This window comes from Trueperaceae bacterium (assembly GCA_036381035.1).
Classification (GTDB): domain Bacteria; phylum Deinococcota; class Deinococci; order Deinococcales; family Trueperaceae; genus DASRWD01.
Genome location: DASVDQ010000029.1, coordinates 1 through 54,756, shown reverse-complemented (window position 1 = coordinate 54,756; position 54,756 = coordinate 1). Strand labels below are relative to the sequence as shown.

At 73.3% G+C, this 54,756-nt stretch carries 47 protein-coding genes and 2 pseudogenes; 23 read left to right on the top strand and 26 right to left on the bottom strand.

Features of this window, described 5'->3' with window-relative positions; genetic code table 11:
- The 5 genes from VF202_05085 to VF202_05065 form a co-directional block, all read right to left on the bottom strand.
- On the bottom strand, positions 1-1,130 hold a 1,130-nt coding region (locus VF202_05085; GenBank protein HEX7039466.1), incomplete at its 3' end, for a glycine C-acetyltransferase.
- Between the two features lie 109 nt (positions 1,131-1,239).
- Complete coding sequence (locus VF202_05080) at positions 1,240-1,662, bottom strand: cupredoxin domain-containing protein (protein HEX7039465.1); 423 nt, start codon at positions 1,660-1,662, stop codon at positions 1,240-1,242.
- A gap of 190 nt (positions 1,663-1,852) precedes the next feature.
- Complete coding sequence (locus VF202_05075; GenBank protein ID HEX7039464.1) at positions 1,853-4,255, bottom strand: aldehyde dehydrogenase family protein; 2,403 nt, start codon at positions 4,253-4,255, stop codon at positions 1,853-1,855.
- 16 nt (positions 4,256-4,271) lie between these two features.
- A complete protein-coding gene (gene deoC, locus VF202_05070) occupies positions 4,272-5,270 on the bottom strand; it encodes a deoxyribose-phosphate aldolase (protein HEX7039463.1) in 999 nt (332 codons plus the stop codon).
- Between the two features lie 91 nt (positions 5,271-5,361).
- Positions 5,362-6,333, bottom strand: a complete 972-nt coding sequence (locus tag VF202_05065; protein HEX7039462.1) for a hypothetical protein — start codon at positions 6,331-6,333, stop codon at positions 5,362-5,364.
- Positions 6,334-6,474: 141 nt separating this feature from the next.
- Here VF202_05065 and VF202_05060 point away from each other — a divergent pair, with 141 nt between their 5' ends.
- The 6 genes from VF202_05060 to VF202_05035 all read left to right on the top strand — a co-directional run bounded on the left by VF202_05060 (position 6,475) and on the right by VF202_05035 (position 12,317).
- Complete coding sequence (locus VF202_05060) at positions 6,475-7,473, top strand: D-cysteine desulfhydrase (protein ID HEX7039461.1); 999 nt, start codon at positions 6,475-6,477, stop codon at positions 7,471-7,473.
- 149 nt (positions 7,474-7,622) lie between these two features.
- A complete protein-coding gene (locus tag VF202_05055; GenBank protein HEX7039460.1) occupies positions 7,623-8,507 on the top strand; it encodes a phosphate/phosphite/phosphonate ABC transporter substrate-binding protein in 885 nt (294 codons plus the stop codon).
- Positions 8,508-8,604: 97 nt separating this feature from the next.
- Positions 8,605-9,378: a phosphonate ABC transporter ATP-binding protein gene (gene phnC, locus VF202_05050; protein ID HEX7039459.1), complete on the top strand. Its 774-nt coding sequence runs from the start codon at positions 8,605-8,607 to the stop codon at positions 9,376-9,378.
- Positions 9,368-10,195 (top strand): phosphonate ABC transporter, permease protein PhnE, encoded by an 828-nt coding sequence (phnE, locus tag VF202_05045; protein ID HEX7039458.1) that lies wholly within the window; start codon positions 9,368-9,370, stop codon positions 10,193-10,195. The genes phnC and phnE (VF202_05045) overlap by 11 nt, the downstream gene beginning before the upstream one ends.
- Positions 10,192-11,007 carry a phosphonate ABC transporter, permease protein PhnE gene (gene phnE, locus VF202_05040; protein ID HEX7039457.1) on the top strand — a complete coding sequence of 272 codons (816 nt, stop codon included), beginning with the start codon at positions 10,192-10,194 and terminating at the stop codon, positions 11,005-11,007. Before phnE (VF202_05045) ends, phnE (VF202_05040) begins: the two co-directional genes overlap by 4 nt.
- A 56-nt stretch (positions 11,008-11,063) precedes the next feature.
- Positions 11,064-12,317, top strand: a complete 1,254-nt coding sequence (locus VF202_05035; GenBank protein HEX7039456.1) for a hypothetical protein — start codon at positions 11,064-11,066, stop codon at positions 12,315-12,317.
- Here the strand turns inward: VF202_05035 and VF202_05030 are convergent.
- Positions 12,268-13,419, bottom strand: a complete 1,152-nt coding sequence (locus VF202_05030) for an MFS transporter (GenBank protein ID HEX7039455.1) — start codon at positions 13,417-13,419, stop codon at positions 12,268-12,270. The genes VF202_05035 and VF202_05030 overlap by 50 nt on opposite strands.
- A 231-nt stretch (positions 13,420-13,650) precedes the next feature.
- Here VF202_05030 and alaS point away from each other — a divergent pair, with 231 nt between their 5' ends.
- The 5 genes from alaS to VF202_05005 all read left to right on the top strand — a co-directional run bounded on the left by alaS (position 13,651) and on the right by VF202_05005 (position 20,062).
- The gene (gene alaS / locus VF202_05025; GenBank protein HEX7039454.1) at positions 13,651-16,323 is read left to right on the top strand and encodes an alanine--tRNA ligase; all 2,673 of its coding nucleotides are present in this window, start codon (positions 13,651-13,653) and stop codon (positions 16,321-16,323) included.
- A complete protein-coding gene (gene ruvX, locus VF202_05020) occupies positions 16,323-16,769 on the top strand; it encodes a Holliday junction resolvase RuvX (protein HEX7039453.1) in 447 nt (148 codons plus the stop codon). The genes alaS and ruvX overlap by 1 nt, the downstream gene beginning before the upstream one ends.
- Before the next feature lie 155 nt (positions 16,770-16,924).
- Entirely contained in the window at positions 16,925-17,944 is a 1,020-nt protein-coding gene (mltG, locus tag VF202_05015) for an endolytic transglycosylase MltG (protein ID HEX7039452.1), read from the top strand.
- Between the two features lie 73 nt (positions 17,945-18,017).
- Positions 18,018-18,698, top strand: a complete 681-nt coding sequence (locus tag VF202_05010) for a TRAP transporter small permease subunit (protein ID HEX7039451.1) — start codon at positions 18,018-18,020, stop codon at positions 18,696-18,698.
- Positions 18,698-20,062, top strand: a complete 1,365-nt coding sequence (locus tag VF202_05005; GenBank protein ID HEX7039450.1) for a TRAP transporter large permease subunit — start codon at positions 18,698-18,700, stop codon at positions 20,060-20,062. Before VF202_05010 ends, VF202_05005 begins: the two co-directional genes overlap by 1 nt.
- A 70-nt stretch (positions 20,063-20,132) precedes the next feature.
- On the opposite strand, the gene VF202_05000 is transcribed toward VF202_05005, so the two are convergent.
- The 4 genes from VF202_05000 to VF202_04985 all read right to left on the bottom strand — a co-directional run bounded on the left by VF202_05000 (position 20,133) and on the right by VF202_04985 (position 23,939).
- Positions 20,133-20,636 (bottom strand): hypothetical protein, encoded by a 504-nt coding sequence (locus VF202_05000; GenBank protein ID HEX7039449.1) that lies wholly within the window; start codon positions 20,634-20,636, stop codon positions 20,133-20,135.
- Between the two features lie 187 nt (positions 20,637-20,823).
- Positions 20,824-21,909, bottom strand: a complete 1,086-nt coding sequence (gene dctP, locus VF202_04995; protein HEX7039448.1) for a TRAP transporter substrate-binding protein DctP — start codon at positions 21,907-21,909, stop codon at positions 20,824-20,826.
- Between the two features lie 93 nt (positions 21,910-22,002).
- Positions 22,003-22,200 (bottom strand): hypothetical protein, encoded by a 198-nt coding sequence (locus tag VF202_04990; GenBank protein HEX7039447.1) that lies wholly within the window; start codon positions 22,198-22,200, stop codon positions 22,003-22,005.
- 14 nt (positions 22,201-22,214) lie between these two features.
- Complete coding sequence (locus tag VF202_04985) at positions 22,215-23,939, bottom strand: alpha/beta hydrolase (GenBank protein ID HEX7039446.1); 1,725 nt, start codon at positions 23,937-23,939, stop codon at positions 22,215-22,217.
- A 138-nt stretch (positions 23,940-24,077) separates the two neighbouring features.
- Between VF202_04985 and VF202_04980 the strand changes: the two are divergent.
- Both VF202_04980 and dcd read left to right on the top strand, forming a co-directional pair.
- Positions 24,078-25,331 (top strand): annotated as a pseudogene (locus tag VF202_04980) (hypothetical protein).
- A pseudogene (dcd, locus tag VF202_04975) lies at positions 25,332-25,559 on the top strand (dCTP deaminase). It abuts the pseudogene before it with no gap.
- Positions 25,560-25,640: 81 nt separating this feature from the next.
- Here dcd and VF202_04970 read toward each other — a convergent pair.
- The 3 genes from VF202_04970 to VF202_04960 are packed head-to-tail and all read right to left on the bottom strand — an operon-like array spanning position 25,641 to position 28,078.
- Entirely contained in the window at positions 25,641-27,008 is a 1,368-nt protein-coding gene (locus VF202_04970) for a HAMP domain-containing sensor histidine kinase (GenBank protein HEX7039445.1), read from the bottom strand.
- Between the two features lie 25 nt (positions 27,009-27,033).
- Positions 27,034-27,699 carry a response regulator transcription factor gene (locus tag VF202_04965; GenBank protein HEX7039444.1) on the bottom strand — a complete coding sequence of 222 codons (666 nt, stop codon included), beginning with the start codon at positions 27,697-27,699 and terminating at the stop codon, positions 27,034-27,036.
- A gap of 1 nt (position 27,700) precedes the next feature.
- On the bottom strand, positions 27,701-28,078 hold the full coding sequence (locus VF202_04960; GenBank protein HEX7039443.1) for a hypothetical protein: 378 nt from the start codon (positions 28,076-28,078) through the stop codon (positions 27,701-27,703).
- 389 nt (positions 28,079-28,467) lie between these two features.
- On the opposite strand from VF202_04960, the gene VF202_04955 reads away from it, so the two are divergent.
- From VF202_04955 to ald, 3 genes are all read left to right on the top strand, one after another.
- Complete coding sequence (locus tag VF202_04955) at positions 28,468-30,120, top strand: tetratricopeptide repeat protein (protein HEX7039442.1); 1,653 nt, start codon at positions 28,468-28,470, stop codon at positions 30,118-30,120.
- A complete protein-coding gene (gene truB / locus VF202_04950; GenBank protein HEX7039441.1) occupies positions 30,121-31,110 on the top strand; it encodes a tRNA pseudouridine(55) synthase TruB in 990 nt (329 codons plus the stop codon).
- 226 nt (positions 31,111-31,336) lie between these two features.
- Complete coding sequence (gene ald / locus VF202_04945) at positions 31,337-32,458, top strand: alanine dehydrogenase (protein ID HEX7039440.1); 1,122 nt, start codon at positions 31,337-31,339, stop codon at positions 32,456-32,458.
- Positions 32,459-32,527: 69 nt separating this feature from the next.
- Here the strand turns inward: ald and ruvA are convergent, their stop codons facing one another.
- Together ruvA and VF202_04935 are read right to left on the bottom strand one after the other, a co-directional pair.
- The gene (ruvA, locus tag VF202_04940; protein ID HEX7039439.1) at positions 32,528-33,121 is read right to left on the bottom strand and encodes a Holliday junction branch migration protein RuvA; all 594 of its coding nucleotides are present in this window, start codon (positions 33,119-33,121) and stop codon (positions 32,528-32,530) included.
- Positions 33,118-33,930 carry an alpha-hydroxy-acid oxidizing protein gene (locus tag VF202_04935; GenBank protein HEX7039438.1) on the bottom strand — a complete coding sequence of 271 codons (813 nt, stop codon included), beginning with the start codon at positions 33,928-33,930 and terminating at the stop codon, positions 33,118-33,120. Before VF202_04935 ends, ruvA begins: the two co-directional genes overlap by 4 nt.
- A gap of 148 nt (positions 33,931-34,078) precedes the next feature.
- On the opposite strand from VF202_04935, the gene VF202_04930 reads away from it, so the two are divergent.
- Entirely contained in the window at positions 34,079-34,855 is a 777-nt protein-coding gene (locus tag VF202_04930; GenBank protein ID HEX7039437.1) for an ATP-binding cassette domain-containing protein, read from the top strand.
- Positions 34,852-36,078, top strand: coding sequence for an ABC transporter permease (locus VF202_04925; protein HEX7039436.1), 1,227 nt, complete (start codon positions 34,852-34,854; stop codon positions 36,076-36,078). The genes VF202_04930 and VF202_04925 overlap by 4 nt, the downstream gene beginning before the upstream one ends.
- Before the next feature lie 88 nt (positions 36,079-36,166).
- Here VF202_04925 and malQ read toward each other — a convergent pair whose 3' ends face one another.
- The 6 genes from malQ to VF202_04895 form a co-directional block, all read right to left on the bottom strand.
- Positions 36,167-37,750, bottom strand: coding sequence for a 4-alpha-glucanotransferase (gene malQ / locus VF202_04920; GenBank protein HEX7039435.1), 1,584 nt, complete (start codon positions 37,748-37,750; stop codon positions 36,167-36,169).
- 71 nt (positions 37,751-37,821) lie between these two features.
- Positions 37,822-38,760: an ABC transporter permease gene (locus VF202_04915; GenBank protein ID HEX7039434.1), complete on the bottom strand. Its 939-nt coding sequence runs from the start codon at positions 38,758-38,760 to the stop codon at positions 37,822-37,824.
- 4 nt (positions 38,761-38,764) lie between these two features.
- On the bottom strand, positions 38,765-40,993 hold the full coding sequence (locus VF202_04910) for an ABC transporter permease (GenBank protein HEX7039433.1): 2,229 nt from the start codon (positions 40,991-40,993) through the stop codon (positions 38,765-38,767).
- Entirely contained in the window at positions 40,990-41,793 is an 804-nt protein-coding gene (locus tag VF202_04905) for a serine/threonine-protein kinase (GenBank protein HEX7039432.1), read from the bottom strand. Before VF202_04905 ends, VF202_04910 begins: the two co-directional genes overlap by 4 nt.
- A complete protein-coding gene (locus VF202_04900) occupies positions 41,790-42,665 on the bottom strand; it encodes a DUF58 domain-containing protein (GenBank protein HEX7039431.1) in 876 nt (291 codons plus the stop codon). The genes VF202_04905 and VF202_04900 overlap by 4 nt, the downstream gene beginning before the upstream one ends.
- A 16-nt stretch (positions 42,666-42,681) precedes the next feature.
- The gene (locus tag VF202_04895; protein HEX7039430.1) at positions 42,682-43,644 is read right to left on the bottom strand and encodes a MoxR family ATPase; all 963 of its coding nucleotides are present in this window, start codon (positions 43,642-43,644) and stop codon (positions 42,682-42,684) included.
- A gap of 62 nt (positions 43,645-43,706) precedes the next feature.
- Between VF202_04895 and VF202_04890 the strand changes: the two genes are divergently transcribed.
- Positions 43,707-44,258 (top strand): GNAT family N-acetyltransferase, encoded by a 552-nt coding sequence (locus VF202_04890; protein HEX7039429.1) that lies wholly within the window; start codon positions 43,707-43,709, stop codon positions 44,256-44,258.
- A gap of 94 nt (positions 44,259-44,352) precedes the next feature.
- Here the strand turns inward: VF202_04890 and uvrC are convergent, their stop codons facing one another.
- Together uvrC and VF202_04880 are read right to left on the bottom strand one after the other, a co-directional pair.
- A complete protein-coding gene (gene uvrC / locus VF202_04885; GenBank protein ID HEX7039428.1) occupies positions 44,353-46,158 on the bottom strand; it encodes an excinuclease ABC subunit UvrC in 1,806 nt (601 codons plus the stop codon).
- Between the two features lie 49 nt (positions 46,159-46,207).
- Positions 46,208-46,657 carry a MarR family transcriptional regulator gene (locus VF202_04880; protein ID HEX7039427.1) on the bottom strand — a complete coding sequence of 150 codons (450 nt, stop codon included), beginning with the start codon at positions 46,655-46,657 and terminating at the stop codon, positions 46,208-46,210.
- 116 nt (positions 46,658-46,773) lie between these two features.
- On the opposite strand from VF202_04880, the gene VF202_04875 reads away from it, so the two are divergent.
- A complete protein-coding gene (locus tag VF202_04875; GenBank protein ID HEX7039426.1) occupies positions 46,774-48,138 on the top strand; it encodes an FAD-binding oxidoreductase in 1,365 nt (454 codons plus the stop codon).
- A 97-nt stretch (positions 48,139-48,235) separates the two neighbouring features.
- Here VF202_04875 and VF202_04870 read toward each other — a convergent pair whose 3' ends face one another.
- Genes VF202_04870 through VF202_04860 form a run of 3 tightly spaced genes read right to left on the bottom strand, consistent with a single transcriptional unit; the run spans position 48,236 to position 51,777 of the window.
- A complete protein-coding gene (locus tag VF202_04870; protein ID HEX7039425.1) occupies positions 48,236-49,654 on the bottom strand; it encodes a dihydrolipoamide acetyltransferase family protein in 1,419 nt (472 codons plus the stop codon).
- Between the two features lie 22 nt (positions 49,655-49,676).
- Complete coding sequence (locus tag VF202_04865; protein HEX7039424.1) at positions 49,677-50,651, bottom strand: alpha-ketoacid dehydrogenase subunit beta; 975 nt, start codon at positions 50,649-50,651, stop codon at positions 49,677-49,679.
- Between the two features lie 28 nt (positions 50,652-50,679).
- Positions 50,680-51,777 (bottom strand): thiamine pyrophosphate-dependent dehydrogenase E1 component subunit alpha, encoded by a 1,098-nt coding sequence (locus tag VF202_04860; GenBank protein HEX7039423.1) that lies wholly within the window; start codon positions 51,775-51,777, stop codon positions 50,680-50,682.
- A 198-nt stretch (positions 51,778-51,975) separates the two neighbouring features.
- Between VF202_04860 and VF202_04855 the strand changes: the two genes are divergently transcribed.
- The 3 genes from VF202_04855 to VF202_04845 all read left to right on the top strand — a co-directional run bounded on the left by VF202_04855 (position 51,976) and on the right by VF202_04845 (position 54,668).
- Positions 51,976-52,473 (top strand): hypothetical protein, encoded by a 498-nt coding sequence (locus VF202_04855; protein HEX7039422.1) that lies wholly within the window; start codon positions 51,976-51,978, stop codon positions 52,471-52,473.
- A 278-nt stretch (positions 52,474-52,751) separates the two neighbouring features.
- Entirely contained in the window at positions 52,752-53,897 is a 1,146-nt protein-coding gene (locus VF202_04850; GenBank protein HEX7039421.1) for a citrate/2-methylcitrate synthase, read from the top strand.
- A gap of 273 nt (positions 53,898-54,170) precedes the next feature.
- Entirely contained in the window at positions 54,171-54,668 is a 498-nt protein-coding gene (locus VF202_04845; protein HEX7039420.1) for a DUF4143 domain-containing protein, read from the top strand.
- Positions 54,669-54,756: the final 88 nt, after the last annotated feature.

The following is a 54,756-nucleotide window of genomic DNA, read 5'->3' as shown; positions in this document are numbered from 1 at the left end:
GCCGACATCTGCGTCCTGATGCGCGCCTGACCCCGCGGCACCACGGGGTAGGAGAACCCGACGACGTAGACGCCCTCCTCTAGCAGGCGGTCGGCCATGCGCGCGGCCAGGGCGGCGTCGCCGATCATCACCGGGATGATCGGGTGGTCGGCGCCGGCCAGCGTGAACCCGGCGGACGCCATCGCCGAGCGGAAGTAGTCGCTGTTCTCGCGCAGGCGCCGCCTCAGGTCGTCTGACCCCTCGAGCATGTCGAGGACCTCGAGGGAGGCGGCCGCCACGATGGGCGAGAGGGAGTTCGAGAACAGGTAGGGGCGGCTCCGCTGCCTGAGCCAGTCGACGATCTCCTGGCGACCGGCGGTGTAGCCGCCGGAGGCGCCTCCCAGTGCCTTGCCGAGCGTGCCGGTGATGATGTCCACCCGGCCCATCACGCCCCGCAGCTCGTGCGTGCCGCGCCCGCGCTCCCCCACGAAGCCGACGGCGTGGCTGTCGTCGACCATCACCAGCGCGCCGAACTCGTCGGCGAGGTCGCAGATCGCTCCCAGGTTCGCCACGACCCCGTCCATCGAGAAGACGCCGTCGGTGGCGATGAGCTTGAAGCGCGCGCCGCTGGCGGCCTCGAGCTGGCGGCGCAGGTCGTCCATGTCGTCGTTGGCGTAGCGGAAGCGCTGGGCCTTGCACAGCCTGATGCCGTCGATGATGCTGGCGTGGTTCAGGGCGTCGGAGATCACGGCGTCCTCGGGGCCCAGCAGGGCCTCGAACAGGCCGCCGTTGGCGTCGAAGCACGACGAGTAGAGGATCGCGTCGTCGGTGCCGAGGAACCGCGCGAGGCGCCGCTCGAGCTCGACGTGGACGTCCTGGGTCCCGCAGATGAAGCGCACCGAGGCCATGCCGAACCCGCGCTCCTCCGCGGCCCGCTGCGCCGCGTCCACCACGCGCGGGTGGTTCGCGAGGCCCAGGTAGTTGTTCGCGCAGAGGTTCAGCACCGCCACGCGCTCGCCAGACGGCAGCTCGACCTCGACGACGGCGTCCTGCGAGGAGACGATCCTGCGCTCCCGCTTCGTCAGCCCGGCCTCCTCGACCTCCCCGAGCTGCTCGACCAGGTGCTCCCTGAAACGCGCGTAGGCGCCCATGGGGCCAGGTTAGCAGCGCCAGCACGCGAGAAGGCCCGGGCGTGGTCGCGCCCGGGCCCTCCCCTGCGGCGCCGGCGAGGCGCCGGCCGCCGCCTCGGCTAGGCCGTCACTAGTTGACGACGAAGTCGCCGAACATGCCGAAGCCGGCCTCCGGCACCGCGTGGCCGGGGACCGTGCACAGGTAGGTGAAGGTGCCGGCCTCGGTGACCTCGAAGGTGATGCTGGTCGCGCCCTCCTCGCCGGCGCCCGTGGTCAGCTCGGCGTCGACGCCGAGGTCGGGGATCGCGAAGTCGTGCGCCATGCCGTCGGAGCTGATCACGGTCACCCGGACGACGTCGCCGACCGACGCGGTGAGCTGCGGGTTGCGCACGCCGTCGATGTCGCCGCCGACGCCCACGAACTCGAAGCCCTGCGTGCCGATCTGCCCCATGAGCGTGTACTCGACGGTCGGGGTCTGCTCGTCCTGCGCGAAGCCCGCGCCGAAGGCTAGGGCGACGATGGAGGCGAGGACGTACCTGAGGACCTTGGACATGAGACTGCCTTCCCGGCCCGGACGAGCGCGCCGCTGCGGGCGGCGCAAGCGGGCCTGCGCGGCGACCGGCCCGCCGAAGGGCCGTGCCGCCGCGACTCGGCCAGATGCTAACCAGGAACCCTGAGCAGCGCCGTCGGGGACGAGGCCCGTCGGGTTAACGGAACCGTAATGAGAGCGGGGTGGGAGCCGGCTACTCCCCGTAAGGGACCCAGATGTTCTTCACCCGCACGGCGCGGCGCAGGAACTCGCGCCCCTCGCCCTGCTCGGGGTCGAACCAGTCGCGCCGACGCCCGTGGTTCACCCACGTCGCCTTGAGGTTGCCCGCCGACTCGCGCTCCACCATGGCGCTGCCCTCGCGCGAGCCGAAGTACCACAGGGCCTCGACCCCGTCGTGACGCGCCAGGACCTGCGCCAGCTCGTCGCGGTCGCCGGGCAGTATCGAGAGCGCCCCGGCCGGCAGGTCGGAGGTGTCGAGCACCTGGTAGAGGTCGGTGGCGGCCAGCGGCCACCGCGACGACGGCACGGCCACGACGCGGCAGCCCATGGCCAGGCCCGGGAAGACGAGCGAGACGAAGGCCAGCAGCGGCGCCTCGTCGGGGCAGACGACGCCGAGCACGTCGTAGGGCTCGTTCATCGCCAGCGTGACGTTCCGGTAGGGCGTCGGGTGCACGTCGCCGTCGTACTTGTCGGCGTAGGCGGCGTAGATGAAGAGCCGCTCGACGGAGCGCTGCACCTCCCACGCCGCGACCTTGCGGCCCACGCCGCTCATCGCGCGGATGCGCTCCTCGAACTCGGGGGCGCGCAGCGCGAGGTTCTCGGCCACGTAGTAGACGACCTGAGCGCGGGCGTGGGCGGTCATCCGCGACCACCTGTCGCCCTTGAGCGCCGCCTCCACCGCGTCGCGCACGTCCTTGCGGTTCGCGAGCGGCGCCTCGCCCACGCGCTCGCCGCTCGGGCTCAGGACCGGGTAGCTGTAGTCGGCGTCGGGCCGCCTCTGCACCCCGCCCACGTACACCTTGGCCGTGCGGTCCACGCTCGGGGCGCCGTCCTCGCCCGCCGGACGGCCCTCGCCCAGCGCCGCGGCGCTGGCCGGAGCGGCGAGCTCGCCCTCGCCGTAGTACGGCAGCTCCCTCTCGAAAGCGGGCCTGAGGTACTCGTACATGCCCTCGCGGCCGCCTTCGCGGCCGAAGCCGGACTCGCGGTAGCCGCCGAAGCCGGCCGCGGCGTCGAAGAGGTTCGTCGAGTTCACCCACACGACGCCGGCCTTGAGCTGCGGGGCGATGTCGAGGGCCAGGTTCACGTTCTCCGTCCACACGCTGGCGGCCAGGCCGTAGCGCGTGTCGTTGGCGAGCTCCACGGCCTCCGCCGGCGTGCGGAAGGTGAGGCTGACGATGACGGGCCCGAAGATCTCCTCCTGCGCGATCGTCGCGGCGGGCGAGACGTTCGTGAACAGGGTCGGCGGGAAGTACCAGCCATCCTTCGGGGCCGCCCACGACGGCTGGAAGCAGGTGGCCCCCGAGGCCCTGCCCTCCTCGACGAGCCTGGTGATCTTCTCGAGCTGGACGGGCGCGATGATCGCGCCGACGTCGATCGACTTGTCCAGCGAGGGCCCCTCCCGCAGGCGCTCCATGCGCTCGCGCAGCTTCGCCTCCATGCGCGCCGCGACGCTCTCCTGCACGAGGAGCCGGCTGCCGGCACAGCAGACCTGGCCCTGGTTGAACCAGATGGCGTCCACCACGCCCTCGACCGCCGAGTCGAGGTCGGCGTCGTCGAAGACGATGAACGGCGACTTACCGCCCAGCTCCAGCGAGAGCTTCAGCTCGCGTCCGGCCGTCTCGCGGCGGATGATCCTCCCCACCTCGGTCGAGCCGGTGAACGCGACCTTGTCGAGGCCCTGGTGGGCGACCAGCGCCGCGCCGGTGCGCCCGTCGCCGGTGATCACGTTCAGCACGCCCTCCGGGAGGCCCACCTCCTGCGCCAGCTCGGCGAAGGCCAGCGCCGTCAAGGGCGTGAACTCGGCGGGCTTGAGGACCACGGTGTTGCCGGCGGCCAGGGCGGGCGCGACCTTCCAGGCCAGCATCAGCAGCGGGAAGTTCCAGGGGATCACCTGGCCGCACACGCCCACCGCCTCGTAGCCGGGGAACTCGCGCTCCAAGAGCTGCGCCCAGCCGGCGTGGTGGTAGAAGTGCCGCGCCACTAGCGGCACGTCGATGTCGCGGGTCTCGCGGATCGGCTTGCCGTTGTCGAGCGACTCGAGGACGGCCAGCAGGCGCGCGTGCTTCTGCACGTGCCTGGCCAGGGCGTAGAGGTAGCGGGCGCGCCCGTGGCCGCCCAGCTCCTGCCAGCGCGGCAGCGCCGCGCGCGCCGCCTTCACCGCCGCGTCCACGTCCTCAGCCGTGCCCTGGGTCACCTGGGCGAGCTCGGAGGCGTCGCCGGGGTGGTGGGTGGCGAAGGTCTCGCCGGGCTCCGTGAAGCGTCCGCCGATGAAGTGCCCGAACCTCCGCCCGTGGCGCTCCAGCCAGGCCTCGGCCAGGTCGGCCGCCTCCGGCGCGGGCCCGTAGTCGAGGGTCTCGAAGATCTCGCGAACCGTCATCCCTAAGCCCCCTGCCTCACCCGAGCGGGTGGCGGTGGAACGCCGAGTAGCGCCCGGTGACGTGGTGCTCGAGCTGGCGCTCGATGTCGGCCAGCAGCGAGCTGGCGCCGAACCTCAGCAGGTCGGGCTCGAGCCAGCGCCGCCCGAGCTCCTCGCGCATCAGGGTCATCCAGGCCAGCGCGTCCTTCGCCGTGCGCAGGCCGCCCGCCGGCTTGAAGCCGACGGCCTGTCCGGTGCGCTCGTGGTACTCGCGGATCGCCCTGACCATCGTCAGGCTCACGGGCAGGGTCGCGTTCACCGACTCCTTGCCCGTGGAGGTCTTGATGAAGTCGGCGCCCGCCATCATGGCGACGAGGCTGGCGCGGTAGACGTTGCGCAGGGTCCCCAGCTCGCCCGTGGCCAGGATCACCTTCATGTGCGCCTCGCCGCAGGCCTCGCGGAAGCTCCTCAGCTCGTCGTAGAGCCCCTGCCAGTCGTGCGTCAGCGCCAGCCGGCGCGAGATGACGACGTCGATCTCGGCGGCGCCGGCCGAGACCGAGCGCACGATCTCCTCGACGCGCGTCGCGAACGGCGACAGGCCCGCCGGGAAGCCTGTCGAGACCGCGGCCACGGGCACCCCCGTGCCCTTGAGGGCCTGCACCGCCACCGGCACCATCTCGTGGTAGACGCACACCGCCCCGACGGTCAGCCCCAGGTCGGCCACGCCGAGCTCCTCGAGCAGGTCGCGCCTGACCGGGTTGAGCGCCTTGGCGCACAGGCGCCGCACCCGCCCGGGGGTGTCGTCGCCCGACAGCGTCGTCAGGTCGATGAGCGTGATCGCCTTGAGCAGCCACGCCGCCTGCCACTGCTTCTTGATGCTGCGGCGCGTGGTCAGCGTCGAGGCCCGGCGCTCGACCGCGCTCCTGTTCACGCGCGCGGCCTGCACCCAGTCGAGCATCAGCTCCGTGCCCTCGTTGCGCGGCAGGGCGCCGACCGGGGCCTCGCCCTCCCGCCAAGTCTCGGTCCTGACACTCATGCGCCGTCCTCCTCGGCCGCCCCCAGCGCGGCTCAGCGCGCGGCCGACACAGCGCAGCCTACCGCGCCCCGCGCCGCCTCGGCGCCGCGGCTCACCCTCGCGGCGACGCCGCCAGCGGCCCCGGGGCCGGCGCCGGCCCCGACGCGTCGTGAGCGACCAGGCCCAGCCGCGCCGCCATCTCGCTGCCGTTCTCGGTGAAGAGCCTCTCGACGACGAGCTCGGCCTCGCGAGGCGCGAACAGACCCTGGCGCACCAGCGGCCAGGTGGGGAGCTGGTCGAGGGTCAGGAGGCGCTGCATGCCGGCCGCGAACCTCACGGGCACCTCTTCGTGGCCGAGGGCGGCCAGGACCGCGACCCTGTGGAAGCCGGAGCGGATCAGGAACAGCGTCCGCCCGTTCGCGAGGAGGAGCTGCCCGCGCACGCCGTCGTTGCGCGGGGGGCGGAAGCCGTGCTCCCTCACCGAGGCCACGAGGCGCTTGAGGCGCCACACCTCCAGCTCCAGGAGCCGGGGGCCGACGGGACCGTGGCTCCTCAGGCGCAGGTCCTCGGGCGCCGACGCCGGCCAACGCGGCACGGCCAGGGACCAGGGCCAGAAGAACGGCGTGTCGGCCGCCGCGATCTCGTGCAGCGGCGAGACCCGGCTCACGTCGCGCTCCGGGGAGGAGAAGAGACGCTCGGCGGCGGTGCGCGGCACGAAGCGCTCGAAGAAGCGCGCCAGCACGGTCTCCTGCGCCGGGAGGTCGGGCCGCTCGGCGACCTGGCGCGCGGTGGCCTCCCAGGCGTCGAAGGCTCCCGGACCGAAGCCGAAGAGCGACACGTTGCGGCACCAGGCGGTGGGCACGAGGAACGTGGGCGCGTCGCGCATGTGGACCGCCGTCAGCGGGTCGGGGGCCGCGCCGCGTTCGGGCGCGTCGACCTGCGCGCTGCCCACGCCGAGCAGGCGCAGCAGCCGTCTGCCGACGCCGCGGCGCAGCCGCGCCGCCGCCGTCGGACGGCGGTAGCCCCCCTCCACGAACTCGTAGAGGCGGGCGAGCTCGGCCTCGCTCGAGCCCACTGCAGGCACGGCGGACATGCTAGCCGAAGCGAGCATGAGACTACCGACCAGGACGTGGTAGCTTCGGCGGCGCGAACGGCCGCGGAGCGCCCGCCGACGCGAGCGGGCGGAGCGGCCGACCCTGGCACGCGGGCCCGGAGGTCCTAGCGCATGCAGCTCTCACGTTTCCCCCGCCGACGCTACACGCAGCACCCCACGCCGCTCGTCCCGCTGAGGCGCCTCAGCGACCACCTGGGAGGGCCGACGATCTGGCTGAAGCGCGACGACGAGCTCGGCCTCGCGGGCGGCGGCAACAAGGCCAGGAAGCTCGAGTTCCTCGTCGCCGACGCGCTGGAGCGCGGCGCCGACACGCTCGTCACGACGGGGGCGGTGCAGTCGAACCACTGCCGCTCGACCCTCGCCGCGGCCCGAGTCGAGGGCCTCGCGTGCCGCCTCGTCATCGAGGAGCGGGTGCCGGGCAGCTACGACGAGCACGCCACGGGCAACAACTTCCTGTTCCACCTCCTGGGCGCCGAGCGCATCAGCGTCGTGAAGGCCGGCGAGGACCTGTCGGCCGCCATGCAGGCCGAGGTCGACGACCTGGCCGCCTCCGGGCGCGTCGGGTACGTCATACCGGGCGGCGGCTCCGGCCCGCTCGGGGCGCTCGGCTACGTGGCGGCCGCCAAGGAGCTGATGGCGCAGGCCGACGAGCTGGGTCTCGTCATCGACCGCGTCGTGGTGGCCAGCGGCTCGGGCGGCACGCACGCGGGCCTCGTGGCCGGCCTCACCGGACTGAGCAGCGGCGTCCGCGTGCTGGGCGTGAGCACGCGCGCGTCGAAGGACGCCCAGGAGGCGAAGATCCTCGACCTCGCCCGCCGCACGGCCGAGCTGGCCGGCTCGCGGGTGGAGGTCCGGCCCGAGGACGTGGAGGTCGTCGACGGCTACGTCGGCCCCGGCTACTCGCTGCCGACCGAGGGCATGGTGGAGGCCGTCAAGCTCTTCGCCCGCCTCGAGGGCGTGCTGCTCGACCCCGTCTACACCGGCAAGGTCGCCGCCGGCATCATCGACCTCGTGCGCCGCGGCGAGCTGGGCGACGACGGCGACGTCGTCTTCGTCCACACCGGCGGCTGGCCCGCTCTCTTCGCCTACCAGGAGCTCTTCGAGGACTGAAGCGCGGGCCGCGCGCCGCCACGAGGGCGAGTCGACCGTCCGCTGAGCCGGGCGTGAGAGAGTTCACATCGCGTGCTACTCTTGCCGCGCACGGGCACACCCCGCGTGGAGCCCCCAGGGGGGCGCACAGCCACAAGTTGGAGGCCGAAGTGAAGCGAACCGTCAAGACCCTACTGGCGCTGGTGCTCGCCGGCACGATGTACGTGGGCTTCGCCCAGGAAGGCGAGGTGCCCGACACGCTCGTCGTCGGCATGGTGCCCAGCCGCGAGGCCGAGGCCATCGTCGACAGCCTCGAGCCGATCGCCGCCATGCTCTCCGAGCGCATCGGCATCCCCGTCGAGACCTTCGTGAGCACGAACTTCGTCGGCCTCGTCGAGGCCATGGGCACCGGCCGCGTGCACGTGGGCATGTTCGGCCCCGCGGGCCTCGTGCAGGCGATGGACGCCCACGGCGCCGAGCCCCTCCTCGCCTCCGTGCGCCAGGGCAGCACCACCTACCGCTCGCAGTTCAACGTCCGCTGCGACAGCGGCATCGAATCGTTCGACGACCTGCGCGGCAAGACGATCGCCTGGGTCGACCCCGGCTCCGCCTCCGGCTACCAGTTCCCGTACGTGACCCTGCGCGACCAGTACGGCATCGACCCCGACACCGAGATGACCGGCATCTTCGCGGGCTCGCACGACGCCGCCATGCTCGCCGTGTACCTCGGCGACGTCGACGTGGCCGTCACCTTCGGCGGCTCCCCCGGCTCCGACGGGCGCGAGACGATCGAGGCCGACTACCCCGACGTCAAGGAGCAGGTCTGCATCCTCGGCTACTCGGCCGACATCCCCAACGACGGCATGGTCGTGGTGCCGGACCTCGACGACGGGCTCAAGGAGAAGATCGCCCAGGCGTTCATCGACATCGCCGACACCCCCGAGGGCGAGGCGCTCACCCAGGCCCTCTTCAACGTGACCGAGTTCGCGCGCGTCGATGACCCCTCCGTCTACGACGTCGTGCGCGAGGTCAGCCGCACCTTCCAGCAGCAGTGACGTGGGGGCAGGCGGCCGCCTGAGGCCGCCTCCCGAGGAGCAGGGCCGGCCGGGCGACAGTCCCGCGCCGGCCCTGTCCTCTGGGTTACTCTCGTCCGTGTCCCACATCGAGTTCCGCGAGGTCGAGGTCACGTACAAGACGGGCCTGAAGGCCCTCAAGGGCGTGACCCTCTCGATACCGCGCGGCCAGTTCCTCGTCGTGGTCGGCCTCTCGGGCGCCGGTAAGTCGACCCTGATCCGCACGGTGAACAACCTCGTGGTGCCCTCACAGGGCAGCGTCCACGTGGGCGGCGCGAACGTCACCGCCGCGCGCGGTCGCCGGCTGCGGCAGGTGCGCTCCGACATCGGCATGATCTTCCAGACGTTCAACCTCGTGAAGCGCTCGAGCGTGCTGCGGAACGTGCTCGCCGGGCGCCTCGGCGACGTGCCCGCCTGGCGCGGGGTCCTCGGCGCCTTCCCCCGCGCCGACGTCGCCTACGCGCACGAGTGCCTGGCCCGCGTGGGGATACCCGAGAAGGCGTACGTGAGGGCCGACGCCCTCTCGGGCGGCCAGCAGCAGCGCGTGGGCATCGCGCGGGCTCTCGCCCAGCGTCCGTCGGTGATGCTCGCCGACGAACCCGTCGCGAGCCTCGACCCGCCCACGTCGCACGCCGTGATGAGCGACCTCAAGCGCATCGCTCGCGAGGACGGCATCACGACGATCGTGAACCTGCACTTCATCGACATGGCGCGCGAGTACGCCGACAGGATCGTCGGCATGCGCGACGGCCAGGTCGTGTTCGACGGCACGCCCGAGGAGGCCACGGACCAGGCGTTCGAGGACATCTACGGGCGGCCCATCGACCGCGAGAAGGACCTGCGTGGGTCCTGAGCTCACCGGCGCGGCGACGGCCGCACCCCCTCCCCCGCTCGTCGCGCGCCTGCGGGGGCTGCTCTCGCTCGCGATCGTCCTCGGCGTCGTCGCCCTCGCGTACTGGCAGACCGACTTCGACGTCGCGGCGCTGTTCACCGGCTCCGCCGACTTCTGGCGCTTCTTCGGCCGCCTGGTGCCGCCGCTGCCCGAGATGCGCTCGGAGTGGGGCGCCTACCTGCCCCAGCTCGCCGGGCCCCTCCTCGAGACCCTGCAGATCGCCTACGTGGGCACGTTCTTCGGGACGCTGCTGGCGGTGCCGCTGATCTTCCTCGCCTCCGCCAACACCGCTGTCGACCGGGTGAGCATGTGGGTCGCGCGCGTGCTGCTCACGGTCCTGCGCAGCATCCCCGACCTGCTGTGGGCCGCCATCCTCGTGCCCATCCTCGTCGTCGGCCCCCTGCCCGGCGCCGTGGCGCTCACGCTCTTCTCGATAGGCGTGCTGGCCAAGCTGGGCTCCGAGACGGTCGAGGCCATCGACCCCGGCCCGCTCGAGGCCCTGCGCGCCGCCGGCGCCGGCCGGCTGGCGACGATCGTCTACGCGGTCGTCCCGCAGATCGCCGCGACGATGGTCAGCTACGTGCTCTACGTCTTCGAGATCAACGTGCGCGCCTCGGTGATCATCGGCCTCGTCGGGGCGGGCGGCATCGGGTTCCTCCTCCAGGTGCAGCTCAACTTCTTCAACTACACCCGCGTGGGCCTGATCATCGTCGTGATCTTCCTCGTCGTGCTCGCGATCGACGCGGTCTCCGTGTGGGCGAGGTCGAAGCTCATATGAGCCGCGCCGCCCCCGCCTTCCCCGTGCCGCCGGTGCCGGCGCAGGTGCGCCGCAACCGCGCGCTCTCGGCCGCCGCCGCGGTCCTCTCCGTCGTGCTGCTCGTCGTCGTGCTCGTCACGCTCGACCTGCCCGCGTGGGAGCGCGTGCGGACCGGCCTGGAGCGCACGCTGCCGCCGCTGTGGCGCGGCTTCACGCACCCCGACCGCGAGCTCTTCCCCCTCGCGCTCGGCGCGATGCTCGAGACGTTCTACATGGCCGTGCTCGGCACGCTGCTGGGCGGCATCCTCGCCTTCGCGCTGTCGTTCCTCGCCGCCCGCAACCTGCTGGGCGGCACCGGCAGGGCGATGCCGGGCAAGGCGCTCCTCGTCGCGATCAGGACGTTCCCCGAGATCCTCCTGGCGATCATCTTCGTCGCCGCCGCCGGCCCGGGGCCCACGGCCGGGATCATGGCGATGGGCATCCACTCGATAGGCTTCCTCGGCAAGATCTTCTCCGACGTCATCGAGGGCATCGACCCCGGCCCCATGGAGGCGATACGCGCCGCCGGCGGGAACGGGCTGCACGTCTTCCTCTACGCCGTCGTGCCCCAGGTGCTGCCCGAGTTCGCCTCGAACGTCCTCTACCGCTTCGAGATCAACCTGCGCGCGGCCACGATCCTCGGCCTGGTGGGCGCCGGCGGGATCGGCGGGCCGCTGATCCAGCGGCTGCAGTTCCGTCGCTGGGACGAGATCTCGATGATCCTCATCGTGATCGTCTCGTTCATCGTCGTCGTCGACTTCGTCAGCTCGACGGTCAGGCGCCGGCTCGTGTAGCCGCCCCGCTCCCGGGCGCCCGGCGACGAGCCGGGCGAGGGTTACCCTGCGCGTCGGTGGAGGCAGGGACCCCACGCGCGGACCGGGGCTCGCTGGCCGCCTGGCGGCTGGCCCTCGCCTCCTTCACCCTGGCGGCGCTCACCGGCGCCTTCATGCGCTTCGGCCTCTACCTGGGGTTCCCCTGGGGACTGCAGTTCGCCGACGTGCGCCACGCGCACTCGCACCTGATGTTCTTCTCGTGGGCCACGCCGGCCCTGGCGCTGGCCGCCGACGCCGCCCTCGGCACGGTCGGCCGGCGCCTGCCGGGCGGGGCGGCGACGGCGATCGCCGCGGCGCTGGCCGGTCTGGCGGCGTACGTGCCGTTCCTCCTCAGCGGCTACCGGCTCCTGCCCGTGGGGGACGCCGAGCTGCCGCTGTCGATGATGGCCTCCGGCCTGAACGGCGTCGTCTGGTACGCCCTCGCCGCGCTGTACGCGTCCGGGTCGCGCGGCGCCCCGCGGACGCCGGCGCTGCGCCTTTTCGACGGCGCCTTCTCCCTGCTCGTCGTCTCGACCTTCGGCGTGCTCCTGCTGATGGTCGAGGGCATGGGCGGGACGTCGACGCCTCTCAGCGTCGCCGCGAACGCCGACTTCTTCCTCACGCTCTTCGCCGACGGGTGGTTCGGCCTCGGCCTCCTGGGCGCCCTGGCCTGCACGCGGTTCGCCGACGGGCCGCGGCGAGGCTTCGGCCTCGCGACGTGGTCGCTGGCGGCCGGCCTCTGCCTCCGCTCCGGCGCCCGCCTGGCCGCCGAGCACGGCCTCGCCTCCGGTCTGCGCTGGCTCGAGGGTGCGGGCGGCCTGATCGCGGCCGCGGCGTGGCTGTGGCTGGCCTACGCCCTGTGGCGCCGCGACGTCGGCGGCGCCGGCGTCGGCCAGGTCGTGGCCAGGGTCACGCTGGCGCTCATAGCCGCGAAGGCGGCCGTCGAGGTCGCGCTCGCCCTGCCGGCCGGCGAGGAGCTGGTGGCGCGCGAGGGCCTGCGCGTGATGCTGCTGCACGCCTACCTGCTCGGCGCGGTGACCCTCGGGCTGGCGTCGTTCGGCCGCGCCCGCCTGGGACCCGTGGCCTGGCGCGGGCTGGGCGCGTTCGCCGTGGCCGTGGCCGCGATGGTGGCCCTGCTGCTGCCGCAGACGGGCCTGTGGCCCGCGACCCTCGGGGGCTTCTGGGCGCTGCCGGCCGCGGCGCTATCGAGCCTCGGCCCCGCTCTCCTCGGCGGCTACGCCCTCATGGCCTCTCTGGGCGCTCGTCTCCCAGGCGCAGCCACGCCGCGCTGACGAGGGCGAGGACGGCCATGGCCGCCAGCGACGCCGGCACGGCGACGGGCCCGAACCCCGCCACCGCGACGCCGATGAGCGGGGCGGTGGCGATGGGCCCCACCGAGGCCGCGGCGAACACCGCCGGGGACACCTGCTCGGCGCGGCGCGGCATGCGCTCGGTGAGCCACGCCAGTCCCGTCGCGAAGGTCGGGGAGAGCGCCAGGCCCACGAGCGCGTACATGTAGGGCGCGGCCGGGGCGTAGAGGGCGCCGAGGAGCGCGAGAACGGCCGCGATCAGGCCGCCGACGATCAGGCGGCCGGGACGCACCCTGGTCGCCACGGCGGCGGCCACGAGGCGGCCGACCGTCAGTGTGCCCCAGTAGAGGCCGGGCACCGCCGCGGCCGCGGCCGGTCCGAGGGTGGGCGTGAGGTGCTCGGTCGACCAGGAGGTCACGCCCACCTCGGCCGAGACGTAGCCGAAGTAGAGGAGCACGAACGCCGCCAGCGCGCCCCACGCCACCGGCTCGCCGGCGCCGGGCCGGGCCGGGGGCGCCGGCACCGCGCGCAGCGTGAGCACGGCCACCAGGGCGAGGACGGCCAGGGCGGCGAGGGACCACATCGGCGGCTCGGGGCGGGGCGAGAACGCCGCCACCAGCAGCGGGCTGAGCACGGCGCCCGCGCCGAAGACCGCGTTGATCACGTTCAGCGCGGGCGCCGCGCCCCCCAGGAAGGTGCGGGCGACGAGGAGGTTCACCGCCACCTCCGTGACCCCGAAGCCCACGCCCGCCACGGCGGCGCTGGCGAGGAAGAGCGTCCAGCTCGGCGCCGGGGCGAGCCCGGCGAGGCCGGCCGCCAGCACCGCGGTGCCGGCCGTGAGCACCTTCCGGTAGCCGAAGCGCCTGATCAGCTCGCCCGAGGCCAGCACGGAGGCGAGCGAGCCCACGAAGTGCGCGCTCACCACGGCGCCCACGGTGTCCACGCCCACGCCGAAGCGCTCGCGCAGCGCCGGGAAGAGCGGGCCGTAGAGCGAGACGAGGGCGCCGAGCGCCAGGAAGGCGACCGACGCCACGATCAGCGTCCGCCGACGGGTCGACGTCTGCGGGGCGTCGGCACCGGTCATGGCGCGGAAGATACCCCGGGGCGCCCGCACGGGCGGCGCCGCGGGGGCCGCGAGGGGCGACGCGCCGACGTCGCAGCGGGGGCGGCGGGCGGCTCCGCGCGGGCGGTGAGGGGCGCCGCGCCGTGCCGCGCCGCCCTGCGGTCGTACCCGCGCGCCCTCGAGACCGCCGCGCTTCGGGAGAGCCCGGTCCGGGTCGGTATACTCGTCCCTCGTGGCCCTGGAGGAGGCGGCGTGACACGAGGTGTGAAGGAGCTCAACGAGCTGCGCAGGCGGTACCTGGAGTTCTTCGTGGAGAGGGGCCACCTGGCGTACCCGTCGGCGTCCTTGAAGAGCGACGACCCGACACTGATGTTCACGAGCGCCGGGATGGTGCAGTTCAAGCCGTACTTCCTCGGCGCCACGCCGAAGTTCGCCGGCTACGAGGGCGTGTGGCACCGCGTCACGACGGCGCAGAAGTGCCTGCGCATCAACGACATCGAGAACGTCGGGCGCACGCTGCGCCACCACTCGTTCTTCGAGATGCTCGGCAACTTCTCGTTCGGCGACTACTTCAAGCGCGAGGCCTGCCGCTGGGCCTGGGAGTTCTCGACCTCCGAGGAGTGGCTGGGCCTCGACCCCGAGAGGCTCTACGTCACCGTCTACGAGGACGACGACGAGGCCTTCCGCATCTGGCGCGACGAGGTCGGGGTGCCCGAGCGCCGCATCTCCCGCTGGGGCGAGGACGAGAACTTCTGGCCGGCCAACGCGGTGACCCAGGGGCCCAACGGCCCCTGCGGGCCCTGCTCCGAGGTCTTCTACGACCGCGGGCCCGACTACGGCACGCCCGACGAGGACGGGCCGAACACCGGCTCCGGCGACCGCTTCGTCGAGTACTGGAACCTCGTCTTCACGCAGTTCGACAGGCAGGACGGCGGCGTCCTGCAGCCCCTGCCGCAGAAGAACATCGACACGGGCCTCGGCTTCGAGCGCCTGGCCGCGCTGATGACCGGCCAGCCGGACGCCTACGGCACCGAGCTGTTCCAGCCGACGATCCGCCGCGTGGCCGAGCTCTCGGGCCGGCCCTACGAGGGCACGCGGTCGCTCTCCCACCGCGTGATCGCCGACCACGTGCGCGCCGTGACGTTCGCGATCACCGACGGCGTGCTGCCCGCGAACGACGGCGCCGGCTACGTCGTGAAGATGCTGATCCGGCGCGCCGCCCGCCACGCCTGGCTGCTGGGGCTGCGCGACACCGTCCTGCACGGGCTGGTCGACCAGGTCATCGCGGCGATGGGCGAGCCGTACCCCGAGATCGTCGACGGGCGCGACCGCGTCATGGGCGTGATCGAGACCGAGGAGGAGCAGTTCCTCCGCACGCTCGAGGCCGGCATCGAGCGCGTTGGCAACCTGTTGGACGAGCTGGAGGGGAACGTGCTGCCCGGCGAGGTCGCGTTCGACCTGTGGCAGACCTACGGCTTCCCTCTCGACCTCACGCAGGAGCTGGCCGCCGAGCGCGGCGTCGACGTGGACAGGGCCGGCTACGAGGCCGCCCGCGAGGAGGCGAGGCGCGCCTCGCGCGGCGACCTCGGCGAGCGCCGCCTGTTCACCGCCCAGTCCGACGCCCTCGGCGCGATCGCCGGCCGCAGCGGCGACACCGAGTTCCTCGGCTACACCGAGTCGCGGGCCGAGGCGACGGTCGTCGGGCTCGTGCGCGAGGGCCAGGAGGTCGACGTCCTGCGCGAGGGCGACTCGGGCGTCGTCGTGCTCGACCGCACGCCGTTCTACGCCGAGGGCGGCGGCCAGGTCGGCGACGTCGGCAAGCTCGAGTGGGCTGGCGGGGCCGCGCTGGTGAGCGGCACCAGCCGCTCGACCCACGGCCTCCACCTGCACGAGGCGAAGGTCGTGCGCGGCGAGCTCGCGCCGGGCACCCGTCTCACGGCGCAGGTCGACCCGGCGCGCGAGCAGACGAAGAAGCACCACACCGCCACCCACCTGCTCCACGCCGCCCTGCGCACGGTGCTCGGCACGCACGTCACGCAGGCCGGCTCGCTCGTCGCACCGGACCGCCTGCGCTTCGACTTCACGCACGGACGCGCGCTCGCGCCCGAGGAGCTGAGGCGCGTCGAGGAGCTCGTGAACCGCTGGGTGCAGCAGGACCTGGCCGTGAGCTGGCGCGTGGTGCCCATCGCCGAGGCCAGGCAGGCCGGCGCGATGATGCTCTTCGGCGAGAAGTACGGCGAGAACGTGCGCATGGTCAGCGTGGGCGGGGCGGAACGTCCCGTCTCCATCGAGCTGTGCGGGGGCACGCACGTCGCGAGCACCGGCACGATCGGCGCGTTCGTGATCACGTCAGAGGAGGCGGTGTCCGCCGGCGTGAGGCGCGTCGAGGCGCGCGTGGGCATGGCGGCGATCGAGTACCTCGAGGAGCTGCGCGCCCGCGAGCGCCGCATGGCGGAGAGCCTCGGCGTGAGCCCCGCTCAGCTCGAGGCGCGCGTCGCCAAGCTCACCGCCGACCTCAAGGAGGCCCAGCGCGAGGCCGCCAGGCTGCGCGACCGCCTCGCCGCGGCCCTCACCAGCGCGGCGCCGGCCGCCGAGGTGCGGGAGGCCGGCGGCTTCCGCTTCGCGACCTTCGCCTTCGACGGCCTCGACGCGCAGGCCCTGCGCGGCGCCGCCGACAGGCAGCTCGAGGCCACGGGCGCCGACGTCGTCGTCGTGGGCTCGGGGCAGCTCTTGGTCGCCAAGACCAGCGCCGACGCCCGCGCGCGCGGCGCCGACGCCGGCAAGCTCGTCCGCGCCGTCTCCGGACGCGTCGGCGGCGGCGGGGGCGGCAAGCCCGACCTCGCTCAGGCCGGCATCAAGGACCCCGCGCGGCTGGGCGAGGCCCTGGCGGCGGTGCCAGAGGTGCTGGCGGCCCTGCCGGCCTGATGGAGGGCGCCGGCGCCGTGCTGGGCCTCGACGTGGGCGACGCCCGCATCGGGCTGGCGCGCGCCGACGCCGGCTCCTCCGTCGCGTTCGGTCGCGGGGCGCTGCAGCGGGTCGGCATGCAGCGCGACGTAGAGGCGGTCGCGAGGATCGCCGCCGCCGAGGGCGCCGGGGTCGTCGTCGTGGGGCTGCCCCGCAACATGGACGGCACGGAGTCGCGCCAGACGGCGCGGGTGCGGTCGTTCGCCGCGGCGCTGAGCGCGCGGCTGGCGCAGGACGGCGTGAGCGTGGTGCTGGAGGACGAGCGGCTCTCGACGCGCGCCGCGCGGCGCCAGATCGCGGGCGGACCGCTGCCGCGCGGCAAGCGCCGGGAGAAGGGCCGCCTCGACGAGGCCGCGGCCGTGCTGATCCTCGAGTCGTACCTGGCCAGGCGGGCGGGCGAGCCGTGAGCGGCGAGGGTCCCGGCGCTCCGGTCGAGGCCCGCCCCGACGCGCCGGCGGACGGACGGCCCGCCGCGCCGCCGCCCGGACGACCCGCCGCGCCGGCCGAGGAGCGACCACCCGCGCCCGAGCCGCCCCGGCGGCGGCGCGGACGCTGGTTCGCCGTGCTCCTCACGCTGCTGATCGTCGTGGTCGGCGGCGCCGGGGTGACGGCGGCCTTCCTGCTCTCGGCGCCGAGCGCGACCGCGGGCAGCGTGGAGTTCGAGGTGCTGCCCGGCTGGGGCGGCAAGCGCGTCGCCCAGGAGCTGGAGGCCGCCGGCCTCGTGCGCTCGGCCCTGGCCTTCGAGTACTACCTGCGCTTCCGGGGCCTCGACACGCGGGTCGGCGAGGGCCTCTACGACCTCGACCGGACGATGACGGCCCGGGAGGTGGCCGAGGCGCTGGCCGCCGGGGGACGCCCGCGGGTCGTGTCGATAGTGGTGCCCGAGGGCTGGCGCGCCGCGTCCGTGGTGGAGCGCCTGGCCGCGAACGGCATCGCCACCCGCGAGGAGCTGGCGGCCCTCGTGGAGGACCCCGGGCTGGAGCTGGCGCCGCCCTACGTGCCCGCCGGCCAGGGGCTGGAGGGCTACCTCTTCCCCGCCGTCTACGAGGTGCCGCTGCACGCCACGGCCGAGGAGGCGCTGGGGATGATGGTCGCGCGCTTCAGGGAGGAGGTCGCGCGGCGCGAGGGCCTCGCCGACCGCCTGGGCGACCTCGGCCTCACCGTGCACCAGTGGGTGACGCTCGCCAGCCTCGTCCAGGCCGAGGCGGCGGACGTCAGCGAGATGCCCGTCATCGCGGGCGTGTTCCTGAACCGGCTCGAGCTCGGCATGCCGCTGCAGTCGGACCCCACCGTCGCCTACGGCCTCGGCAAGCCGCTGCCCGAGCTGAGCGCGTCCTCCGGCGACCTCCAGGTGGACACGCCGTGGAACACCTACACGCGGCCGGGCCTGCCCGTGGGGCCCATCGGCAACCCGGGCGCCGAGGCCCTCGACGCCGTGCTGGCCCCGGAGCGCTACGCCGCCGACGGGGCCCTCTACCTCTACTTCCTGCACGGCGAGGACGGCGGCCGTACCGTGTTCAGGCCGAACACGAACCTGCCGGCCCACAACCGCGACGTCGACGAGTTCCTGAGGGGGCGATGAGCCGCATCTGTTAGGATGCCGCGGTAACCCCGAACCGCGAGGGCGCCTGAGAACGCGCCCCGGAGGCTTGACCTTGAGCGTCTTGTTGGGCTTCGCGCGTGTCGTGGACGCCGTGACCGGCCTCATCGGCCGCCTGATGTGGTGGGTGTCCCTCTTCATGGTGGCCGTCGGCGTCTACAACGTCATCACCAGGTACTTCTACGGCCCGCTGGAGGCGCTCGTCGGCCGCGACGCCGCGGCGGCGATGACGGGCAACTTCTACCTCGAGCTGCAGACGTACGCGTTCGACCTGATCTTCCTGCTCGGCGCCGCCTACGTGCTGCGCAAGGACGGCCACGTGCGCGTGGACATCGTCTACTCGCGGCTCTCCGCGCGGCGCAAGGCGCTCGTCGACACAGTCTGCATCTGGCTCTTCCTCGTGCCGTTCTCCGCCATGGGGATCCTCTACAGCCTGCCGTACGTGCGGCGCTCGTGGGCCACGCTCGAGATGAGCCCGAACCCGGGCGGGCTGCCCCGCTACCCCATCAAGACCGTGATCGTCGTCGCGTTCGCCCTGCTCATCCTGCAGGGCATCTCCGAGACGATCCGCAACGCGGCCTTCCTCGCCGGCAGGAAGGGCTCGGGCAGCGTGCACGAGGCGCCGCCGGCGCCGCGCGAGGTCGACGGCACGGCAGGCGGAGTGAGCGGCCCGGCCGGCTCGCACACAGGGTCCGTGCAGGGAGCCGGCGCCGAGCCGGGCGAGGGTCTCGCCTGATGCTCGGGCTGTGGATGTTCGCCGTCGTCGTCGTGCTGCTGCTCGTCGGCTTCCCGGTCGCGTTCACGCTGGGCGGCACGGCGGTGCTGTTCACGCTGCTCGGCTCCGACCTCACCCAGGTCTACCTCGGCTTCTCGCTGCCGTGGGACGCCGTGTTCCACGTCTCGCGGCTGAACATCCTGCCGCAGCGGATCTTCGGCACGATCATGGACAACTACACGCTCGTGGCCGTGCCGTTCTTCGTGTTCATGGGCGTGATGCTCGAGCGCAGCGGCCTGGCCGAGGAGCTGCTCGAGTCCATGGGCATCCTCTTCGGCAAGCTCCGCGGCGGCCTGGCGATCTCCGTGGTCGTCGTGGGCGCCCTCCTCGCCGCCTCGACCGGGGTCGTGGGCGCCTCCGTGGTCACGCTGGGCGTGCTGGCGCTGCCCGTGATGCTCAAGTACGGCTACTCGAAGACGCTGGCCACGGGCGTGGTGGCGGCGTCGGGGACCCTGGGGCAGATCATCCCGCCGTCGATCGTGCTCGTGATCCTCGGCGACCAGATCGGCGTGTCCGTCGGCGATCTGTTCCTGGGCTCCTTCATCCCCGGCTTCCTGCTCTCCGGACTGTTCATCGTCTGGGTCGCGTTCGTGGCCTGGCGTCGCCCCCGCGAGGCCCCCGCGCTGCCGCCGGAGGCGCGCTCGCTGAGCGGCTGGGCCCTGGCGCTGAGGCTCCTCAGGAGCCTGGTGCCGCCGCTGGTGCTGATCCTGCTGGTGCTCGGCACGATCTTCATGGGCGTCGCCACGCCCACCGAGGCTGGCGCGGCCGGCGCCGCCGGCGCCACCGTGCTGGCCGCGCTGAACCGTCGCCTCACCCGCCGCAACCTCATCGACACCATGGACTCGACGGTGCGGCTGACGAGCATGGTGTTCATCATCCTCGTCGGCGCCACCGCGTTCTCGATGGTGTTCACGGCGCTGGGCGGCGGCAGGGTCGTCGACGAGTTCCTGCTCAACCTGCCCGGCGGCGCGATCGGGTTCATGTTCTTCACGATGCTCGTGATCTTCCTGCTCGGGTTCTTCATCGACTTCATCGAGATCACGTTCATCGTCGTGCCGCTCGTGGCGCCCATCGCCGCGCGCTTCTTCGGCGCCGACATGATGCTCTGGTTCGGCGTCGTCGTGGCCATGAACCTGCAGAGCTCGTTCCTCACGCCGCCCTTCGGCTTCTCGCTCTTCTACCTCAAGGGCGTGGCGCCGCCGGGCGTGACGACGAGCCACATCTACCGCGGCATCGTGCCGTTCGTGGCGGTCCAGGTGCTGGCGCTGCTGCTGCTGATCCTCTTCCCGGGGATGGTCAGCTTCCTGCCCGGCCTGGCGCGCTGAGGCGGCGCCCCGAGGCGAGCCGGGCCGCCGCGCCGCACCGGCCGGGCGCGCCGCGGCGCAGGGGCGCGGCCTACAGGCAGGTGGCGGCGAAGCCGCTGGCGAAGCCCGTCACGAACCCGTGCGGCACGGTCACGTCGCGATGCAGGCCGCTGTAGTCGCTCTCGAAGCGCACCCGCACGTCGCTCGTGGCGGACAGGAACCAGTCGTAGAAGTCGCGCGGCGGCTGGATGACCGCGTACTCCATCCAGTCGTCGAACACGTAGTCGGCGAAGACCACGCTGTGCGTCTCCACCACGTCGCCGATCTTCACGAGGACGCGGTCCATGGACGGGATCGCGTGGCCGTCGTAGATGAACTCGTGGTCGTCGGCACGGCGGATGAACCAGACCTCGAGCTCGCCGTCCTCGAGCCACAGCGACATCGCCAGGCTGGTGTCGGGCAGCGCCACGAGCTGGTAGCAGGTCTGCTCACCGGTGAACTCGTCGGTCTCCACCTGCACCTCGCCCACGACGGGCAGCTGGGCCCACGCGAAGGAGAAAGGCAACAGAGATAGGGCTAGCAGGAGCTTCTTCATCCGTCCTCCGCGGTGACGCTACGCGGAGGACGCTGACGCGCCTCTTACAGGGGCGGGCGTCCCGCCGAGGTCGTGCGGGCTCGCCCCTGGGATGCCCGCACCCTGGGCCTTTGGCGTCGTCGCACTGGCGAGGGCGCGGCCCCCGGATACGAGACCGCGCCCTCGGCGTGGAGCTCCAGCCTGTCGGTCAGCCCTCGCTGTAGAGGAAGGCCTCGTAGGCGTGCTGGTTGCGAGCGTCGAACGGGCGGTTCTCGGCGAGGTACGCCTCGACGGCGTCGGAGATGCGGCGGTACATCTCGTTCGACTGCCGCAGGTCCTCGTTGATGCGGTTCCAGCTCTCGCGGAACACCTGGAGGATCTCCTGGCTGAAGACGCGCGGTTCGGCGCCGGCGGCGACGATCCGCTGGAAGGCGGCCGGGTCCTTGGCCAGGTAGTCCGAGTACATCTGAGAGTTCGCGGCCTTGGCGGCGACCCTGACCGCCCGCTGCAGGTCGTCGGGCAGCGAGTTCCAGGCGTCGAGGTTGATGTAGATGCACAGCGCCGCGCCGGGCTCCGCCCAGCCGGGCCCGTAGTAGTAGCGGGCAGCGTTGTTGAGCCCGAGCGTCTCGTCGTCGTGCGGCCCGACCCACTCGGCGGCGTCGATAGCCCCGCGCTCGAGGGCCAGGAAGATCTCGCCGCCCGGGAGCGTCTGGACGTTCACGCCGACGTCGGCGTAGACCTGGCCGCCCAGGCCGGCGGTGCGGAACGAGATGCCGCGCAGGTCGTCGGGGGAGTTGATCTCGACGTTGAACCAGCCGGCCATCTGCATGCCGGTGTTGCCCGCCAGCAGGGCGATCATGTTGTTGGGCGCGTTCAGCTCGTCCCACAGCTCCTGGCCGCCGCCGGAGTGCACCCAGGAGGTGATCTGCGGCGCGGTCATGCCGAACGGCACGGCGGTGAAGAACGCGTGGGCCGGGTCCTTGCCGATGTAGTAGTACGACGCGGTGTGCCCGACCTCGAACGCGCCGCTGGCGACGGCGTCGAACACCTCGAGGGCCCCTATCTGCGCGCCGGCCGGGAATACCTCGATGTCGAGGCGGCCGTCGGTCATCTCGCGCAGGTAGTTCGCGAGGTTCACGGCGCCGCCGTAGAGGTTGTCCAGGGACGTCGGCCACGAGGTCGGCATCCCCCACCTGAACACCTGCTGGCTCTGCGCCTTCGCGAACATGAGCGGCGAGAGGCTGGCGCTGGCGGCGACCACGCCGGCCCTCTTGAGGAAATCACGACGCTTCATCGATTGACCTCCAGGAAGCCTGCGGATTGTCGAACGCGCGAAGTATAACGCGCTTGGGCGCGGCCACGCCCGCTGGTCCGCGGCCCGGCGCACTCAACCCTCGCGCTCGTCGTCGCCCCCTCGCCCCTCGGCCGGCTCGCCCGGCTCCAGGCGGCCCGCCCTCCTGGCGGCCTCGGTGAGGATGTACTCGACCTGCGCGTTGACGCTCCTCAGCTCGTCGGCGGCCCACCTCTCCAGGGCGGCGTAGAGCCGCGGGTCGATGCGCAGGAGGAAGCGCTTGCGCTCGGGCACGCCCCCGACCACCCTCAGTGCGCCAGCTTCAGGGTCCCGTGGAGGTACGTGGTCACGGCGGCGACGAGGGTCTCCGAGACCGCGTCCGTGGGAGCCGGGAAGGGCTTCTGCTCCGCGGGGAGGGGGGTGTCGACGAGGTCGTGGGTGAGGTCGCGCAGCTCGAGGTGCGTGGCGCGCGGCAGCGCGTCGGCGAGGAGCTGGCCGTCGACCTGCAGCACCTGGATGTCCTTCAGCCCCTGCACCACCAGCACGGGCACGTCCACGCTCGCGGCGAGCGCCGCGGGGTCCACGTCGATCTCGCTGCGCAGCAGCCCGGCCGCGTGCGCGAACAGGGGCACCAGCTCGTTGTCGGCCAGCTCGCCCTCCGCTTCCAGCGCCTGTCCGCTGCTACGCCTGACGGCGTCCAGCAGCTCGGCCGCGTCGCGCGCGTAGGCCTCGAGGGCCTCGCCGCTCATGCCGGCGCGGCGCGCCGAGGCCACCACCTGCTCCTCCAGCAGTACCGCGAGCGGCCTGCCGGCGGTGGCGATGAGCACCAGCGCGTCCGGCGCGACGTAGCCCTCGGCCACGGCGTAGAGCGCGATGAGCCCGCCCTCGGAGTGGCCGATGAGCCCCAGGCGGCGCGCGTCGACGCCGCTCTCCTCCGCCAGGGCCGCGAGCCAGGCGGCCGTGTCCGCGGCGTACGAGTCGAGCGTGGCGGCGTTGGCGTCGCCGGTGGAGGGCGGGATGCCCATCTTCGCGACCCGGAGGACGCCGTAGCCGGCGCAGCCGAGCGCCTGGGCGAGCTGCCTGTAGCCGGAGTTCGTCAGCACCGGCGGCGAGTTGCCGTCCACGTCGACGGCGCCGCTGCCGGGCAGGAGCAGCAGCGTCGGGGCGCCCGCGGCCGGCGCGTCGACGGGCAGCGACAGCTCGCCGTAGAGGGTCTCGCCCGACGACTCGACCCTCAGCTCGCGCGTCTCCACGCAGGCGGCGGTCCGCTCCAGGAGCTCCGCCGCCGTCTCGCGCGCCGCCTCGCCCTCGTCGCCCGCGCCCGTCGCCGCGTCCCGCAGCTCGTAGCGCACGGCAGCGGCGGCCAGCTCCACGGCCAGGATCCGGCCGTCCTCGCCCGCCCACACCACGTAGTCGACGGTCTGGGGACCGACGCTGAGGGAGGCGTCGAGCACCGTGGCCTCCGCGGACCCGCCGGCGAGCTCGACTCGCTCCGTGCCCTCGCGCGCCGCCAGGGACAGACGGCCGACGGCGCCGCCGAGGGGGACGACCACGGCCACGTCGAGCGGCTGGGCGGGCTCGCGCAGGACGACGCTCACGAGGACCTGCAGGCCGTCGAGGAAGTTGTTGTCGACGACGTAGAGGGGCTCGTCGGAGGGCAGCGTGAACGTCGACTCCCTGCCCGCCTGCGTGAGCCGCACCGAGGCGCCCGCGGGCCCGAACTCCACGCGCATGTCGATGGCGACGCCCTGCACCGTCCCGCTGACCGCGTACGAAAGCGCCGCGCCGTCGGGGCGCGTCACGAGCTCGTCGTCGAGGCGGGCGATGCCCGGGAGGTCGACGTAGGAGCGCGACCTGAAGCCCTCGTCCGTCTCGATGAGGCCCACCGACGCCTCGCCGAGGCGGACGCCGCCCTGCGTCAGGTCGTAGACGACGCCGGCGAACGGCTCGCCCCCCTCCCGCGCCGGCTGCGCTCCGGCGGCTCCAGCCGCGACCAGCACGGCCACGATGACGGTCCTCAAGGTCCTGCTCAAGTCCTCCTCCACCTTCCCGGGCCTCGGCCCGTTGACATCCCGATGATATCACGGTGAGGTCAACGGGCTCCGGGCATCTGCCCATGGGCGCTCGGCTCGGGCCCACGAGCGTCCCCGAGGGCGCTGATAGACTCCGGCATGAGCATCAAGCCCGACCGCTGGATCAAGCAGAAGGCCCTCGAGGAGGGGATGATCGAGCCTTTCGAGGACCGCCTGGTCCGCGAGGGCGTCATCAGCTTCGGGCTCTCGAGCTTCGGTTACGACCTGCGCGCGGCCCCGGAGTGGCGCATCTTCGTCAACGCCTTCAACACCGTCGTGGACCCCAAGGACTTCGACACCAGCAGCCTCGTGGAGTACGAGGGCGACACCTGCATCGTCCCCCCGAACAGCTTCGTGCTCACGCGCTCGGTGGAGTACCTGCGCATACCCGATGACACCATGGTCGTGGCGCTAGGCAAGTCGTCGTACGCCAGGTGCTTCAGCGCCGACACCAGGGTCGCGCTCGTCGACGGCACGGCGCCCACGCTAGCCGAGCTCGCGGAGAGGCACGAGGAAGGCGAGACGTTCTGGGGGTACTCCATCGGGGAGCACGGCCGCGTCGTCGTCACGCTACTGCACGCGCCCCGCTGGATCGGCCGCGACACCCTGCTCGAGATCACGCTCGACGATGGCAGCGTGGTCCACGCCACGCCTGACCACGACTTCATGGGCCGCCTGGGCGAGTGGATAGCGGCCGGCGACCTCGAGCCGGGCGACTCCCTGATGCCGCTCTACCGCTCCGTCCACCGCGGCTACGAGATGACGTATCAGCCTCTGACGGGGAGCTTCTACCCGACTCATCGCCTGGCCGACGAGTGGAGCGTACGCAACGGCATCTACGAGGACACGCCAGGCACGCACCGCCACCACGTGAACCACGACAGGCGCGACAACAGGCCCACGAACCTCGTCCGCTTGCCGGCGAGCGACCGGATCGGCTATCACGACATCGAGTACCACGGCCGCGACTTCGATCCCGTCGAGCGCTCCGCCGCCATCCGCGGGGCCCTGGCGAGACGCGCCACGGACCTTGCCTGGCGGATGGCGCGAGACCGCCAACAGAGGCTGCGAGCCGAACGGTTCTGGCACGACCCAGAGTACGCCCCGAGGCGGGAGGAGCTGCTGGCCAAGCGCCGTGCCTCGGACGAGGCGGGCTCCATGAGAGGCGCGGCGCGTCTGCTCGGCCGCGACCGAGCCGTCTTCCGGCGGTTCCCCGACGTGCGAGCCCCGTTCGGAGGCGAGGGCCAACACCTCAACCACAAGGTGGCCGAGGTCCGTGAGCTCAAGGGTGACCACGACGTCTACTGCCTCACGGTGCCGGAGGCGGGCAACTTCGCCCTCGAGGCCGGAGTGTTCGTCCGGAACTGCGGCATCGTGGCGAACGTGACGCCCTTGGAGCCCGGCTGGGAGGGGCACGTGACGCTGGAGCTGTCGAACACGACGCCCCTGCCGGCGAAGGTCTACGCCAACGAGGGCATAGTGCAGCTGTTGTTCTTCCAAGGCGAGCGCCCCGAGGTCACGTACCGCGACCGCAAGGGCAAGTACCAGGGCCAGCGCGGGGTCACCCTGCCGAAGATCTGAGACGCCGGCGAGAGCCAGACGCGCCGGGGTCGAGGGCAGGCGGGCGAGCCACGAGGGACTCGGGGCCGGGCCATGCCTCGCCTACGCCTTGGCCTCGAGCTCCTCTTCCTCTTCCTCCTCCTGCACCACGGGCAGGCGCAGCGTGAAGACGGTGCGTCCAGGCCGGCTCTCCACGGTCAGCGTGCCGTCGTGGTGCTTGGCCACCTGCCTGGCGATCGCCAGGCCGAGACCGCTGCCGCCGCCCGCGCCCTTGTAGAACTTCTCGAAGATCCGCTCCTGCATCTCGGGCGGTATGCCGGGCCCGTCGTCCTCGACCTCCAGCACCGCCGTGCGGTCGTCGCCCTCGCGCACCCGCACGCGCACCCCCGCCGGCCCGCTGGCGGCCCTCACGGCGTTCGCGAGGAGGTTGCGCACGAGCTGGCGCAGCCTCAGCGGGTCGCCGAGCACGAGCAGCGGCGCCGCGCCCTCGGCGGCCACGCCGGGGAACTCCGCCGCCACCGGCTTCGCGACGTCCTGCAGCAGGTCGACGAGGTGCGGGTTGAGCTCGCGCACCAGCTCGCCGCGCGAGAGCAGCAGCAGGTCCTCGACGAGCCTGGCCATCGTGCCGGTGACGCGCCTGGCGTCGTCGATGTCCTCGGCCGCGGCCGGTCCCGCCAGGCGCGCCGCCCTGTCGAGGAAGCCGCGCAGCGACGTGAGGGGCGTCCTCAGCTCGTGGCTCGTCTCGGCCAGGAACGTGCGCTGGGCGTCCCGCGCCTGCGCCAGGCGGCGGAGCAGCTCGTTGACGGTCTCGGCCAGGCGGGCGACCTCGTCGCGCGGTCCGTCGTACTCGAGGGGCTCGAGCCTGTCGGGGTCGAGCCGCGAGACGCGCCTGGCGAGCCGGGTGACGGGCCGCAGCGATGCCGCCGCCACGAGGTAGCCGCCCAGCAGGCTGAGCACGACCAGGGCGGCGGCGACGAGCAGCAGCGTGCGCGACAGCGCCGCCAGGGTCTCCTGGATGTAGCCGGGGTCGGCGATGACGGCCACCACGCCCACGGCGAACGGCGCCAGCGCGGCCTCCACGGGCCGGCCGAGCAGCTCGCCCGACCACGGCGTGGGCACGAGCCCCGCCCCGACGACGACGTCGGGCGGGATCGCCGCCTGCGCCGTCTCCCACTCGCTCCGCGAGGCCGCGAGGAGCTGCGCGCCGGGCCCGTAGACCTGCAGCACCATCCCGCCCGTCGGGCCGGAGAGGCTGCCGCCCGCGCTGCCCTCGCCCGAGGCGTAGACCGCGGCCAGCGTGGCCGCGTCCTCGCGCAGCGAGCGGCGCAGGTCCTCGTACATGCCGTTCCTGACGAGCACGTAGGAGACGATCAGCGTCAGGCCGGCGAGCAGCGCGGTGGCCGCCCCGGCGAGCAGCGCGACGCGCCAGGTGAGCGGCAGGCCCCGGCGCCTGCGTGACGCGCGGCTCATGCCGGGCCGGTCACGCCCGTCGCGCCTAGGACTTGAGCGCGTAGCCCACGCCGCGCACGGTGCGGATCACGCCGTAGCCGCCCACCTCGCGCAGCTTGCCGCGGATGTTGGCGATGTGGACGTCCACGACGTTCGAGGACGGGGGCAGGTCCTCCCCCCAGACGTTGGTCTCGATCTCCTTGCGGCTGTAGACGCGTCCGGGCTGACCGGCGAGGTAGGCCAGCAGCTCGTACTCGCGGGGGCTGAGCCTGACCTCCTCCTCGCCCCACAGCACCTGGCGCCTGACCGGGTCGATGGTCATGTCGCCGATCTTCTGCGCCGCGCCCAGCGTGCGCTTGCGGAGCTGCACGTTGATGCGCGCGAGGAGCTCCTGCACGTGGAACGGCTTGGCCAGGTAGTCGTCGGCGCCGGCGTTGAGCATCTCGACCTTCGTGCCCACCTCGTCGGCGGCCGTGAGTATCAGTATCGGAGTGTCGCCGGTGCGGCGCACCCTGCGCGCGATCTCCTGGCCGCTGATGTCGGGCAGGCCCAGGTCGAGGATCACGAGGTCGGGTTCCTCCTCGCGCACCGCGGTGAGCCCGCGCATGCCGGAGTCGAAGGCCAGCACCTCGAAGCCGGCCTCCTCCAGCTCGCGCTTGAGCAGCCTCAGGATGTCGAGGTCGTCCTCGACGATGAGTATCCGCTTCGCCACTTCATTCCTCCCCGTTCGACGCGAAGCGCATCACGACGCCGCGCTCGCGGAAAAGGAGCGCTCTCAAGGATAGGGGCTCGAACGCCTCCGGCTCAGTGAGGAGCACGTCGCGTCCGTCCGGGCTGACGCGCCCGACGAGCGCGCGCGCTCCCATGGCGTCGACCCGCTCGGCCGGAGAGCTCTCGGCCGGGAAGATGATGACCCGCACCTCCGTGCCTGGCCCGGGGAACTCGGTGAACACGAGCCGGCCGTCCTCCACCGTCGCCTTGGCGTAGACGGTGAGGAGGTCCGGCGACACGATGCGCACCTCCGTGCCCTCGGTCATGGCGGGCAGGAGCGCGAGCACCTGGCCCATCAGCAGGAAGTGTGGGAAGCTCATCTTCTCACCGTCGTCGTCGATGATAGGACGTGTTCCCGAGGATAGCGTCCTGGAGCGGTTAAGCTAACCTTCATCGGGTCGCGGCGCGCCGCGGTCGGCGACGCCGCGTCCGCCGAGCGCTGCCCGCCTCCTGGACCGCGCCCAGCGCGCGCGGGCCGTGTCGGCGGAGGCCGGGGAGCCGGCGCCAGCCGCCCGGCCGAGCCGGCGCCAGCCGCGTCCCAGAGGCGATTCGTGCACCGCGGAAGTGAACGACCTAACCGCTGCCGGCAGGGCCCGCATGCAAGTCTGGCCGCCACGAGCACGCGACAGCGAGGCTCGCCCGCTGCGGCAGCGCGTCCGTGCCTGGCGGCGCGGTGGCCGGGCTCGCACGACCCGGCGGAGGGGACCTGATGACGGCACGACCTGCTGCGTGGAAGGGGGCGGCGCTGGCCAAGGCACTGGGCGCCCTGGCCCTCCTCGCGACGCTCACCGCCCTCTCGCACGCGTTCGCGCAGGCGTTCGACGAGAACGTCTACTACCAGCAGTGCCTGCGCTTCGAGGCCGGCGGCGACCTCGAGACGGCCCGCCGGGCCTGCCAGAACGCCCTGCAGGTGCGGCCGAGCTTCGCCGAGGCCGAGCTCGCCCTCGCGCGCATCGAGCTGCGCCTGGGCGACCACGCCAGCGCCGAGAGCCGCCTGCGCCGCGTGCGCAACGCGATCCCCACCGCCGAGCCGCTCGTGCTCCTGGCCGAGGCCGCCCTCGCCGGCGGTCGGCCGGACGAGGCCCAGGGCTACCTGAGCAGCGCGCGCACGGTCCTCCAGCAGCAGGGCAACAGGGAGCTCGAGGGCTACCTCCAGCGCCTCGACGGCAGCATCCACGAGTTCGCGGGCCGCTACGACGACGCACTCTCCGCCTACGGCGCCGCCATCGCCGCGGACCCCCTGAACGTCGACTACCGCCTCGCCGAGGCTCGTCTGCGCCTGCGGCTCGGCGACCCGACGGCCGCCGCCGCGCAGCTGCGCTCCTACATCGAGCTCACGGGCGACGACCTCGACCCCGAGGTCCTCTCGCTCCTCGGGCGCGCGCTGTGGGCGCAGGGCGCGCTGGAGGACGCCGCCGACAACCTGGCCACGGCCCACCAGCTCCGCGGCTCGCGCGACGTCGACGCGCAGGCGGAAGACCTGCGCGCGCTGGCGTTCATCTACTACGCCGAGGGCGACATCGCGGCCGGCAACCTGGCGCTGCGCGAGTCGCTGCGCCGCGACAACCTCATCAGCCGCCTCGGCGGCAACTCGCTGGTGTGGCTCGGCGCCCTGCTGCTGCTCGTCGCCGTGCACCTCGTGGCCGAGAGCCGCATACCGTCGACGAGCGGCCTCGAGGTCGTCGACGGGCCCCAGCCCTGGAGCGTCGGCAACGTCTACGGCACGCTCCTGGTCTCCGCGCTGCTCGGCCTGGCGGCGGCGGTCGCCTACGGCGAGTTCGTGCACGGCAACCCCCTGGCCGTCCTCACGCCGGTGCAGGCGACCGACGCGTGGGCGCTGTTCTTCATCACGTTCAGCGTCTTCCTCGTGCTGCTCGCCTGGCGCCGCGCCTCGATCACCGGCCACGACCCCATGGAGACGCTCGTCGGCAGCAGCCGCCAGCCGCTCGCCGGCGTGGGCCTCGGCATCGTGTTCCTGGCGGGGCTGCTCGCCTACCTGCACCTCGACCCGCTGGGCGGCGCCCTGGGCGGCTTCTACCTCGACCTCGTGCAGCTCACGCCCTACGTGGTGGCCGCGATGATCCTCGTACCGCTCGCCGAGGTGTTCTTCCGCGGCTTCGCGATCCCGCCGCTGGCGCGCCGCTACGACAAGCGCAGCGCCACCCTCGTCTCCGGCGTCCTCTACGCCCTCACCTTCGGCACGCCGGTCGCGCTGCTGCTCGTGATCGGGCTGATCCTCGCCGACGGCTTCAGGCGTCGCCCCAACTCCACCGAGCCCCTCATCGCCCAGCTCACGCTCCACGTCGGCCTGCTCGTCGCCGTCACCGTCAGCCCCTGGGCCCGCAGCCTCTTCTTCGGCTGAGTGCCGCTCCACGCCGTCGACAAGCCCCTGGGGCTGACGTCGCACGACGTCGTCGCGCGCGCCAGGCGGGCGCTGGGCACCAGGCGGGTCGGCCACGCCGGCACCCTCGACCCGCTCGCCTCCGGCGTGCTGCTGGTGCTGTCGGAGGAGGCGACCAAGCTCTCGCCCTACCTCACCGGCCACGACAAGACCTACCTCGCCTGGGTGACCTTCGGCGCCTCCACCCCGACCCTCGACGCCGAGGGCCCGGTCGTGGCCGTGGCCGACGCGGGGGAGCTGACCGCCGAGCGACTGCTGCCGGCGCTCGACGCGTTCCTGCGGGTCACCGAGCAGCGTCCGCCCGCCTACTCGGCGGTGAAGCGCGCCGGCGAGCGCAGCTACGCCGCCGCGCGGCGGGGACGCGCCGCGGAGCCGCCGCCGCGGCCCGTCGCGTACCGCGAGGTGACCCTCCTGGCCATCGCCCCCGACCGCGGCGAGCTGCCCGCGACCTTCGCGCTCGCGGCGGGCGCACCGCCGGGGCGCTACGAGCCCGCCGCGAGCGGGCTGGGCTTCGCGCTGCCGCCCGACCCGCCCGTGCCCGAGGAGCTCGCCGCCAGGGCCGCGGCGGCGCGCCGCGTCACCGCGCTCGTGCGGCTCACGGTGGGGGCCGGCACCTACGTGCGCGCGTTCGCGCGCGACCTGGGCGACGCGCTCGGCCTCCCCGCCTACCTGTCGGGCCTGGTCCGCACGGCCTCGGGGTCAGTCGACCTGAGGGACGCCGTCGCCGTCGAGGACCTGTACTCCGCCCGCCCGCTCGACCCCGTCGCGGCGCTGATGCTGCCCACGGTCGCCCTCGACGGCCGGGAGGTCGCCGACGTGAGGCACGGCAGGCGCCCGCCGCTCGCCTTGCCGGGGCGCGCCGCGCTCGTGGACGCGTCCGGCGCGCTCGTGGCCTTGGCCGAGCCGGCCGCCGGCGGACCCGGCTACCGGCTGCTGCGCGTCTTCGCCTGAGGCGCCGCAGGTCGTCCATCACGCGCTCCGCGCGCCGCCGCCGGCGCACCGCCGTCGTGGCGCCGGAGGACGAGCGGCCCCGCGCGCCTGCCCCGCCGCCAGCTTCTACCCCGCGGTGCGTCCGCGGCGGCCGCCGGGCCGAGGCCGGGGTAGAGTCGCCCTAGGACGGCTAGCGAGAACCTGGGCGCGCCCGCCATGGGTCGCGCCCGTATGCCGGGAGACACGCATGGACATCGGCGTCGTCAAGGAGATCAAGCCCCAGGAGCACCGCGTGGCCGCCACCCCGGGAACCGTGCAGGCCCTGGTCGCGGCGGGCCACCGGGTGTTCGTCGAGAAGGACGCCGGCCTCGGCTCCGGCTTCACCGACGAGCAGTACGCCTCCGCGGGCGCGCGCGTCGGCGTCAGCGCCGAGGAGGCGTGGGCGCAGCGCCTGGTCCTGAAGGTCAAGGAGCCCGTCGAGTCCGAGTTCCGCTACCTGCGCGACGACCTGATCCTCTTCGCCTACCTGCACCTGGCCGCCGCCCAGCGGCTCGCCGAGGCGCTGCTGCGCGCCGGCACGACGGCCATCGCCTACGAGACCGTACAGCTCGCGAACGGCAGCCTGCCGCTGCTCACGCCGATGAGCGAGGTGGCGGGCCGCATGGCCGCACAGGTCGGAGCGCACCTGCTGGAGCGCCCCCACGGCGGGCGCGGCGTGCTGCTGGGCGGCGTGCCCGGCGTGCACGCCGGCGAGGTCGTGATCCTGGGCGGCGGCACCGTGGGCATCAACGCGGCCAAGGTCGCCCTCGGCGTGGGCGCGCGCGTCACGCTCCTCGACGTCAACCACGCCCGGCTCCAGTACCTCGACGACGTCTTCCGCGGCGCGGTGCAGACGATGGCCAGCAACCTCGGCAACGTCATGGAGCTGCTGCCGCGCGCCGACCTCCTCATCGGCGCCGTGCTGATACCCGGCGCCCGCGCGCCGCGGCTGGTCACGCGCGACATGCTCGGGGCGATGAAGGAGGGCAGCGTGATCGTCGACGTCGCCGTCGACCAGGGCGGCTGCATCGAGACGATCCACCCCACCACGCACGACGACCCCACCTACGTCGTCGACGGCGTCGTGCACTACGGGGTCGCGAACATGCCGGGCGCCGTGCCGAACACGAGCACGCGCGCGCTCGCCAACCAGACCCTGCCCTACGTGCAGCGCCTCGCCGACCGCGGGCTCGCGGCGCTGGCCGAGGACCCCGCCTTCCTCAAGGGCCTCAACGCCTGCGCCGGCCAGCTGACCCACGAGGGCGTGGCCAGCGCGTTCGACATGCCGTGGACGCCCCCCGCGGAGGCGCTGAGGGCGTCAGTGGCCTGAGGGTCCCTCGGAGCGCAGCCCCCGCACCGCTCGGCCAGCAGCGCCGGACGCCTCCGTAGGCGGCGGCGCCTACCTGACCCGCGACAGGGCCTTGCGGATCAGCGTCTCGGCCGCGGCGTCGGGGTCGTCCTGCAGCAGCTCGGCGACGACGCCCCTCACCTGGGACTCGCGGTAGCCGAGCGCCAGCAGCGCGTCCACCGCGTCCTGGCCGGCCGCGCCCAGGGCGCCCGGAGCGCCGGCCCCCGCCACCTGAGAGACGAGGTGCTCGGGCAGCCTGTTGCGCAGCTCCACGACGATCCTCTCGGCCGTGCGCTTGCCCACGCCCGGCGCGCTCGTCAGCAGGCCGGGGTCGGAGTTCGCCACGGCCGAGGCGATGAGCTGGACGGGCAGGGCCGACAGCACGCCGAGGGCCATCTTCGGGCCCACCCCGTTGACCTCGAGCAGGCGCCGGAACAACAGCAGCATGTCGGGCTCGTGGAAGCCGTAGAGGTAGGGCTGCTCCTCGCGCACGACCAGGGCGGTGCGCAGACGCACGCGCTCGCCCGGGCGGCAGCGCGCCAGCGTCGACGCCGGCGCCTGCACCTCGACGCCGAAGCCGCCCACCCGCAGGACGACGCTGGCCTCGTCCACGGCCTCGACCTCGCCCTCGACGAACGCGATCACGGCTCGGTGTAGAGCGGCGCGAACAGGGCGTCGTAGCCGACGTCCGCGAAGGTCGCGCAGCCCGTGAGCCTGAAGGCGTAGGCCAGCTCGGCCGCGAGCGCTGGCAGCGAGCGGTCGCCCTCCACCACGACCAGCTCGGCGCCCACGGCGAGGTAGCGGAACGCGTCGACGCCGTCGCGGACGGCGCCGCCGGCGGCGATCGTCAGCATGCCGGCCACCGCGTCGACGACCTCGGGCAGGACGTCTATGGTCGCGGGCGCCCGCAGGTGGGCGCCGAGCGCGGAGCTCACGACCACGACGTCGGCGCCGGCCTCGGCGGCGACCTCGGCGTCGGCCGGGCCGCCCACCCCGAACACCCACAGCGGGAGCCCGGCCGCGGCCCGCAGCTCGGCCAGGTCCTCACGGGTGCGCGGCCTGAACGCCTCCTTGCCGAAGGGGGCGGCCTCGGCGAGCGGCGCCAGGTCGAGCCCGACCGCTCCCACCCCCAGGTCGGCCAGGCGCTTCACGTCGGCCACGAGCTCGGCCATGCGGCGCGGCGGCAGCACGGCGACGACGGAGCCGGGCGGGCACTGGCTCAGGCGCTCGGCGGTGACCGCGGCGGCGTCGACGGCCCCGAGGCGCGACAGGTCGGCGGTCGCCGGGCGCGCCAGCGCCTCGTGCCAGGAGGCGCCGTCGGGCAGCCTCGCCACCAGCGGCCACTCGAGCGTCAGGCCCAGCACCTCGACGCTGAGGTCGGGCTCCTCGACGTCGTGGAGCGCCTTGGGCACCAGCTGGTAGTCGTCGAGGGACGCGATGTCGCGTTCGCGCATGTGACGGCGATGATAGCCGCTCCGCCGCTCACCGCTGTCGCCCGGTCGCGGCGCCGAGGCGCCCGGTCCGGAGCCGCGACGCGGGGCACCCTCCGCGGGACATCCGCCCGGCCGCGCCCGTGCCGGCAGCGGGTAGCATGCGGGGCGCATGGACGCTCCGATGATCGAGGTACAGGGGCTGCGGAAGACGTTCGAGGGGGGCAAGGGCGGCAAGAGGGTCGTCGCCGTCGACGACCTCGGCTTCTCCGTGGCCAGCGGCGAGGTGTACGGGCTGCTGGGGCCCAACGGAGCGGGCAAGACGACCACGCTCCGCGTCCTCGCCACCCTGCTCAAGCCCGACGCCGGCACGGCCAAGGTGGCCGGCTACGACGTCGTCGGGGACGCCGAGGCCGTGAGGGCCCGCATCGGCGTCGTGAACGGCGGGATGGGGCTCTACGACCGCCTCACCGGCCGCGAGATCCTCCGCTACTTCGGGCGCCTCTACGGCATGGACGAGTCCGCCGTGGACGAGCGCATCGAGATGCTCGACGCGCTGCTCTCCCTCGGCGACACGCTCGACAGGCGCGCCGGCGGCTTCTCCACGGGCATGAAGCAGAAGGTCGTCGTCGCCCGCGCCGTCATCCACGACCCGCCGGTGATCTTCTTCGACGAGGCCACCAGCGGCCTCGACGTCGTCGCCAGGCGCGCCGTGATCGACTTCGTGAAGGCGTACCCGTCCGAGGACCGCGCGGTCATCTACTCGACCCACGTGATGAGCGAGGTCGAGGAGCTCTGCGACCGCTGCTGCGTGATCTACGGCGGGCGCAAGATCGCCGAGGGTACCGTCGCCGAGCTCAACGCGCAGACCGAGTCGCAGAGCCTCGAGGAGGCGTTCTTCCGCCTCGTCTCCCGCTCCGGCATCGCGGCCCAGGAGGTGGCGGCATGAGGTGGAGCCGCATCTGGGACATCGCCCACAAGGAGGTCCTCTCGACGTTCCGCGACCGCCGCGCGATCGTCTCGAACATCCTCCTGCCCCTCGCGATGCTGCCCGTGGTGATGCTCGGCATGCCGCTGCTGCTCGGCGGGCTGTTCGAGCGCGAGGCGACCACGGTCACCGAGCTGGGCGTCGCCGGCGCCGAGCACATGCCGCCGGAGCTGCGCACGGCGATCGAGGCGCAGAACGTGTCGCTCGTCGCGGTCGACGACCCGGAGGCCGCGGTCCGCGAGGGCGAGGTGCCCGCCGCGATCGCCGTCCCCGAGGGCTTCGAGGACACCATCGCCGCCGGCGGCAGGGCCGAGGTCCAGCTCTACAGCAAGGCCGGCAACATGCGCAGCGAGCTGAACGTGGGCAAGCTGCGCAACGCCGTCTCCGCCTACCAGCAGGGCGTGGTGGCGGAGCGCCTCGGCGCCGAGGGCCTCGACCCCGCGATCCTCGAGCCGGTGGCCGTGACCGACGTCGACGCCAGCTCGGAGGCCGAGCGCAGCAGCGGCGTCCTCTCCTGGCTGATCCCGTTCTTCATCGCCATCTGGACGCTCACGGGCGGCCAGATGACCGCCATCGACGCCACCGCGGGCGAGAAGGAGCGCGGCACGCTCGAGTCGCTGCTGGTGGCGCCGGTGCGCCGCTCCGAGGTCGTGTTCGGCAAGTTCCTGGCCACGCTCACCTTCGGCCTGACGGCGGCGATCGCCGCGATCGGCGGCTACCTGCTCGGCGGCGCGGTCATGCGCGGCGTCTTCCTGCCCCGCCTGGGCGACGAGGGCGGCTCGATCGTCGCGATGATGGGCGGCAGCCTCTCGGTGGACGCGCGCAGCGTGCTCCTGCTCCTCATGAGCGCGGTGCTGCTCGCCTCCGTCGTCGCGGCGGTGCTGCTCTCGATCGCGCTGTTCGCGCGCTCGTTCAAGGAGGCGCAGAGCTACATCGCGCCGCTCTCGTTCCTCTTCGTGATACCGGCCGTGGGCCTGCAGTTCAAGGACCTCATCGGCATCGGCGACGGCGCCTACATGATCCCCGTGCTCAACGCCCTGCTCGTGATGGACGACATCGTCAAGGGCACGGCCGCGCTCTCCTCCATCCTCGTCACCTGGGCGTCGCTGGCCGTGGTGATCGCCCTGCTGCTCGCGTTCGCCCACCGGAACTTCAGCCGCGAGGACGTGATCTTCAGGGCCTGAGGGGCACGCGCCGTGCCCCAGCGGGCCGCGCGACGTCGCGCGGCCCCTCGCCTCGTCCCCCTCTCACGGACGAGCGCGGCTCAGCGCCTCACAGGGCCGTCCGGCGGTAGGGCGTGTCGACGGGACCGCCCGCCGGCACGCGGCCGTAGACCGACGCCAGGCCGTGCAGGTGCGGCGCCAGCCACGGCGGCACGTCGTCCCAGGCGAAGCGCCAGGTCCAGTTGCCGACCTCGCGGCCGGGCGTGTTCATGCGGGCCTCGGGACCCAGCCCCAGGTGGTCCTGCAGCGGGACCACGGCGAGGTCGGCGACCGACGCGTAGGCCAGGCGGACGAGCCCGTCCACGACCTCCTCGTCGGGCCGGCCGAGGTAGCGACGCACGTGGTCGCGCTCGGCCTCCGGCGCCGACTCGTACCAGCCGCGCGTCGTGTCGTTGTCGTGGGTGCCGGTGTAGACGACGCAGTCGCGCTCGTAGTTGTGCGGCAGGTAGGGGTCGTCGGCGCCGCCCGCGAACGCGAACTGCAGCACCTTCATGCCGGGCAGCCCGCAGGAGTCCCTCAGCGCCTCGACGTCTGGCGTGATCACGCCGAGGTCCTCGGCCACCACGGGCAGCCCGCCGAGCTCGCGGCGCAGGGCATCGAACAGGTCGGCGCCGGGACCCGCGACCCAGCGGCCCCTCTCGGCCGTGGGCTCGCCCGCCGGGATCTCCCAGTAGGCGGCGAAGCCGCGGAAGTGGTCGATGCGCACGAGGTCGGCCTGGGCGAGGGCGTGCCGCAGACGCGCGACCCACCAGGCGTAGCCGCGCTCCCTCATGACGTCCCAGCGGTAGAGCGGGTTGCCCCAGCGCTGGCCGGTGGCGGAGAAGTAGTCGGGCGGCACGCCGGCGACCACGGTGGGCAGGCCGTCCTCGCCGAGGTGGAACAGCTCCGGGTTCGCCCAGACGTCGGCGGAGTCGAGCGCGACGAAGATCGGCACGTCGCCGAGCACCCTGATGCCGCGCTCCGACGCGCGGCCCTTGACCGCGGACCACTGCCGGGAGAACCAGTACTGCCACACGCGCTGCCTGGCGGTCTCGGCGACGAGGCGCTCGGCGGCGTCGGCCAGCGCCGCCGGGTCGCGCAGCCTGAGCGGACGCTCCCACGCGGTCCACGGCGCTCCCCCCGCCTCCTCCTTGAGCGCCATGAACAGGGCGAAGTCCTCGAGCCAGGCGGCCTCGCGCTCCGCGAACGCCCTGAACCCGGGATCGCCGGCGCCGCCGGACGCCAGGAAGGCGTCGGCGGCGCGGCGCAGGAGCGGCAGCTTCAGCTCGTAGAGGCCGCCGTAGTCGACGCGGCCGGACGGCAGCGCGCGCAGGGGCTCGAGGTCGTCGTCCCGCAGCAGGCCCTCGGCGGCCAGGTCGCCGACGTCGATGAGGTAGGGGTTGCCGGCGAACGTGCTGAACGACTGGTAGGGGCTGTCGCCGTAGCCCGTGGGGCCGAGGGGCAGCACCTGCCACACCCGCTGGCCTGCGGCGGCCAGGAGGTCGAGCCAGCGGAGCGCCTCCGGGCCGAGCTCGCCCACGCCGTGGGGCCCCGGGAGGCTCGTGGGGTGCAGCAGGACGCCGGCCGCGCGCGGCGCGGCGGGCCGGGAGGGCCGGTCCGCCGGCGACCCCGCGGCGGGGGACCCGCTCGGCACCGGAGCCGCGTTCGCCGCGGGCGCGCCATCCGGAGCGCGCGCAGACGCGGGCGCGCCCTCCGGCGCCGCGCTCACTTGACGAACGGCTTGCCGGAGGCCTTGGGCGCGACCGAGCGACCCACGAACCCGGCCAGCACGAGGATCGTGAGGACGTAAGGCAGGCTCTGCACGATCGTGGGCGGGAGCAGGTTGCCGCCGCCCAGCAGCACCTCGGTGGCCTGGAAGGCGCCGAACAGCAGCGTGGCGCCGAGCACGCCGAACGGGTGCCACTTGCCGAAGATCAGGGCCGCCAGCGCGATGAACCCGCGGCCACCCGACATCTCGCTGACGAACTGGTTGAGGTTGCCGATCGAGAGGTAGGCGCCGCCCAGGCCGGCCAGCACGCCCGAGATGACGACGCCCGCGTAGCGCATGCGGAAGACGTTCACGCCCAGCGAGTCGGCCGCCGCCGGATGCTCGCCCACCGAACGCAGGCGCAGGCCGAACGGCGTGCGGAAGACGACGAGCCAGGTGAGGGGCACGAGCAGGAACGCGAGGTAGACGAGCGGGCTGAACGAGAGGTTGTCGATGCCGAACAGCTCCCACTGCGGCAGGCGGTTGCGGATGGGCTCGGAGGTGGAGGAGTTGCCGTAGAGCCCCGACAACACGACCGCGGGGATGCCGATGGCCATGAGGTTTATCGCCGTGCCGGAGATGATCTGGTCGGCGCGGTAGCGGATCGACACGACGGCGTGGATCCAGCCGACGAACCCGCCCAGGACGGCCCCGGCCAGCACGCCGAGCCAGGGCGCGAAGGGCACGCGGGCCACGGGGTTCTCGGCGAGGAACGGCGCCTCGACGAGCTGGGACGTGATCGCCGCGGCCATGGCCCCGAAGAGGATGATCCCCTCCAGCGCGATGTTCACGACGCCGGAGCGCTCGCTGAACAGGCCGCCGAGGGCCGCGAAGAGCAGCGGCGTGGTCGCGCGGACCATCGACGAGAACAGGGCGAGGAGCACGACGACGTCCACGGCGCTACGCCCCCTCCTCCGCCGGCGGCCGCTGCGCCAGCGGCTGCGCCTCCTCGCCCTCGACCGTGTCGCGCTGACCGGCGTGGGTGTAGCGTCGGCGGAAGGCGGGGTCGACGAACGCCTGCGGAAGGAAGCCGCGCGCGGCGATGAACAGCACGACGAGCGCGAGGATCATGCTCACGACCTCGCGCGTGAGGTTAGGGAAGGTGATGTTCAGCACCGAGCCCCCGTACTTCATGACGCCGAAGAGCAGCGCCGAGAGCAGGATGCCGAAGGGGTGGTTGCCGGCCAGCAGCGCCACGGCGATGCCGTCGAAGCCGTCGCTGGTGGGTATCGACTGGCGCAGCGCGAAGTCCTCGAGGGCGCCGCCGAGCACGTAGTGCGTCGCCGTCAGGCCGGCGAGGCCGCCCGAGATGGCCATCGTGATCACCGTCGTGCGCGGGATGTTCGCGCCGCCGTACTCGGCCGCCCCCGGCGCCAGGCCCACCGCCCGCAGCTCGTAGCCGAAGCGCGTCTTGAACAGCAGCACGTAGACGACCGCGGCGGCGACGAGCGCGAGGAAGAAGCTGCCGTTGAGGTTCGTGGGCGGGATCGCCGTGGGCAGGCGGTTCAGGCCGACCAGGGCCAGCAGCAGGTAGAGGGCGACGCCCAGCAGCGCCGCGGCGCCGAGCCGCGCCGGCCAGCGCCGCAGGGACCTGACGCGCCCGAGGAAGAACAGCGAGGCCAGCGCCGCCAGCGGGGCGACGAGCCGGGCGTAGTCGATGCGCACGACGTTCACGCCGGGGGAGGCGCGGGTGTCGATCCCCACCATCTCGGGGAGCTGCGGCATCCGCGCCTCGACGCGCAGCGGCTGCGACTTCGGCTCGTTGCCCGGCACCTTGAACGGCATCTGCACGGTCACGGGGGCGTCGCCTGGCCGGGGCTGGCCGGCCACCACGCAGGCGGCCAGCACGACCACGGCGAAGGCCGCCAGGGCCAGACGCGGCGCCCGCCGCACCGTGCGCCTCACGGGCGGGACGAGCAGCAGGACGACGGCGACCAGCGCCAGCACGCCTATCGCCGCCATGATGCGCAGGGCCGCCGCCGCGAAGACGTTGCTCGAGGAGAGGATGAACAGCAGCACCGAGGCCGCGACGAAGTTCAGGAGGATCGTCGCGATGACCTCGTTGGCGCCGAAGCGCGCCTTGAGCCAGCCGGGCAGCGCGCCCCACAGCGCCCCGCCGGCGAACGCGCCGAGGACGGCCAGGGGCAGCGTGACGATGCGCGGCCCCGGCATGTAGATCCCCACCATGGCGGCGGCGATCGCGCCGAGGACCATCTGGCCGGGCGCGCCGATGTTGAACAGCCCGGCCTGGAAGCCGAAGGCGACGGCGAGGCCGGTGAAGATGAGAGGCGTGGCCAGCTTGAGCGACTCCGCGAAGCCGCCCACGGTGCCGAGCGCGTCGCGGAACATCGTGTAGTAGGCGTACCAGAGCGTGTCGAGCCGCCCGACGAGGCGCTCGAACACGCCGAGCTCCAGGCCGGCGGCGACGGGCGTGGGCTGCAGGAGCAGTATGACGACGGCAGCGGCGGCCAGCGCGAGCAGTATCGAGATCGCCGGCACCGCCGCGCTCCTCAGGAACGCGTCGATCGCGCGCCGCGGACCCGCCCAGGCGCGCAGCCCGGCCGCGCCGGCGACCAGGCCGAGCAGGACGGCGATGAACGCCGCCCAGGCGGGGCCGACGTTCGCGTAAGGCAGGCGCCTGATGTTCAGCCCGCCGGCCCTGACCGCCGCGATGTTCTCGGCCAGCGTCCGCTCGTCGAAAGCCGCCAGCGCCTCCCGCAGCACCGCGGGGTCCTGGCGGGGGCTCGGGTCGGCGATCGCCTCCTCCACCTCGGCGCGCACCGCCGCTCGTCGCGCCTCGTCGACGGCGGCGCCGAAGCGCGAGACGCCCCAGGCGTTGGCCCCGATCAGCAGCACCGCGGCCGCGAGCCACGCCCCGTGCCGCGCGCGGGAGCCGGTGAGCGACCCGCCGGCGGCGAGGAGCGTGCCCAGGGAGGTGACCAGCAGCACCGCCCCGCCCGCCGCGAAGTCGACGGGCGCCGTGCGGCCCGTGAAGTCCACGTAGCGCTGCGGCAGCAGGACCACGGCGCTGCGGGCCCCGGTCTCGCGGTTCACGGCGCCCCACGGCGCCAGGATCAGGGCCGCCGCGGTGACGACCGCCATCGTGAAGACGGCGATCCTGTCGCTCATGAGGGCTTCACGCGCGCCATCATACGGGACGCCGCTCGGAGCGCCTCCGCGGCCTCAGCGGCGTTCGGACGCGCCCTCTGGTCCTTGGCGAGCAGCCGGGACACGAGGTCGTCGAACGGGGCCAGCGCGGGGTCGAGGTCGGACGGCGGCGTCGGCTCGAGCGCGGCGTGGGCCTTGAGGACCTCGTCGACGTCGCCGGTGAAGGGCGCCTGGCCGGTGACGGCCCGGTAGGCGACGACGCCGAGCCCGTAGACGTCGGACGCGGGCGTGGCGGGCGCGCCGCGCGCCTGCTCGGGGCTGAGGTAGGCGAGCGTGCCGGCGATGGGCGGCGTGGACCCCGGCGGCTCGCCGAGCCGCGCCGAGAGGTCGAAGTCGAGCAGCTTGGCGTGCCCGCGGGCGTCGACGAGCACGTTCTCCGGCTTCACGTCGCGGTGCACGACCCCGCCGGCGTGGAGGTAGGCCAGGGCGTCGGCGACGCCGGCCAGGGCCTCGAGCCGCTGCGCGACGTCGGCGCCCTTGTCGGCCCAGCGCGTGTACCTCACGCCCAGCACCAGCGGCATCAGCAGCGCGGGACGGCCGAGGACCACGAGGGACTCGTCGATCGGGTTGAGGTGCGGGTGGTCGAGGCCGCTCCCCACCTCCAGCTCGCGCGCGGCGCGCCAGGAGTCCTCGACGCGGAAGAGCTTCAGCGCCGCCAGGCGCCTGCCGTCGCTCGCCAGGTAGACGCGCGCCGACACCCCCCTGTCGAGCTCGCGCAGCACCTGCAAGCCCCCCTCGAGCAGCGTGCCGATGATCCTCACCGCCTCACCAGCACCCCCGCCCTCAGCAGGTCGGCGAACGCCTCCTTCTCCAGCGCGGCGTGCTCCCCCGCTGCGCCCGCCGGCGGCGCCACCAGCAAGAGGTGCCTGAAGCCCGCGCGCAGCACGGTCTCGCGGGTGCGCTCGAGGAACCGCCTCACCTCGCGGCGGTAGGCCTCCACCTCGTCGGGGCCGGCGGGCCGCCTCTCCTCCGTCTCCACGTCGACGACCTCGAGCTCGCCGCGGGGCGGGTCGAGGTCCTCGGCGGCCACGACCTGCAGGAACGCCGCGTCCAGCCCGCGCGCCTTGAGGGCCGAGAGGCCCGGACGCAGCGGTGCGTCCTCGAACAGGTCGGAGATCACCAGGGCGAGACCGCTGCCGCGCTGGGGCGGCAGCGACAGCGCGAAGGTCTTCAGCCCGCTCACGGGGCCGCTGCCGCGGGCGCCGATGGACTCGTCGATGAACGACCACGTGGCGCTCATCGCGATGCGCCCCTGCAGCGGCCTGCTGCTGCCGCCGGAAACGCGGTGGACCTGCGTGGGGGCGTCGCGCTGCGCGACGTAGCTGATGAGCTGCGCCAAGACCCGTGCGTAGGCGCGCTTGCCGCCCACGGCCATGCTCGCCGAGTCGTCGAGGACGAGGTGGAGCCGGACGGCGCGCTCGGCCTGGTAGAGGCGGGTGTAGAGCCGGCCGGTGCGGGCGTAGACGCGCCAGTCGGCGTACCGCAGCTCGTCGCCCGGCTGGTACGGCCTGAAGTCGTGGAACTCGACGCCCTGTCCCGGCTCGCGGCTGACGCGCTCGCCGCTCACGGCCGCCAGCGCCCGCGAGGCGAGGGAGTAGCGGTCGAGGAGGGCGCGGCTGCGGGCGGTCAGCATCGCCGGGGCGCCGTGGTCAGCGCTTCTTCTCGAGGCCGCTCAGGACCTCCTGGAGCACGGCGTCGGTGTCGGCGCCCTCGACCTCGGCCTCGAAGGTGAGCATGAGCCGGTGCCGCAGCGACGGCAGGACGGCCCGCCTGATGTCCTCGAGCTCGACGTTCGGTCGGCCCGCCGCCAGGGCGAAGCCCTTGGCCGCCAGCGTGATCGCCTGGGCGCCGCGGGGGCTGGCCCCCAGGCGGACGTAGGGGTGCTGGTGCGTGGCCTCGACGAGCCGCACGATGTAGTCGAGGGCGGCGTCGGCGATGGGCACGGCGCGCAGCATGCGCTGCAGCGTGAGCAGCTCCTCGCGCTCGAAGACCCGCTCCACGGACCCCTCGTCCGAGCCCGTCGTGACCACGAGGATGCGGCGCAGCGTGGCCTCGTCGGGGCGCTTGACGAGGATCTTGAACATGAACCTGTCGAGCTGCGCCTCGGGCAGCGGGTAGGTGCCCTCCATCTCGAGCGGGTTCTGCGTGGCCAGGACCATGAAGGGGTCGGGGAGGGCGTGACGCGTGCCCGCCACGGTGACGGCGCGCTCCTGCATCGCCTCGAGCAGCGCCGACTGCGACTTCGGCGTGGCGCGGTTGATCTCGTCGGCGAGGAGCACGTTCGTGAAGACGGGCCCCGGCTGGAACTCGAAGCCCTGGCGGCCCTCGACGAACACGGTCGTGCCCGTGACGTCGGCCGGCATGAGGTCGGGCGTGAACTGTATGCGCGCGAACGTGAGGTCCGTCGCCTCGGCGAACGCCCTCACCAGGCGCGTCTTGCCCAGGCCGGGCACGCCCTCGACGAGGGCGTGGCCGCGCGCCAGGGCGGCGACCAGCAGCTCCTCCACGACCGCGTCCTGGCCGAGGATCACCTGGGAGATGCCGGAGAGGATGCGGCGGAACTTCTCGCGGAAGGCCTCGCTCGCGCTGCCGGGGACCGGTCCAGTCGTCATGTCGACTCGGAGTATACGGGCGACCCGCTTCGCCGGCCCCGGCAGCGAGTAGACTCTTGCCCATGAGGCCCGCTTGGGGCAGGGTCACGCTCCGGCCGCTCGAGGAGTTCACCGAGCAGGACTGGCGACGGCTGCAGAGCCACTTCCGCGACCCGGAGATCTCCTACCTCAACGGGACGCCGCCCAACCGCATGCCGCTGTGGCTGCTCAAGCGCCTGCTGAAGGCCGACGCGCAGCGCCACGACAGGGCGACCTTCGGCATCTTCGACGAGCGGGACGAGTTCATAGGCACCACCGAGCTCTACGACGTTAACGGCGGCTCGGCCACGCTGGGCATCATCATCGGCGAGAAGACCCACTGGTCGCGCGGCTACGGACCCGAGGCGATGCGCGCGCTGCTGACCTACGCCTTCTCGCACCTCGGGCTCGAGCTCGTGCGCCTCGAGACGTTCGGCGACAACGAGCGGGCCCAGGCCGCCTTCAGGAAGGTCGGGTTCCAGGAGGTGCGTCGCCGGGTGGGCCCGAGCGGCCGCGTCGACGTCTTCATGGAACTGACCCGCTCGGCCTGGCGCGAGCTGCAGGCGGGCGCGCGCCCGGCGGCGCCCGCGGGCTAGCTACCGCGCCGCCGGCCGGCCGCGCCCGCGAGCCGGCCTCGCCGCCCGTCCGTCGGCGCAGCCGACCTTCCCGCCGGCTCGCCTCTCCCTCGCGCTAGGCCCGCTGCCGGCTCTCCTCGCTCGCGAAGTAGTCCTTCACGGCCTTGGCCGCCGCCTGGCCGACGCCGGGGATCGCGGCGAGGGTGCCCACGTCGGCGGAGCGCAGCTCGTCGACGCTGGAGAAGTGCGCGAGCAGCGCGTCGCGGCGCTTGGGGCCGATGCCCGGCACGTCGTCGAGCACGCTCCTCGTGAGCGCCCTGCCGCGGCGCTGCCTGTTGTAGCCCACGGCCACGCGGTGCGCCTCGTCGCGGACGTTGATGAGGAGCCTCAGCGCCGGGTGCGCCAGCGGCACGAGCAGCTCCTCGCCGTCCTCGAGGATCAGCGTCTCCTGCTTCTTGGCGAGGCCCACCAGCGGCACCTGCAGGCCGGCCTCCTGCAGCGCGCGCCTGGCCGCGCTCATCTGGCCCTTGCCGCCGTCGATCAGGAGGAGGTCGGGCGTTGGCATCTTGTCGGCCAGGGAGCCCGTGAAGCGCCTCTTCACGGCCTGGTGCATGGCGTAGTAGTCGTCGGAGCGCTGCGGGTTGCGGATGCGGAGCCGGCGGTAGTCGCTGCGCTTGGCGCGCCCGCCCTCGAACGTCACGATGCTCGCCACCGTGTGCTCGCCCATGAGGTTCGAGATGTCGAACCCCTCGATGCGCCACGGCGGGCTCTCCAGCGCGAGCAGCTTCTGCAGCTCGCTCACCCCCGGCGCCTCGCCGCGGCGCTCGAGCAGCGCGATCTCGGCCTCGAGGCCGGTGGCGGCGTTGCGCTGGGCCATCTCCATGAGCTCGACCTTGTCGCCGCGGCGCGGCACGCGCACCTCCACCCTGCGTCCGGCGCGCGCCGAGAGGAAGTCGGCCCAGACGCCGAGGTCGAGGTCCGACGGCGGCACGAGCACGAGGGGCGGCACCTGCATGGCGCGGCCGTAGTAGTCGGCCATGAACGCCTCGAGGACCTCGTCGTCGGTCGCGCCCTCGGCGTTCTGGAGGAAGCGCTTGTCGCGCCCCACGACCCTTCCGCCCCGCATCTGGAAGAGCTGCACCATCGCGAAGTCGCCGGCCTTGGCGAGGCCGAGGAAGTCGAGGTCGTCGGACTCGCTGTGCACGACGCTCGAGTCGTAGCCCGTCACGCGCTTCACGGCGTCGAGCCTGTCGCGGTAGGTGGCGGCGAGCTCGAAGTCCTGCCGTGCGGCGGCGGACCTCATGCCCTCCTCCATCTGGGCTATGACCTCGCCCACCCTGCCCTCGAGGAACGCCTTCACCTGCGACACGACCCGCTGGTACTCCTCGTCGTCGACGGGGTAGGCGCAGGGCGCGAAGCAGCGGCCCATGTGGTAGCGCAGGCAGGGCCGCTTGCGGGGCTGCATGGGCACGCCGGAGTTCTTGCGCAGCTTGAACACGCTGTAGACGAGGTCCATCACGCGCCTGACCGAGCCGGCGCTGGGGTAGGGGCCGAAGTAGGTGCCGCCGTCCTTGATCACCCGGCGGGTGAACACGAGGGTCGGGTAGCGCTCGTTCGTGAGCTTGAGGAACGGGTAGGACTTGTCGTCCTTGAGGAGGACGTTGAAGTGCGGCTTGTGCCGCTTGATGAGGTTCGCCTCGAGGATCAGGGCCTCGACCTCGTCGGCCGTGACGATGAACTCGAGCGCCTTGGCGTCGCGCGTCAGCAGCCGCGCCTTCTGGCCGGCGTGCTTGCCGAAGTAGCTGCGCACGCGGCTGCGCAGGTTCTTGGCCTTGCCGACGTAGATGACGCGGCCATCGCGGTCGAGGTAGAGGTAGCAGCCGGGCTGCTGGGGTAGCACCGGCAGGTCGGTGCGCTTCATCAGGGGATATTACGTCCCCACCGGGCCGTTCGGGGTAGCCGCCCGGTGGCTAGCCGTCGTCGTCGCCGCCGCCGGTCGCGTTCGCCAGGAGCCGCGCCAGCGTCTCCCTCAGGCGAGCGATCTCCTCGTCCGGCACGCCCCGCCGCAGGCGCCTGTCGAAGGCCGCGGCCGTCTCGGACAGGCGGCGGAACAGGGCCATGCCCTCCGCCGTCAGCTCGATGCGCTGCACGCGCCTGTCCTCCGGCGGTCGGTAGCGGCGGATGAGCCCGGCCTCCTCCATCGCGTTCAGGTGGTGCGTGAGCGTGGCGTCCTGCACGCCCACCCGCTCGGCGATCTCGCGCTGGCTCGCCCCCGGGTGGTCGCACAGGGCGATGAGGACGAACCACAGCGCCCGCGAGCCTCCCGCGCGCGCGAGCTCGGCATCGAACTCCCTCGACATGGCCGTGACCACGTCCCAGAGGTAGCGCCCGATGGGCTGCTCTACCCGCCTGTCCCGCACGGGACGAGCATAGCAGGTCGTTAGGGGTCATATCATTTGACATCTAAGGCTTAGAGTTCTATCTTTTCCCTCGACCGTCCGGCCCGGCGGGCGCTGCCGGACGCTAGGAGGCAGGGATGATCGGAGAAAGCAGCGTGACCCGCACGCTCGGGCTGCTGGAGAGGAACGTGCGCGGCGGCGTGATCGTGCCCGACTCGGCCGACTACGACGACGTGAGGGCGCTGATGCTGGCCGGGCGCGACGCCAGGCCGCTGGCCCTGGTGCGGCCCGTAGACGCCGAGGACGTCGCGAGCGCCGTGACCGTGCTGGCGGGCGAGGGCGTGCCGTTCGCGGTGCGCGGCGGCGGACACCACCCCACGGGCGCGGCCGGCGGCGACGGCGTCTTCGTGATCGACACGCGCGGCATGAAGGGCATCGACATCGACGCGGCCGGGCGCACCGCCACCGCGCAGGCCGGCGTGACGGCGGGCGAGTACACGGCGGCGTCGGCGGAGCGCGGGCTGGCGACGGGCTTCGGCGACACGCCCACGGTGGGCATCGCGGGGCTGACGCTGGGGGGCGGCCTCGGCTTCCTCAGCCGCGCCCAGGGCCTCACCGTCGACAGCCTCCTCGGCGCCGAGGTCGTCACGGCCGACGGGCGCGTCCTGTGGGCCGACGCCGACTCGGAGCCCGACCTGTTCTGGGCGCTGCGGGGCGGCGGACCCGGCTTCGGCGTCGTGACCCGTCTGCGCTACGCCCTGCGCGAGTTGGCGGGCGGCTACGGCGGCGTGCTCATCCAGCCGGCCTCCCCCGAGGTCGTGCACGGGGTCGTGAAGGCCGCCCTGGAGGCCCCCGACGAGCTCACCGTCATCGTCCAGGTCATGGTCGCCCCGCCCATGCCGTTCCTGCCGGCCGAGGTGCACGGCAAGCCCATAGCGATAGTGCGCGGCTTCCACCTGGGCGACGAGGCCGCCGGGAAGGCCGCCTTCGCGCCGCTGCGGGCCGCGGCCGCCCCGCTCGTCGACGCCGTACGCCCCCTGCGCTACGCCGAGATGCTCGAGGAGCCGCCGGCGCCGCCCATCACCATGCGCTTCGCCACGGGCTTCAGGGACTCGTGGGACCCGGCGGCCGCCGAGGCCGTCATGGCCCTCGCGACCGAGCCGGCGATGGGCATGAGGGGCGTGCAGCTCAGGCCCATGGGCGGCGCCATCGCCCGCGTGGAGGACGGGGCCACGGCCTTCGCCCACAGGCGGCGGAGGCTGGCGCTGTGGCTGATGTCCGGCTACATGCGGCCCGACGGCGGTCCGGCGGCGCTCGACTGGCTGCAGCGCGCGCACCAGGCCCTGGCAGAGGGACCGGCGCAGTTCGTGAGCTTCGCCGACGACGGCTTCAGGGTCGAGGACGCCTACCCCGGCGGGACGTGGGAGCGCCTGCGCGCGGTGAAGCGCGCCTACGACCCGGGCGACCTGTTCCGCTCGGTCCTCAGCGTGACGCCGGCCTGAGCGGCGACGCTCCGGCGCGCGCCCGACGCCTCGCCGGCAGGCAAGGGCCGGCCGCCTCACGAGCAGTCGGCCGGCCCTGCGCCGTATCCCGACCCGACTAGAGGTCGAGCATCAGCTCCTCGGGCGTCTGGAGCAGCTCGATGAGGCGGCTGGTGAACGACGCCGCCACGGCGCCGTCGAGCACGCGGTGGTCGAACGAGAGGCTGAGGTAGACCATCGAGCGCGCGGCGATCGTGTCGTCGGGCAGCACCACCGGCCGCTTCTTGATCGTGTGCAGACCGAGGATCGCCACCTCGGGCACGTTGATGATGGGGAACGAGAACAGGCCGCCCAGGCTGCCGATGTTCGTGATCGAGAACGTCCCGCCCTTCACGTCGTCGGGGGCGAGCCTGCCGGCGCGGGCGGCCTCGGCCAGGCGCTGGACCTCGGCGGCGACCTCGATGAGGCTGCGCCCCGCCACGTCCTTGACCACCGGCACGACCAGCCCGTCGTCGACGGCCACCGCCATGCCGATGTCGTAGTAGCGCTTGACGACGATCTCCCCCTTGGCCTCGTCGAGGCTCGAGTTGAGCGCCGGGTACTCCTTCAGCGCGGCCACGACGGCCTTCATGACGAACGGCAGGTAGGAGAGCCTCACGCCGCGACGCTCGGCGACGGGCTTGAGGCGCTCGCGCATGGCGACGAGCGCGCTCACGTCGGCCTCGTCCACGTGCAGCGTGCGCACCGTCTGCAGGTGCGAGGCGACCATCTGCTGCGAGATCAGGCGCCGCAGGCCCCGCACCGGCACCCGCTCCTCGAGGGCGGCGAGGTCCGCCGGCGAGGCGTGGGCCGCGGCGGGACGGGCGGGAGGCGACGCCGCGGCGCCGGCGGCCTCGGCGTGGGCGCGGACGTCCTCGACGCGCACGCGGCCGTTCGGGCCGCTGCCGACCACCTGCTCGATGTCGACGCCGAGCTCGCGCGCGAGCTTCCGGGCCGCCGGCACGGCCAGCACGCGGCCGTAGGGGCCCTTCACCGGTCCGGCGCCCCGCGCGGGCGGCGGGGGCGCGACGGCCCGGGGCGGCGGGGCCGCGGGCTCGGCCACCGACGCGACGCCGTCGAGACGCCGCTGGAACGAGACCCGGTGCAGCGGCTCCTCGCCGCGGGCGTCGCCGGGCTTGAACAGGCTCAGCTCGTCGCCGCGGTCGTCGGCGACCCCCGCGCCGCCCTCGACGATCGAGCGCTCCTCGTCGCCGTGGCCCGGCGCCGCGGCGGGGGGAGCGGCCGCTCCTGCGGCGGCGCCCTCCTCCTCGATGAGCGCGATCGCCTGGTGGACCTTCACGACGTCGCCCTCGCCGGCCAGGTGCTTCGCGACCACGCCGGCGTAGGGGCTGGGGAGCTCGACAGTGACCTTGTCGGTCATGACCTCGACGATCGGCTGGTCCTTGGCGACGCTGCCGCCCTCCGGCACCAGCCACTTGACGATCTCGCCCTCCACCACCGACTCGGCCAGCTCGGGCAGCAGCAGCTCACGCGGCACTGTCAGCCAGTCCTCCTCTGCCTCAGTAGGTGAGCACCCGCTCGACGGCGCGCAGGATGCGGTTGGGGCTGGGCAGGTACTCGCGGTCCTGGGCGTAGGGGTAGGGCGTGTCGAAGCCCGTCACCCGCAGCGGCGGCGCGAGGAGGCTGTCCATGACCTCCTCGACGATCGTCGCGGAGACCTCGCTCATGAAGCCGGCCGTGCGCGGCGACTCGCTCACCAGGACCACGCGGCCCACGCGCGCTGCGGCCTCGAGCACGGCGTTCTCGTCCCACGGCTGCAGCGAGCGCAGGTCGATGACGTGGGCGCCGATGCCCTGCTCGTCGAGGGCGTCGGCGGCCTTGAGCGTCTCGGCCATGCTGCCGCCGTAGCTGACGAGCACGACGTCGTCGCCCTCGCGCCGCACGGCGGAGGCGCCGATCGGCACCAGGTGCTCGCCCTCGGGGACCTCCTCCTTCACGGCGCGGTAGAGGCGCTTGGGCTCCATGACGACGACCGGGTCGTCGTCGCGGATCGCGGCGCGCAGCAGCCCCGCCGAGTCCGCCGGCGTCGACGGGTAGACGACCTTCAGCCCGGCCGTGTGCACGAAGTGCGCGTCGGGGTTCTGGGAGTGGTGGTGACCGCCGCGGACCCCGCCGCCGGACGGCATGCGCACGACCATGGGGGCCGTGAAGGTGCCGCCGGAGCGGTAGCGGATCTTCGCCACCTGCGACACCAGCTGGTCGAAGCCGGGGAACACGTAGTCGGCGAACTGGATCTCGGCCACCGGCCTGATGCCGTAGACGGCCATGCCGAGCGCGGCGCCGATGATGGCGGCCTCCGAGAGCGGCGAGTCGATGACCCTGTCGGGGCCGTACTTCTCGAACAGCTTGTCGGTGGCGAGGAACACGCCGCCGCGCTTGCCGACGTCCTCGCCGATGACGACGACGCGCTCGTCGCGCGCCATCTCGCTGTCGAGCGTCTTGGCGATGGCCTGGGCCATCGTCTGCAGGCTCATGGTCCGCAAGCCTCCCGCGCCGGCGCCCTCACGCCTCGAGCTCCCGGCGCTGCTTCTCGAGGCGCTCAGGCACCTCGGCGTAGACGTCCTCGAACATCCAACCGACGGGCGGGGGTCCCGCCTCCTCGGCCTCGGCGATGGCGGCCTCGAGCTGCGCCTCCGCCTCGGCGCGGGCCTGCTCCTCGTCGGCGTCGTCCCACAGGCCGCGACGCTCGAGGAAGCGGCGGAAGCGGGCCAGCGGGTCGCGCTTCCTCCACGCCTCCACCTCCTGGCGCGGACGGTAGCGGGAGTCGTCGTCGGCCGAGGAGTGGCCGCCGTAGCGGTAGACGACGAGCTCGACGAGCGCCGGGCCCACGCCCTCGCGGGCGCGCTCCACGGCCTCGCGGGCCACGAAGTAGGACGCCAGCACGTCCATGCCGTCGACCAGGTAGCCGGGCATGCCGTAGGCGTGAGCCTTGACGGCGATGCTGTCGGACCCCGTCTGCTTCTTGAGGTCGACGCTGATGGCGTAGCCGTTGTTCTCGCAGGCGAAGACGATCGGCGCCCCCTGCGCGCCGGCGAGGTTCACGCCGGCGTGCCAGTCGCCCTCGCTCGTGGCGCCGTCGCCGAAGCTGCACAGCACGACCTCGGAGCGGCCCGAGAGCTTCATGGCCAGCGCCGTGCCCACGGCCGGCGGCACGTGCGAGGCGATGGGCGAGGCGACGGTGAAGACGTTCAGCTCGCCGGAGCCCGGGTGGAAGGGCATCTGACGGGCCTTGGCCGGGTCGGCCCGCGTGCCGAGCACCTGGCCGACGAACTCGACAAGCGGCACGCCGAGGGCGAGCACCAGCGACACGTCGCGGTAGTACGGGTAGAGCCAGTCGTGCCCGCGGCGCAGCGCGTGCGCCAGGCCGACCTGGGCGGCCTCGTGTCCGGCGCTGGGCGCCACGAAGCTCGTCCTGCCCTGACGTTGGAGGCGGCTCATCCGTTCGTCGACGAGCCGCCCCATGAGCATGTCGAGGTAGAACCCGCGTAGCCGCGCGGGCTCGAGGTCTAGCTCGAACGGGCCCAGCCACTCGCCGCCGTCGCCGATCAGCCTGATCGGTTCGCTGGTGAAGGGCTCGAAGGCTTGGCCTTGAAGGATCATGCGTCGCTCCCTACCGGCCCTGGCGCCCCGTGCGCCCCGGGCCTCCATGAGGCGTAGGCGACGAACCGGCGGCCCCCTGCCGGCCGGTCACGGACGGTCAGTGACCCGACGATACCACCGGCCCCAGAGCGCCTTCCGTAACGGAGCTGGCATGTGCGGGCACTGCGGCGGCCCTCACGAACGCCTTATCCTCGCGTCGTGGAGCGCACGGCTCGTAACTCGGCCCTGCCCGGCCTGGCCCGCGAGCTCGCCCGCCGCGTGGGCGGCCTGCCGCCGGCGGCGCTCATAGCCCTGACGCTCGCCGCCTGCCTGGGCCTAGCCGTCCTCGCCCGGCTCCTCGGCAGCTCGGCGTGGCTGTGGGCCACGCTCGCCGGCGGCGCCTTCCTCGTGGCCTACGGGAGGTTCGGCACCCGCGGCGTGCTGCTGCTGGGCGCGGCGCTGGCCGGGTCCGGCGTGGGGATCCTGTTCGAGGCCGTCGCGGGGTGGGACGGCGCCTACCTCCTCAGCCTCGGAGCGGCCCTCTGCATGGCCGACGCCCTCGACCCCCCGCCGGCGCACCTCGCGCTCGTCGTGGGCGGCGCGCTGGCGCTGATCGGGCTCGTCGTGGGCCTCGCCGCCGCCGACCTCGTGACGGCGGTCCTGCTCGGCGCGATCGCCGCCGCCGGGGTCGCGCTCTTCGTCGCGCGCGAGGGCTGAGGCCGCGCAGGCGACGTTCGCCGCGTCCCCCGGCCCGCTCTTCGTCGCGCGCGAGGGCTGAGGGCCCCCCGGCGCGGCCGGGCCCCGCGAGCCGCGGCGACCGGCCCCCGCGAAGCGCAGGCACACGGCGACCCGGCGACCTGTGCCCCGGTCCGCCGCACCGGGGCCCGGAGACGCCGCCGACGTCCTTTAGACTGCCGGTGCGCCCGACGGCGCCTGCCGCCGCTCCCGCGGCGCGCCCGGGAGGCCCCAGCGGCCGCCCGGGGAAGAGAGAGACGATGGAACAGACGATCTACCGCGGGCTCGAAGGCGTCAACATCGACGTCAGCTCGATCTGCTCGATCGACGGCGCCAAGGGCGAGCTGATCTACCGCGGCTACGACATCAGGGAGCTCGCCGACAAGGCGAGCTTCGAGGAGGTCGTCCACCTGCTATGGGAGGGCGAGCTCCCCACCAGGGCCCAGCTGGACGCCTTCAGGGCCGAGCTGAGGACGGCGTTCGAGCTCCCCAGGGCCGTCGTGGACCAGCTCGTCGCCCTGCCGCGGGACGTCGACCCGATGCACGCCCTCACCTCCGCCGTCGCGCTCCTCGGCGCGCTCGACCCGCAGGCCGACGACGTGGGCCTGGACAACGTCAAGCGCATCGGCAGGCTGCTGCTGGCGCAGTTCCCCACCGTGGTGGCGGGCATACAGCGCGTGCGGCAGGGCCTCGAGCCGGTGGCGCCGCACCCGGGCCTCGGCATCGCCGGCAACTTCCTCTACATGATCACCGGCGAGGAGCCCACCGAGGCCGCCACGAACGTGATGGACGTGGCCCTCGTGCTCCACGCCGAGCACGGCTCGAACGCCAGCACGTTCGTCGCCCGCGCCGCCGCCAGCACCCTCACCGACGTCTACAGCGCCGTCACGGCGGCCACGGCGGCCCTCAAGGGCCCGCTGCACGGCGGCGCGAACGAGGCCGTCATGGAGGCCCTCGAGAAGATCGGCTCCGTCGAGAACGTCGAGGGCTACGTCCTCGACGTCCTGTCGCGGCCGGGCGGGCGCGTGATGGGCTTCGGCCACCGCGTCTACCGCGTGCTCGACCCGCGCGCCCAGGTCCTCAAGGAGGTCAGCCGCAAGCTGGCCGAGGAGTCGGGCGACAGCAAGTGGTTCGAGATGAGCCTCGAGATGGAGCGCGTCATGGAGCGCGAGATGGCGCGGCGCGGCAAGCAGGTGCGGCCGAACGTCGACTTCTTCAGCGCCTCGGTCTACCGCATGCTCGGCTTCCCCGCGGCCATGTACACGCCCATCTTCGCCGTGGCGCGCATCGCCGGCTGGATGGCGCACCTCTACGAGCAGTACGCCGACAACAAGCTGATGCGCCCGCGCCTCGTCTACGAGGGACCGCGCGACAAGAGGTTCGTGCCCATAGAGCAGCGGGGCTGAAGCAGCCGCCTGGGCCCGCTCGCGAAACGTGCGGCGGGACCACGCTCTGGCGACGGCCGCCAGATGGACAGGCGCGACGCGCATCCTTGCAAGATGTAAGTGTGACTTTCGAAACGCAAGGATGATTCGGCGCCGCTTGACGTCGGCGGTCGAGGAGGCACTCGAGTCCTTCCCGGTCGTGGCGCTGCTTGGGGCACGCCAGGTCGGTAAGACCACCTTGGCCAGGTCGACGGGCAGCTCTGGAACGCCAGCGAGCTGGCGCGCACCCTCGGGGTGAGCCCGCCCACGGCGAACTCCTACAGGGACATCCTCATCGGCACCTTCTTGGCGAGATCGCTCGAACCGCACCGAGCCGACCTCGGCAAGCGCCTCGTGAAGGCTCCCAAGGTGTACCTGCGAGACTCCGGGCTCCTGCACGCGCTCCTCGACATCGCGGACATCGACGAGCTCCAGGGGCATCCGATCGTCGGGGCGTCATGGGAGGGCTTCCTCATCGAACAGCTCCTGAACATGACGACACCCCGGGACGCCACGTTCTACAGGACCGCGGCCGGCGCGGAACTGGACCTGGTGGTCGAAGGGAGGCGTAGGGAACGGGTGGGCTACGAGATGAAGTACTCCCTGTCCCCCACGGTGACGAAGGGGTTCTGGAACGCGCTTTCCGACCTGATGTCGCGAACGGCCTACGTGGTGTACCCGGGGGAGGAGTCGTGGCCGCTCAGCGACTCCGTCGAGGTGCTGCCGGCCGTGCGGCTCGGCTCGGGGAGCTAGCCGGGGGCGGTAACGGGAGCTAACCCCCCGCCGCGGCCCTCACCTCGAGGCTGGCCACGAACGCGCGCAGCCACTCGGCGTAGCGGTC

What these genes read in the sequence shown, in the direction of transcription:
- VF202_04925 (HEX7039436.1), top strand. Translation starts at nt 34,852, where the DNA reads ATGAGGTGGAGCCGCATCTGGGACATCGCCCACAAGGAGGTCCTCTCG.
- VF202_05060 (HEX7039461.1), top strand. Translation starts at nt 6,475, where the DNA reads ATGCAGCTCTCACGTTTCCCCCGCCGACGCTACACGCAGCACCCCACG.
- VF202_04935 (HEX7039438.1), bottom strand. Translation starts at nt 33,930, where the DNA reads ATGCGCGAACGCGACATCGCGTCCCTCGACGACTACCAGCTGGTGCCC.
- VF202_04900 (HEX7039431.1), bottom strand. Translation starts at nt 42,665, where the DNA reads ATGCTGACCGCCCGCAGCCGCGCCCTCCTCGACCGCTACTCCCTCGCC.
- VF202_04850 (HEX7039421.1), top strand. Translation starts at nt 52,752, where the DNA reads ATGGAACAGACGATCTACCGCGGGCTCGAAGGCGTCAACATCGACGTC.
- VF202_04860 (HEX7039423.1), bottom strand. Translation starts at nt 51,777, where the DNA reads ATGATCCTTCAAGGCCAAGCCTTCGAGCCCTTCACCAGCGAACCGATC.
- deoC (HEX7039463.1), bottom strand. Translation starts at nt 5,270, where the DNA reads ATGAGTGTCAGGACCGAGACTTGGCGGGAGGGCGAGGCCCCGGTCGGC.
- VF202_04930 (HEX7039437.1), top strand. Translation starts at nt 34,079, where the DNA reads ATGGACGCTCCGATGATCGAGGTACAGGGGCTGCGGAAGACGTTCGAG.
- VF202_04970 (HEX7039445.1), bottom strand. Translation starts at nt 27,008, where the DNA reads ATGAGCCGCGCGTCACGCAGGCGCCGGGGCCTGCCGCTCACCTGGCGC.
- VF202_04895 (HEX7039430.1), bottom strand. Translation starts at nt 43,644, where the DNA reads ATGACGACTGGACCGGTCCCCGGCAGCGCGAGCGAGGCCTTCCGCGAG.
- VF202_04960 (HEX7039443.1), bottom strand. Translation starts at nt 28,078, where the DNA reads ATGAGCTTCCCACACTTCCTGCTGATGGGCCAGGTGCTCGCGCTCCTG.
- ald (HEX7039440.1), top strand. Translation starts at nt 31,337, where the DNA reads ATGGACATCGGCGTCGTCAAGGAGATCAAGCCCCAGGAGCACCGCGTG.
- VF202_04865 (HEX7039424.1), bottom strand. Translation starts at nt 50,651, where the DNA reads ATGAGCCTGCAGACGATGGCCCAGGCCATCGCCAAGACGCTCGACAGC.
- VF202_05005 (HEX7039450.1), top strand. Translation starts at nt 18,698, where the DNA reads ATGCTCGGGCTGTGGATGTTCGCCGTCGTCGTCGTGCTGCTGCTCGTC.
- ruvX (HEX7039453.1), top strand. Translation starts at nt 16,323, where the DNA reads ATGGAGGGCGCCGGCGCCGTGCTGGGCCTCGACGTGGGCGACGCCCGC.
- VF202_04955 (HEX7039442.1), top strand. Translation starts at nt 28,468, where the DNA reads ATGACGGCACGACCTGCTGCGTGGAAGGGGGCGGCGCTGGCCAAGGCA.
- uvrC (HEX7039428.1), bottom strand. Translation starts at nt 46,158, where the DNA reads ATGAAGCGCACCGACCTGCCGGTGCTACCCCAGCAGCCCGGCTGCTAC.
- VF202_04910 (HEX7039433.1), bottom strand. Translation starts at nt 40,993, where the DNA reads ATGAGCGACAGGATCGCCGTCTTCACGATGGCGGTCGTCACCGCGGCG.
- VF202_05075 (HEX7039464.1), bottom strand. Translation starts at nt 4,255, where the DNA reads ATGACGGTTCGCGAGATCTTCGAGACCCTCGACTACGGGCCCGCGCCG.
- VF202_04890 (HEX7039429.1), top strand. Translation starts at nt 43,707, where the DNA reads ATGAGGCCCGCTTGGGGCAGGGTCACGCTCCGGCCGCTCGAGGAGTTC.
- VF202_05030 (HEX7039455.1), bottom strand. Translation starts at nt 13,419, where the DNA reads ATGACCGGTGCCGACGCCCCGCAGACGTCGACCCGTCGGCGGACGCTG.
- VF202_05080 (HEX7039465.1), bottom strand. Translation starts at nt 1,662, where the DNA reads ATGTCCAAGGTCCTCAGGTACGTCCTCGCCTCCATCGTCGCCCTAGCC.
- dctP (HEX7039448.1), bottom strand. Translation starts at nt 21,909, where the DNA reads ATGAAGCGTCGTGATTTCCTCAAGAGGGCCGGCGTGGTCGCCGCCAGC.
- phnE (HEX7039457.1), top strand. Translation starts at nt 10,192, where the DNA reads ATGAGCCGCGCCGCCCCCGCCTTCCCCGTGCCGCCGGTGCCGGCGCAG.
- VF202_05000 (HEX7039449.1), bottom strand. Translation starts at nt 20,636, where the DNA reads ATGAAGAAGCTCCTGCTAGCCCTATCTCTGTTGCCTTTCTCCTTCGCG.
- VF202_04875 (HEX7039426.1), top strand. Translation starts at nt 46,774, where the DNA reads ATGATCGGAGAAAGCAGCGTGACCCGCACGCTCGGGCTGCTGGAGAGG.